This is a genomic window from Pseudomonas serbiensis, from assembly GCF_030580745.1.
In the GTDB taxonomy this organism is placed as follows: domain Bacteria; phylum Pseudomonadota; class Gammaproteobacteria; order Pseudomonadales; family Pseudomonadaceae; genus Aquipseudomonas; species Aquipseudomonas serbiensis.
Genome location: NZ_JAUQOO010000012.1, coordinates 57,672 through 115,342 on the forward strand (window position 1 = coordinate 57,672; position 57,671 = coordinate 115,342).

The 57,671-nt window shown below is 55.1% G+C and carries 48 protein-coding genes, 1 other RNA gene and 1 pseudogene (2 of these 50 cut by a window edge); 24 read left to right on the forward strand and 26 right to left on the reverse strand.

Annotated elements, in window-relative coordinates; all coding sequences use genetic code 11:
- The 5 genes from tpiA to rlmE all read right to left on the reverse strand — a co-directional run.
- Positions 1 to 154: the 5' end (the start) of a triose-phosphate isomerase gene (gene tpiA / locus Q6A51_RS16355; RefSeq protein WP_201005514.1), read on the reverse strand. It extends 602 nt beyond the left edge of the window; only the first 154 of its 756 coding nucleotides appear in the window; the start codon lies at positions 152 to 154; the stop codon falls past the left edge of the window.
- A 66-nt stretch (positions 155 to 220) separates the two neighbouring features.
- Positions 221 to 1,561: a phosphoglucosamine mutase gene (glmM, locus tag Q6A51_RS16360; protein WP_304575274.1), complete on the reverse strand. Its 1,341-nt coding sequence runs from the start codon at positions 1,559 to 1,561 to the stop codon at positions 221 to 223.
- A gap of 20 nt (positions 1,562 to 1,581) precedes the next feature.
- Positions 1,582 to 2,433 (reverse strand): dihydropteroate synthase, encoded by an 852-nt coding sequence (folP, locus tag Q6A51_RS16365; RefSeq protein ID WP_304575275.1) that lies wholly within the window; start codon positions 2,431 to 2,433, stop codon positions 1,582 to 1,584.
- A gap of 8 nt (positions 2,434 to 2,441) precedes the next feature.
- The gene (gene ftsH / locus Q6A51_RS16370; protein WP_201005520.1) at positions 2,442 to 4,343 is read right to left on the reverse strand and encodes an ATP-dependent zinc metalloprotease FtsH; all 1,902 of its coding nucleotides are present in this window, start codon (positions 4,341 to 4,343) and stop codon (positions 2,442 to 2,444) included.
- A gap of 193 nt (positions 4,344 to 4,536) precedes the next feature.
- Complete coding sequence (gene rlmE, locus Q6A51_RS16375; RefSeq protein WP_201020543.1) at positions 4,537 to 5,187, reverse strand: 23S rRNA (uridine(2552)-2'-O)-methyltransferase RlmE; 651 nt, start codon at positions 5,185 to 5,187, stop codon at positions 4,537 to 4,539.
- 106 nt (positions 5,188 to 5,293) lie between these two features.
- Here rlmE and Q6A51_RS16380 point away from each other — a divergent pair, with 106 nt between their 5' ends.
- Complete coding sequence (locus Q6A51_RS16380; protein WP_025258493.1) at positions 5,294 to 5,602, forward strand: YhbY family RNA-binding protein; 309 nt, start codon at positions 5,294 to 5,296, stop codon at positions 5,600 to 5,602.
- 20 nt (positions 5,603 to 5,622) lie between these two features.
- On the opposite strand, the gene Q6A51_RS16385 is transcribed toward Q6A51_RS16380, so the two are convergent.
- The 8 genes from Q6A51_RS16385 to grpE all read right to left on the reverse strand — a co-directional run bounded on the left by Q6A51_RS16385 (position 5,623) and on the right by grpE (position 16,095).
- The gene (locus tag Q6A51_RS16385) at positions 5,623 to 6,015 is read right to left on the reverse strand and encodes an MFS transporter (protein ID WP_201005666.1); all 393 of its coding nucleotides are present in this window, start codon (positions 6,013 to 6,015) and stop codon (positions 5,623 to 5,625) included.
- 28 nt (positions 6,016 to 6,043) lie between these two features.
- On the reverse strand, positions 6,044 to 6,520 hold the full coding sequence (gene greA, locus Q6A51_RS16390) for a transcription elongation factor GreA (RefSeq protein ID WP_201020544.1): 477 nt from the start codon (positions 6,518 to 6,520) through the stop codon (positions 6,044 to 6,046).
- Entirely contained in the window at positions 6,517 to 9,738 is a 3,222-nt protein-coding gene (carB, locus tag Q6A51_RS16395; RefSeq protein WP_201005534.1) for a carbamoyl-phosphate synthase large subunit, read from the reverse strand. The genes greA and carB overlap by 4 nt, the downstream gene beginning before the upstream one ends.
- A 137-nt stretch (positions 9,739 to 9,875) precedes the next feature.
- Entirely contained in the window at positions 9,876 to 11,012 is a 1,137-nt protein-coding gene (gene carA, locus Q6A51_RS16400; RefSeq protein WP_201005540.1) for a glutamine-hydrolyzing carbamoyl-phosphate synthase small subunit, read from the reverse strand.
- A gap of 213 nt (positions 11,013 to 11,225) precedes the next feature.
- Positions 11,226 to 12,029, reverse strand: coding sequence for a 4-hydroxy-tetrahydrodipicolinate reductase (gene dapB, locus Q6A51_RS16405; protein ID WP_201005542.1), 804 nt, complete (start codon positions 12,027 to 12,029; stop codon positions 11,226 to 11,228).
- A gap of 24 nt (positions 12,030 to 12,053) precedes the next feature.
- The gene (gene dnaJ / locus Q6A51_RS16410) at positions 12,054 to 13,187 is read right to left on the reverse strand and encodes a molecular chaperone DnaJ (protein WP_025258488.1); all 1,134 of its coding nucleotides are present in this window, start codon (positions 13,185 to 13,187) and stop codon (positions 12,054 to 12,056) included.
- A 324-nt stretch (positions 13,188 to 13,511) separates the two neighbouring features.
- Positions 13,512 to 15,428: a molecular chaperone DnaK gene (gene dnaK, locus Q6A51_RS16415; RefSeq protein ID WP_201020547.1), complete on the reverse strand. Its 1,917-nt coding sequence runs from the start codon at positions 15,426 to 15,428 to the stop codon at positions 13,512 to 13,514.
- Positions 15,429 to 15,531: 103 nt separating this feature from the next.
- Positions 15,532 to 16,095, reverse strand: coding sequence for a nucleotide exchange factor GrpE (gene grpE, locus Q6A51_RS16420; RefSeq protein WP_201020548.1), 564 nt, complete (start codon positions 16,093 to 16,095; stop codon positions 15,532 to 15,534).
- A 272-nt stretch (positions 16,096 to 16,367) separates the two neighbouring features.
- On the opposite strand from grpE, the gene recN reads away from it, so the two are divergent.
- Positions 16,368 to 18,041 (forward strand): DNA repair protein RecN, encoded by a 1,674-nt coding sequence (gene recN / locus Q6A51_RS16425; protein WP_304575276.1) that lies wholly within the window; start codon positions 16,368 to 16,370, stop codon positions 18,039 to 18,041.
- A gap of 51 nt (positions 18,042 to 18,092) precedes the next feature.
- On the opposite strand, the gene fur is transcribed toward recN, so the two are convergent.
- On the reverse strand, positions 18,093 to 18,500 hold the full coding sequence (gene fur, locus Q6A51_RS16430) for a ferric iron uptake transcriptional regulator (RefSeq protein WP_025258484.1): 408 nt from the start codon (positions 18,498 to 18,500) through the stop codon (positions 18,093 to 18,095).
- A 98-nt stretch (positions 18,501 to 18,598) separates the two neighbouring features.
- On the opposite strand from fur, the gene Q6A51_RS16435 reads away from it, so the two are divergent.
- On the forward strand, positions 18,599 to 19,120 hold the full coding sequence (locus Q6A51_RS16435; protein WP_201020550.1) for an outer membrane protein assembly factor BamE: 522 nt from the start codon (positions 18,599 to 18,601) through the stop codon (positions 19,118 to 19,120).
- A gap of 66 nt (positions 19,121 to 19,186) precedes the next feature.
- Here the strand turns inward: Q6A51_RS16435 and Q6A51_RS16440 are convergent, their stop codons facing one another.
- Both Q6A51_RS16440 and Q6A51_RS16445 read right to left on the reverse strand, forming a co-directional pair.
- Entirely contained in the window at positions 19,187 to 19,501 is a 315-nt protein-coding gene (locus tag Q6A51_RS16440; RefSeq protein WP_304575277.1) for an RnfH family protein, read from the reverse strand.
- Entirely contained in the window at positions 19,494 to 19,928 is a 435-nt protein-coding gene (locus tag Q6A51_RS16445) for a type II toxin-antitoxin system RatA family toxin (protein WP_201020552.1), read from the reverse strand. The genes Q6A51_RS16440 and Q6A51_RS16445 overlap by 8 nt, the downstream gene beginning before the upstream one ends.
- 125 nt (positions 19,929 to 20,053) lie before the next feature.
- On the opposite strand from Q6A51_RS16445, the gene smpB reads away from it, so the two are divergent.
- On the forward strand, positions 20,054 to 20,536 hold the full coding sequence (gene smpB / locus Q6A51_RS16450) for an SsrA-binding protein SmpB (protein WP_025258480.1): 483 nt from the start codon (positions 20,054 to 20,056) through the stop codon (positions 20,534 to 20,536).
- Between the two features lie 77 nt (positions 20,537 to 20,613).
- On the opposite strand, the gene Q6A51_RS16455 is transcribed toward smpB, so the two are convergent.
- Positions 20,614 to 21,381: a GntR family transcriptional regulator gene (locus Q6A51_RS16455; protein WP_201020553.1), complete on the reverse strand. Its 768-nt coding sequence runs from the start codon at positions 21,379 to 21,381 to the stop codon at positions 20,614 to 20,616.
- A 346-nt stretch (positions 21,382 to 21,727) separates the two neighbouring features.
- Between Q6A51_RS16455 and Q6A51_RS16460 the strand changes: the two genes are divergently transcribed.
- The 8 genes from Q6A51_RS16460 (at position 21,728) to Q6A51_RS16495 (ending at position 31,651) form a co-directional block, all read left to right on the forward strand.
- Positions 21,728 to 23,419, forward strand: coding sequence for a lactate permease LctP family transporter (locus Q6A51_RS16460; RefSeq protein ID WP_304575278.1), 1,692 nt, complete (start codon positions 21,728 to 21,730; stop codon positions 23,417 to 23,419).
- A gap of 97 nt (positions 23,420 to 23,516) precedes the next feature.
- Complete coding sequence (locus Q6A51_RS16465) at positions 23,517 to 24,341, forward strand: (Fe-S)-binding protein (protein WP_304575279.1); 825 nt, start codon at positions 23,517 to 23,519, stop codon at positions 24,339 to 24,341.
- The gene (locus Q6A51_RS16470; RefSeq protein WP_095068117.1) at positions 24,338 to 25,795 is read left to right on the forward strand and encodes a LutB/LldF family L-lactate oxidation iron-sulfur protein; all 1,458 of its coding nucleotides are present in this window, start codon (positions 24,338 to 24,340) and stop codon (positions 25,793 to 25,795) included. The genes Q6A51_RS16465 and Q6A51_RS16470 overlap by 4 nt, the downstream gene beginning before the upstream one ends.
- A complete protein-coding gene (locus Q6A51_RS16475) occupies positions 25,795 to 26,466 on the forward strand; it encodes a LutC/YkgG family protein (RefSeq protein WP_304575280.1) in 672 nt (223 codons plus the stop codon). The genes Q6A51_RS16470 and Q6A51_RS16475 overlap by 1 nt, the downstream gene beginning before the upstream one ends.
- Complete coding sequence (locus Q6A51_RS16480; protein WP_304575281.1) at positions 26,463 to 29,273, forward strand: FAD-binding and (Fe-S)-binding domain-containing protein; 2,811 nt, start codon at positions 26,463 to 26,465, stop codon at positions 29,271 to 29,273. Before Q6A51_RS16475 ends, Q6A51_RS16480 begins: the two co-directional genes overlap by 4 nt.
- A 139-nt stretch (positions 29,274 to 29,412) precedes the next feature.
- A complete protein-coding gene (locus Q6A51_RS16485) occupies positions 29,413 to 29,700 on the forward strand; it encodes a hypothetical protein (RefSeq protein WP_025258473.1) in 288 nt (95 codons plus the stop codon).
- Between the two features lie 115 nt (positions 29,701 to 29,815).
- Positions 29,816 to 30,207: a transfer-messenger RNA gene (gene ssrA / locus Q6A51_RS16490) on the forward strand.
- A gap of 187 nt (positions 30,208 to 30,394) precedes the next feature.
- Positions 30,395 to 31,651, forward strand: coding sequence for an integrase domain-containing protein (locus Q6A51_RS16495; RefSeq protein WP_079444712.1), 1,257 nt, complete (start codon positions 30,395 to 30,397; stop codon positions 31,649 to 31,651).
- A gap of 166 nt (positions 31,652 to 31,817) precedes the next feature.
- Here Q6A51_RS16495 and Q6A51_RS16500 read toward each other — a convergent pair whose 3' ends face one another.
- From Q6A51_RS16500 to Q6A51_RS16520, 5 genes are all read right to left on the reverse strand, one after another.
- Positions 31,818 to 32,087: a hypothetical protein gene (locus Q6A51_RS16500; RefSeq protein ID WP_304575282.1), complete on the reverse strand. Its 270-nt coding sequence runs from the start codon at positions 32,085 to 32,087 to the stop codon at positions 31,818 to 31,820.
- Positions 32,084 to 33,064 carry an integrase domain-containing protein gene (locus tag Q6A51_RS16505; protein WP_304575283.1) on the reverse strand — a complete coding sequence of 327 codons (981 nt, stop codon included), beginning with the start codon at positions 33,062 to 33,064 and terminating at the stop codon, positions 32,084 to 32,086. Before Q6A51_RS16505 ends, Q6A51_RS16500 begins: the two co-directional genes overlap by 4 nt.
- Entirely contained in the window at positions 33,048 to 33,401 is a 354-nt protein-coding gene (locus Q6A51_RS16510; RefSeq protein WP_304575284.1) for a hypothetical protein, read from the reverse strand. Before Q6A51_RS16510 ends, Q6A51_RS16505 begins: the two co-directional genes overlap by 17 nt.
- The gene (locus Q6A51_RS16515; protein WP_304575285.1) at positions 33,394 to 34,794 is read right to left on the reverse strand and encodes a YfjI family protein; all 1,401 of its coding nucleotides are present in this window, start codon (positions 34,792 to 34,794) and stop codon (positions 33,394 to 33,396) included. The genes Q6A51_RS16510 and Q6A51_RS16515 overlap by 8 nt, the downstream gene beginning before the upstream one ends.
- A gap of 1,066 nt (positions 34,795 to 35,860) precedes the next feature.
- Positions 35,861 to 36,397, reverse strand: coding sequence for a LasR-specific antiactivator QslA (locus Q6A51_RS16520; protein ID WP_304575286.1), 537 nt, complete (start codon positions 36,395 to 36,397; stop codon positions 35,861 to 35,863).
- 531 nt (positions 36,398 to 36,928) lie between these two features.
- On the opposite strand from Q6A51_RS16520, the gene Q6A51_RS16525 reads away from it, so the two are divergent.
- The 9 genes from Q6A51_RS16525 (at position 36,929) to Q6A51_RS16565 (ending at position 52,595) form a co-directional block, all read left to right on the forward strand.
- The gene (locus tag Q6A51_RS16525) at positions 36,929 to 37,258 is read left to right on the forward strand and encodes a hypothetical protein (protein WP_304575287.1); all 330 of its coding nucleotides are present in this window, start codon (positions 36,929 to 36,931) and stop codon (positions 37,256 to 37,258) included.
- Positions 37,259 to 37,530: 272 nt separating this feature from the next.
- Positions 37,531 to 41,337 (forward strand): hypothetical protein, encoded by a 3,807-nt coding sequence (locus Q6A51_RS16530; protein ID WP_304575288.1) that lies wholly within the window; start codon positions 37,531 to 37,533, stop codon positions 41,335 to 41,337.
- Between the two features lie 723 nt (positions 41,338 to 42,060).
- Positions 42,061 to 45,717, forward strand: coding sequence for an AAA domain-containing protein (locus Q6A51_RS16535; protein ID WP_304575289.1), 3,657 nt, complete (start codon positions 42,061 to 42,063; stop codon positions 45,715 to 45,717).
- 42 nt (positions 45,718 to 45,759) lie between these two features.
- The gene (locus Q6A51_RS16540; protein WP_304575290.1) at positions 45,760 to 47,622 is read left to right on the forward strand and encodes a phospholipase D-like domain-containing protein; all 1,863 of its coding nucleotides are present in this window, start codon (positions 45,760 to 45,762) and stop codon (positions 47,620 to 47,622) included.
- Positions 47,623 to 47,648: 26 nt separating this feature from the next.
- On the forward strand, positions 47,649 to 48,197 hold the full coding sequence (locus tag Q6A51_RS16545; RefSeq protein ID WP_304575291.1) for an SLATT domain-containing protein: 549 nt from the start codon (positions 47,649 to 47,651) through the stop codon (positions 48,195 to 48,197).
- 883 nt (positions 48,198 to 49,080) lie between these two features.
- Entirely contained in the window at positions 49,081 to 49,872 is a 792-nt protein-coding gene (locus tag Q6A51_RS16550; protein ID WP_304575292.1) for a nuclease-related domain-containing protein, read from the forward strand.
- Positions 49,873 to 50,358: 486 nt separating this feature from the next.
- On the forward strand, positions 50,359 to 50,586 hold the full coding sequence (locus Q6A51_RS16555; protein WP_371874974.1) for a DUF6124 family protein: 228 nt from the start codon (positions 50,359 to 50,361) through the stop codon (positions 50,584 to 50,586).
- 184 nt (positions 50,587 to 50,770) lie between these two features.
- Complete coding sequence (locus tag Q6A51_RS16560; protein WP_304575293.1) at positions 50,771 to 52,039, forward strand: PAAR domain-containing protein; 1,269 nt, start codon at positions 50,771 to 50,773, stop codon at positions 52,037 to 52,039.
- Positions 52,020 to 52,595, forward strand: a complete 576-nt coding sequence (locus Q6A51_RS16565) for a hypothetical protein (RefSeq protein WP_201020192.1) — start codon at positions 52,020 to 52,022, stop codon at positions 52,593 to 52,595. Before Q6A51_RS16560 ends, Q6A51_RS16565 begins: the two co-directional genes overlap by 20 nt.
- Here the strand turns inward: Q6A51_RS16565 and Q6A51_RS16570 are convergent.
- Positions 52,596 to 52,700, reverse strand: a pseudogene (locus tag Q6A51_RS16570) (PDDEXK nuclease domain-containing protein); the annotation flags it as partial.
- A gap of 182 nt (positions 52,701 to 52,882) precedes the next feature.
- Positions 52,883 to 53,800 carry a LysR family transcriptional regulator gene (locus Q6A51_RS16575; RefSeq protein WP_201020137.1) on the reverse strand — a complete coding sequence of 306 codons (918 nt, stop codon included), beginning with the start codon at positions 53,798 to 53,800 and terminating at the stop codon, positions 52,883 to 52,885.
- An 87-nt stretch (positions 53,801 to 53,887) separates the two neighbouring features.
- Between Q6A51_RS16575 and Q6A51_RS16580 the strand changes: the two genes are divergently transcribed.
- From Q6A51_RS16580 to Q6A51_RS16590, 3 genes are all read left to right on the forward strand, one after another.
- Positions 53,888 to 54,979: a tartrate dehydrogenase gene (locus Q6A51_RS16580; RefSeq protein ID WP_201005584.1), complete on the forward strand. Its 1,092-nt coding sequence runs from the start codon at positions 53,888 to 53,890 to the stop codon at positions 54,977 to 54,979.
- Positions 54,980 to 55,131: 152 nt separating this feature from the next.
- Complete coding sequence (locus tag Q6A51_RS16585; RefSeq protein WP_201020136.1) at positions 55,132 to 55,575, forward strand: MarR family winged helix-turn-helix transcriptional regulator; 444 nt, start codon at positions 55,132 to 55,134, stop codon at positions 55,573 to 55,575.
- A 39-nt stretch (positions 55,576 to 55,614) separates the two neighbouring features.
- Positions 55,615 to 56,361 (forward strand): NADPH-dependent F420 reductase, encoded by a 747-nt coding sequence (locus Q6A51_RS16590; protein ID WP_304575294.1) that lies wholly within the window; start codon positions 55,615 to 55,617, stop codon positions 56,359 to 56,361.
- Positions 56,362 to 56,379: 18 nt separating this feature from the next.
- On the opposite strand, the gene Q6A51_RS16595 is transcribed toward Q6A51_RS16590, so the two are convergent.
- Both Q6A51_RS16595 and Q6A51_RS16600 read right to left on the reverse strand, forming a co-directional pair.
- A complete protein-coding gene (locus Q6A51_RS16595; RefSeq protein WP_304575295.1) occupies positions 56,380 to 56,739 on the reverse strand; it encodes an I78 family peptidase inhibitor in 360 nt (119 codons plus the stop codon).
- 176 nt (positions 56,740 to 56,915) lie between these two features.
- A protein-coding gene (locus tag Q6A51_RS16600; RefSeq protein WP_304575296.1) for a hypothetical protein crosses the window boundary here: on the reverse strand, positions 56,916 to 57,671 show its 3' portion. The gene runs 42 nt beyond the window's last position; only the last 756 of its 798 coding nucleotides appear in the window; the start codon falls outside the window, past its right edge; the stop codon is at positions 56,916 to 56,918.

The window sequence follows — 57,671 nt, forward strand, 5'->3', positions numbered from 1 at the left end:
CTTCAACCGCCTGAGCGATGTAGAGACTCGGAGGCATAACCGCGATATCAACATCGCTTGGCAGAACCTGCCCGGCAAGCCCGTCGATCAGCTCAGCGACGCTGGCGCGGGTACCGTGCATCTTCCAGTTACCAGCTACCATAGGGCGACGCATGCTACACCTCGTCGGTCAAAGTGGGCGCAGATGTTACCCAACACTTTCAACACTGGCAAGCCAAAATCAGGCGCAAACTTCAGCAACAAGCTTCGCCAGCTCATCGGCATAGTTTCTGACCTGAGTTTCGTCCTCACCCTCGACCATGACCCGCACCAATGGCTCGGTGCCAGACTTGCGCAGCAAGACGCGACCACGCCCCGCCATTTCCGCCGTAACACGGGCACAGGCTTCCTGTACCGACGGATGGGAAACCGGATCTACACCACCGCCAAAGCGCACATTGACCAATACCTGAGGGCATTTGCGCAGCGCCTGACGAATCTCGCACAGGCTGACACCCCGACGACGCAAGGCAAGCAGCACCTGCAAGGCAGCAATAATCGCATCCCCCGTCGTGGTGTGCTGGAAGCAGACGATATGCCCGGAGTTTTCACCGCCGATCTGCCAGTCGCGCTCCAGCAGCTCGGCAATCACATAGCGGTCACCGACATTGGCCCGCACGAATGGAATGTTCTTCTCGGCAAGCGCCAGCTCAAGCCCCAGGTTGCTCATCAGGGTACCGACCACGCCACCCTGCAAACGACCACGCTCCTGCAGATCACAGGCAATGATGTACAGAAGCTCGTCGCCATCGACGATCGCCCCCGTATGATCAACCATCAGAACCCGGTCGCCATCGCCATCGAATGCGATCCCCAGATCAGCCTTTTCAGACACCACGGCAGCCTGCAACGCTTCCATGTGGGTGGAACCGCAATCCTTGTTGATATTGAGCCCATCAGGTTGCGCCGACAGCACAACGACCTGCGCGCCCAATTCACGGAAAACGTTGGGGGCCACTTTATAGGTAGCGCCGTGTGCGCAGTCGATCACCAGCTTCAGGCCGGCAAAACTGGTACTGGTCGGCACACTGCTTTTACAGAATTCGATATAACGTCCGGCCGCATCGTTGATACGCGAAACCTTGCCGAGCTTTTCGGATTCGGCCACGGTCATCGGCGTATCCAGCAGTTCTTCAATCATCTTCTCGATCTCGTCAGGCAGCTTGGTGCCCTTGCCCGAGAAGAACTTGATGCCGTTGTCGTAATGCGGATTGTGGGAGGCACTGATAACAATGCCCGCCTCGGCATGAAAGGTGCGGGTCAGATACGCGATAGCCGGTGTAGGCATCGGGCCAAGCAGCATGACATCCGCCCCGGCAGCCGAAATACCGGCCTCCAGCGCAGACTCGAACATGTAACCGGAGATGCGCGTGTCCTTGCCGACTAGAATCCTGCAGGCGCCCATTCGACGAAATGCCATGCCGGCAGCCCAGCCGAGCTTGAGCATGAACTCAGGCGTGATTGGAAACTGTCCTACCCGGCCACGAATACCGTCAGTTCCGAAATACTTTCTTGTAGTCATAAATGCTGCTCCGCAGTTTCTTACTCAGCCGATTCGACAGCTGCAATCATGCGCACCACATCAGCCGTTTCGGCGACGTCGTGCACACGTAGAATTCGAGCCCCTTTGGTCATCGCCAAAGCGGCCAATGCCAGGCCTCCATACAACCGCTCCCCGACAGGACGCTCCAGCACGGCACCGATCATGCTTTTGCGCGAAACCCCGACCAGTAACGGTCGCCCAAGAGAATGCAGGGCCTGCATATGCTTGAACAGACTCAGGTTGTGATCCAGCGTCTTGGCGAAACCGAAGCCGGGATCAAGGATGATCCGGTCACGCTCGATACCTGCCGCCGCACACTGATTCATCCGCTCAAGCAGAAAAGCGCTGACCTCACCCAGCAGGTCGGTGTAACGCGGGTCATCCTGCATATTGCCCGGCTCGCCGAGCATGTGCATCAGACAGACCGGCAGACCTGTCTGAGCGGCAGCCGCCAGGGCACCCGGGCGACCCAATGAACGCACATCATTGATAAGCCCCGCACCGAGACGAGCCGTTTCGAGCATGACTTCAGGCGTGGAGGTATCAACCGAAACAATAACGTCCAGTTCGCGGCCGATAGCTTCTACCACCGGCGCAACCCGTTCAAGCTCTTCAGCAGGAGAAACAGGAGGCGCACCAGGACGAGTTGACTCGCCACCGACATCAATCAGAGTCGCACCCGCCAGAACCATGCCCTCGGCATGACGCAAGGCTGCATCAAGCTGGCTGTAACGGCCGCCATCCGAGAATGAATCTGGAGTTGCATTGAGGATGCCCATCACGTGCGTACGGGCCAAATCAAGAACCCGGTTGCCGCAAGGCAACCGGGTCGGGTACAGCGTAGATGTCATGTCAGACCTTAATGTTCAGCAGCAGGACCGCCGATAGGGGCTTCCGGGCGGGCATCCGTAACAGGCGTGCCTTTGGTACCCGAACCGCCTTCCCAGTCTCGCGGCTCACGCGGAGGTCGGCCCGCCATGATGTCATCGATCTGGTCGGCGTCGATAGTCTCATATTTCATGAGCGCCTCCGCCATCGCATCGAGCTTGTCACGGTTATCGGTGAGAAGCTGCTTGGCGGTGTTATAGCTGTGATCGATGATACTGCGAACTTCCAGATCGATCAGCTTGGCTGTATCACCGGAGAAACTCGAATTCTGGCTGGCACCACGGCCCAGGAAGCCTGAATCCTCATCTTCCGAATACATCAACGGACCGAGCTTTTCCGACAACCCCCACTTGGTCACCATGTTCCGGGCAATCTGACTTGCACGCATGATGTCGTTGGAAGCACCGGTGGTTACACCATCAAAGCCCAGCGTCATTTCCTCAGCGATACGACCGCCGTACAAGGAGCAGATCTGGCTGACCAGAGCGCGCTTGGACAGGCTGTAGCGATCTTCTTCCGGCAGGAACATGGTCACACCAAGGGCACGACCGCGTGGAATGATCGAGACCTTGTAGACCGGATCATGCTCAGGCACCAGCCGACCAACGATAGCGTGACCCGCTTCGTGATAGGCAGTGTTCTGTTTTTCCTTCTCGGACATGACCATGCTCTTGCGCTCGGCGCCCATCATGATCTTGTCTTTGGCCAGCTCGAACTCTTTCATTTCAACGATGCGCTTGCCGGCACGGGCTGCGAACAGGGAAGCCTCGTTGACCAGGTTGGCAAGGTCAGCACCCGAGAAGCCCGGAGTACCACGAGCGATGACCGCAGGATTCACATCCTCGCCCATCGGGACTTTACGCATGTGAACCTTGAGAATCTGCTCACGACCACGAATATCCGGCAGACCTACAACGACCTGGCGGTCGAAACGGCCTGGACGCAGCAATGCAGGATCCAGTACGTCAGGACGGTTGGTAGCGGCGATGACAATGATGCCATCGTTCATTTCAAAGCCATCCATCTCGACCAGCAACTGGTTGAGGGTCTGCTCACGCTCATCATGACCGCCACCCATGCCGGCGCCACGATGGCGACCCACGGCATCGATCTCGTCGATGAAGATGATGCATGGCGCGTGCTTCTTGGCCTGCTCGAACATGTCACGGACGCGGCTTGCACCAACACCCACGAACATTTCCACGAAGTCGGAACCGGAAATGGTGAAGAATGGCACTTTCGCTTCGCCGGCAATCGCCTTGGCAAGCAGGGTCTTACCAGTACCTGGAGGACCGACCATCAGCACGCCGCGAGGAATACGACCGCCCAGACGCTGGAACTTACCCGGATCGCGGAGGAACTCGACCAGTTCGCCTACTTCTTCCTTGGCCTCGTCACAACCTGCCACATCGGCCAGAGTCGTCTTGACCTGATCTTCGGAAAGCAGGCGCGCCTTGCTCTTGCCGAAGCTCATCGGACCGCCCTTGCCTCCCGCACCACCTTGCATCTGGCGCATGAAGAACATGAACACGGCAATGATGACCAGAATCGGGAAGCTGGCGACCAGCAACTGGGTCCAGATGCTCTGCTGCTCAGGCTGCTTGCCTTCGACAACCACATTGTTATCGACCAGATCACCAATCAGACCATTGTCCGCAATGGCGGGACGAATGGTCTTGAAGGTGTCGCCATCACTGCGCTTGCCCGTGATCACGGCGCCGTCCACGGAAACCTTCTCGACCTTGCCATCCTTGACCTGCTGGATGAACTCGGAGTAGTTGAGGGTCTGCGGCTCGTTCGGGCTGGAGAAGTTGTTCATCACCGTCACCAGGACAGCCGCGATGATCAACCACAGGATCAAATTCTTTGCCATATCGTTCAATTAGCTACCCTCTGAAGCAAGCTCCACGCAGGAAGCGTGCCTCGCATGATATTCACCGGCCTAACTTACTACAGAACCTACAGATGTGGCAGGCACCGTCTGTAACCCTTTGTGAAACTTTGACTGCATGATGGTCATACATGCGCCATCAGCATAGCCATTTGAAAAAAGCTATCGACCACCTTCAAAGACGCTCATCGCTTGCAGCACCTTCGACTGCGCGAAAACCGCGAGCCAGCAGGTATTGCTCACGAGACCTGTCTCGCGACGACAACGGCTTGCGCATCTGCACCTTGTCGAAAAGCTTGCGGATATCCTTGTGGTACACATCAAAGCCCTCGCCCTGGAAGACCTTGATCAGGAAATCACCACCCGGTCGCAAGACCCGACCGGCAAGATCCAGTGCCAACTCGCAGAGGAACATTGCACGCGGCATGTCCACTGCACTCAATCCACTCATATTGGGGGCCATATCGGAAATCACAAGGTCTACCTGTGTATTGCCGACAGCTTCCAGGATTTGAGCGAGAACCGCGTCCTCGGTGAAGTCCCCTTTGATGAAGGTCACATCGGGGATGCTGTCCATATCAAGGATATCGGACGCGATCAGGCGACCCTGACCACCAATCAGACGACTGGTCACCTGAGACCACCCCCCCGGAGCCGCCCCAAGGTCAATGACCGTCATGCCTGGACGGATGATCTTGTCCTTCTCCTGGATCTCCAGAAGCTTGTAGCTGGCACGGGAACGGTAACCGTCCTTTTGCGCCATTTTGACGTATTTGTCATCAAAGTGTTCTTTGAGCCAGTTATGGCTTGTCTTGGAACGGGCCACGGGGCACCTCAAAAATAAAACGAGTCGTGATTAACTGGGCGGTCCCGGACTCGCTCGGGTAAACTGGCCGCCGCTTTTTTACAAGATCAGACGCAGGGGTCAGATTATGCCGCTCACTCAAGAGCAGAAGAAACAATACAAATCCATTGGCCACCATCTGAAACCAGTATTGATCGTGGCTGACAATGGTTTGACTGAAGGTGTGCTCGCCGAACTTGAACGCGCACTGAGCGATCACGAGCTGATCAAGATCAAGCTCAACATCCTCGATCGCGAAAGCCGCCTCCAGACCATCGCAGAGCTCTGCAAGGCCGGTTCAGCGGACCTTGTGCAGGTCATCGGCAAAATGGCGTTGATCTATCGCAAGAACCCAAAGGTAAACAAGCAATTGTCCAACGTCCACCGCGCAAGCTGATTTAAAAAGCCAGGGCGCCTTCAGCGCGCCCTGATGCTCCTTCCCGGTACAGGCTGCAAGACCAGCAACAAGCCGCTCAACGCCAACACCAGATAACTCAGCAACTGCCAATGCAGAGCATCGGCAAACCAGTGCCGGAGCACGTAATAAGCCGCTGACGACATCAATGCAACCGAAAGCAATTGCCCGCGAAAATCCCGCCAGACACTTGCCAACCGCTCGAACCGGACAAGAAGCACCAATTGAAGTAACGCACAGGCCGCTGCAAAACTTACCAGCAAAGCACTGGCGCGATTGGCAAACTGGTCGATGAACAACGGTGCAAGGCCTGTCTGATCAAGCACAGCCAATGTCGCCAGATGCAGCAGGACCAGCCCGCCTACCCACAAGGTCTGGGCAAGCTGCCAGATAATTGCGCCCGCAGGAAACGGGCGCACCCCATCAAACGTGACGGACTTCAATGATCTCGTACTCGATCACACCGCTAGGCGTTTTCACCGCCACCACATCACCCTCTTCCTTGGCAATCAAGGCGCGAGCGATAGGCGAACCGACGGAAATCTTGCCCAGTTTGATATCGGCCTCATCCTCACCAACGATCTGATAGGTAACAGATTCGTCGGTTTCAACGTTGGCGATCTGGACAGTCGTACCGAAAATCACCTTCCCTGTATGAGGAATGGTGGTGACATCGATGATGACCGCATTCTGCATACGGCCTTCGATATCCCGGATACGCGCCTCAACCATACCCTGCTGCTCGCGGGCAGCATGGTATTCGGCGTTTTCCTTGAGGTCGCCCAGCTCGCGCGCAGTACCGATGTCCTGGCTGAGCTTGGGACGAACCACCTTGGTCAGATGCGTCAACTCTTCTTCCAGGGCGCGAGCGCCCTGGACAGTCATTGGGTATTTGATCATGCCTTCAATCCTGCATGTAGATCCTGCAAGCGCCGCACGGTCTTTTCAGGACCGAACTTGAGCGCTTCGCAGATGGCCTCGCCTGCAGCAATAGTAGTGGTGCAGTAAATCTTGTGCTGCAAGGCGTTACGACGAATGGAGTAAGAATCGGCGATGGACTGACGGCCTTCGGTGGTGTTGATGATCAGAGTGACTTCGTCATTCTTGATCATGTCGACCACGTGAGGACGGCCTTCAGTCACCTTGTTGACACGACGGACCTTCAAGCCCGCAGCTTCGATCAGCTTCGCCGTACCGGCGGTCGCCACGATCTCGAAACCGAGGTTGATCAGATCGCGGGCAACACCAGCAACCAGTGGCTTGTCGTCATTGCGCACGCTGATGAACGCAGTGCCGCCTGTCGGCAGAATCTCGCTGGCGCCCACCTGAGCCTTGGCAAAGGCTTCACCGAAGGTATCGCCCACGCCCATGACTTCACCGGTCGACTTCATCTCTGGGCCGAGGATCGGGTCAACACCCGGGAACTTGGCGAACGGGAAGACCGCTTCTTTCACGCTGTAGAAGTTCGGAATGATTTCCTTGGTGAAACCCAGCTCTTTCAGGGTTTTGCCTGCCATGACGCGGGCAGCGATCATGGCCAGGGAAACACCGATGCACTTGGACACGAAAGGCACGGTACGCGATGCACGCGGGTTCACTTCGATGACGTAGATGTCTTCGCCTTGCAGCGCCAACTGAACGTTCATCAAGCCGACAACACCCAGCTCAAGGGCCATCTTCTTGACCTGCTCGCGCATCTCGTCCTGGATGTGAGCCGGCAGCGAGTAAGGCGGCAGCGAACATGCGGAGTCACCGGAGTGAACGCCTGCCTGCTCGATGTGCTGCATGATCGCGCCGATGACGACATCGGTTCCGTCGCAGACTGCATCGACGTCCATTTCGATTGCGCAGTTCAGGAAGTGGTCCAGCAATACCGGGCTGTCGTTGGAAACCTGAACGGCTTCACGCAGGTAACGCTTGAGTTCTTCTTCCTGGTAGACGATTTCCATCGCCCGGCCGCCCAGTACGTAGGACGGACGCACAACCAGCGGGTAACCGATTTTTGCGGCAGCACGAATGGCTTCGTCTTCGCTGCGCACAGTCGCGTTTGGCGGCTGACGCAGGTTCAGGCGCTCAACCATCTGCTGGAAGCGCTCACGGTCTTCTGCACGGTCGATAGCGTCAGGGCTGGTGCCGATGATCGGCACGCCAGCTGCTTCCAGGGCACGAGCCAGTTTCAGAGGAGTCTGGCCGCCGTACTGGACGATCACGCCTTTAGGCTTCTCGACGCGCACGATTTCCAGAACGTCTTCCAGAGTCACAGGCTCGAAGTACAGACGGTCGGAGGTGTCGTAGTCGGTCGATACGGTTTCCGGGTTGCAGTTGACCATGATGGTCTCGTACCCGTCTTCGCGCAGCGCCAGAGCCGCGTGTACGCAGCAGTAGTCGAACTCGATGCCCTGACCGATACGGTTAGGACCGCCACCCAGAATCATGATCTTGTCGCGGGTCGACGGGTTGGCCTCGCACTCTTCTTCGTACGTCGAGTACAGATAAGCAGTGTCGGTGGCGAACTCGGCAGCGCAGGTGTCGACGCGCTTGTAGACCGGGAACACTTCCAGCTTCTGGCGATGAGTGCGCAGGTTCTTCTCGGTAACGCCCAGCAGCTTGGCCAGACGCGCATCGGAGAAGCCCTTGCGCTTGAGGCGGAACATCAGGTCACGGTCGATTGCCGAAAGACCCAGTGTCTTGACCTTCTCCTCTTCCTTGATCAGATCTTCGATCTGCACCAGGAACCAAGGGTCGATCATGTTCATGCCGAAGATTTCTTCGACAGTCAGGCCTGCGCGGAAAGCATCGGCGACGTACCAGATACGCTCGGCACCCGGAACAGTCAGCTCACGCTTGAGCGTGCTCATGCTGTCTGGGTCAGCCAGGTCCAGCTTTGGATCAAGACCGCAGACACCGACTTCCAGGCCACGCAGGGCTTTCTGCAGGGACTCCTGGAAGGTACGGCCGATGGCCATGACTTCGCCGACCGACTTCATCTGGGTAGTCAGGCGGGCATCAGCCTTGGAGAACTTCTCGAAGGCGAAACGTGGCAGCTTGGTGACAACGTAGTCGATGGACGGCTCGAAGGACGCCGGGGTCTTGCCACCGGTGATGTCGTTCTGCAATTCGTCGAGGGTGTAGCCGACTGCCAGCTTGGCAGCAACCTTGGCAATCGGGAAACCGGTAGCCTTGGAAGCCAGAGCGGAGGAACGCGAAACACGCGGGTTCATCTCGATCACGACCATGCGGCCAGTGTCCGGGCAGATACCGAACTGCACGTTGGATCCGCCGGTTTCGACACCGATCTCGCGCAGTACAGCCAGGGAGGCGTTACGCAGGATCTGGTATTCCTTGTCCGTCAGGGTCTGTGCAGGCGCAACAGTGATCGAGTCACCGGTGTGCACGCCCATCGGGTCGAAGTTTTCGATGGAGCAGACGATGATGCAGTTGTCCTTTTTATCGCGGACAACTTCCATTTCGTACTCTTTCCAGCCGATCAGCGATTCGTCGATCAGCAGCTCCTTGGTCGGAGAAAGGTCCAGACCACGGGCGCAGATTTCCTCGAACTCTTCACGGTTGTAAGCGATGCCGCCACCGGTGCCGCCCATGGTGAAGGACGGACGGATGATGCAAGGGAAGCCCAGCTTCTCGAGAACGGCGTTGGCTTCCTCCATGGAGTGGGCAATACCGGAGCGCGGGCATTCCAGACCGATGGATTTCATGGCCTTGTCGAAACGCGAACGGTCTTCGGCCTTGTCGATGGTGTCGGCATTGGCACCGATCATTTCAACGCCGAACTTCTCCAGAACGCCTTCGCGCTCCAGATCCAGTGCGCAGTTCAGTGCAGTCTGGCCGCCCATGGTAGGCAGTACTGCATCCGGGCGCTCTTTTTCGATGATCTTGGCAACGGTCTGCCACTTGATCGGCTCGATGTAAGTGGCGTCAGCCATGGCCGGGTCGGTCATGATGGTCGCAGGGTTGGAGTTAACCAGAATGACGCGGTAACCCTCTTCGCGCAGAGCCTTGCAGGCCTGGGCGCCGGAGTAGTCGAATTCACAGGCCTGACCGATCACGATAGGACCGGCGCCGAGAATCAGGATGCTTTTAATATCTGTACGTTTTGGCATGGGGTTGTCACTCAAATCCGTAGGTCAGTCGGCAAGCCGTCTTGAACATTTCTTTGCGGTGACCTGGGTGGCGACAACCGGACTCGCTGTCCGGGGCCACCCTGGGCACCTGCTTACTACATTCTCAAGGCAGCCGGTCAGCGTCGCTTGGCCATGGCTTCGATAAAGCGGTCAAACAGGGGAGCCACGTCATTCGGACCCGGGCTTGCTTCAGGGTGACCCTGGAAGCTGAAGGCGCTCTTGTCCGTGCGCTCGATCCCTTGCAGGGTGCCGTCAAACAGCGACTTGTGGATAGCGCGAACGTTGCTCGGCAGAGTCGATTCATCAACCGCAAAACCGTGGTTCTGGCTGGTGATCATGACGACGCCGGTGTCCAGATCCTGGACCGGGTGGTTGGCACCGTGGTGGCCGTGACCCATTTTTACTGTCTTGGCACCGGAAGCCAGAGCCAGCAACTGGTGACCCAGGCAGATACCGAAAACCGGAATCTCGGTTTCCAGGACTTCCTTGATAGCCTTGATGGCGTAGTCACATGGCTCAGGGTCGCCTGGGCCGTTGGACAGGAAAACACCGTCCGGGCTGTAGGCAAGTACATCGCTGGCAGGCGTTTGCGCTGGAACCACGGTGACGCGGCAGCCGCGCTCGACCAGCATGCGCAGGATGTTGACCTTGACGCCGTAGTCGTAGGCCACGACATGGTACGGCAGCTCGGCAGCTGCGATTTCAGGATGGCTGTCGGTCTTCAGGCTCCAGACGCTGGAGCGCCACTCGTAGCTTTCCTTGGTGCTGACCACTTTGGCCAGGTCCATGCCCTTGAGGCCAGGGAAACCGCGAGCCGCTTCGATTGCAGCCTCTTCGGAAATGTTGTCACCGGCGATGATGCAGCCGTTCTGAGCACCTTTCTCACGCAGGATGCGGGTCAGGCGACGAGTATCGATACCCGCGATGGCAACGACATTGTTGGCCTTGAGGTATTCGTCCAGGGGCTGCTTGTTACGCCAGTTGCTGGATACCAGTGGCAGGTCACGAATCACCAGACCTGCGGACCATACGCGATTGGACTCGGCGTCTTCAGGCGTGGTGCCTGTGTTGCCGATGTGCGGGTAGGTCAGAGTAACGATTTGCTGGGCATAGGAAGGATCGGTAAGGATTTCCTGATAGCCGGTCATTGCGGTGTTGAACACCACCTCACCAACGGTCTGACCGTCGGCTCCAATGGCTTCGCCGCGAAAAATGCTGCCATCAGCAAGGGCGAGTATGGCTGGCTTAGTCAAGAAGACCTCCCGTAAATAAAGCCTGAAAGGGCGTTCGCAGGTTGCAAAAAAGCGGAATGACGTAGATACGTCACCCCGCTTTCTTATCGAATCATCTGCGCGCTTTTAGTGGACACACTAAAGCTGTAGCTTACAGAAAAAGCCTTTTTTGGTCTACCACCAATGAGCCCGAAAACCCACGGAATGCGACAAGGCTAAATCCGGCACTCACAATCAGCGCAGCTCCAGCACATCCTGCATGTCATAAAGACCAGGAGCCTTGCCATCGAGCCACATGGCAGCTCGCACAGCACCCTTGGCAAATGTCATGCGGCTGGATGCCTTGTGGGTGATTTCCACGCGCTCGCCATCGGCAGCGAACAAGACCGTATGATCACCCACGATATCGCCAGCCCTGATGGTCGCAAAACCAATCGTCTGACGATCACGGGCACCAGTCTGGCCTTCACGACTATGGACAGCGACCTTCTCCAGATCACGACCCAACGCCTCGGCAACCACTTCCCCCATGCGCAATGCAGTGCCCGAAGGGGCATCGACCTTGTGCCGATGGTGAGCTTCGGTGATTTCGATATCGACATCATCACCCAGCACGCGAGCCGCCGTATCCAGCAGCTTCAGGCAGAGGTTCACACCCACACTGAAGTTGGCAGCGAAAACGATAGGGATCTCTTTCGCCGCCTCAACCAGCTGCAGCTTCTCTTCAGCACTGAAACCCGTGGTGCCGATGATCATGGCCTTGCCCGCCTTGCGGCAGAAAGCCAGATTCTTGAGCGTCACGGTAGGATGCGTGAAGTCGATCAAGACATCGAACTCATCGGCAACCCGGGCAACATCACCCGACAACGGCACGCCGATACGACCCAGCGCAGCCAGCTCTCCGGCATCAGCGCCCACCAGCGTGCTATCAGGACGATCAATGGCAGCAGTCAGCCCGGCGCCCGGCGCCGACAGAACCGCCTCAATCAAAGTCTTACCCATGCGCCCCGCGGCGCCTACCACAGCAATACGTCGCATAACCTTCTCCTGCCGAATCAGCCCTTACAAGTCACCGAAGAAACGCTTCACACCCTCGAACCAGCCACTGGCCTTCGGAGAATGAGAGTCGTCGCCTTCAAGCGAGGTACGGAACTCTTCGAGCAGTTCACGTTGACGCTTGCCGAGATTGACCGGGGTTTCAACCGCGACACGACACATCAAGTCGCCAGCGCCGCCGCCACGCACCGGAGCCACACCCTTGCCACGCAAGCGGAACTGCTTGCCGGTCTGAGTACCCTCAGGGATCTTCAACTTGACCCGACCATCCAGCGTCGGCACTTCAAGCTCGCCACCCAGGGCCGCATCAGTGAAGCTGATTGGCACTTCGCAATACAGATGCTTGCCGTCGCGCTGGAAAATGGCGTGCTCACGCACATTGATCACAACGTACAGGTCGCCGGTCGGCCCACCCTGAGAACCCACCTCACCTTCGCCGGACAGGCGAATGCGGTCACCGGTATCGACACCTGGCGGAACCTTGACCGAGAGGGTCTTGGATTCTTCGACACGACCTTCGCCATGGCACGAATCGCACGGATCGGAAATGATCTTGCCGTGACCATGGCAACGAGGACAGGTTTGCTGCACGGAGAAGAACCCCTGCTGCATGCGCACCTGACCAATACCGCCGCACGTCGGGCAAGTGACCGGCGAAGAGCCTTTCTTCGCGCCACTGCCATCGCAAGGCTTGCAGTTGACCAGCGTCGGAACACGGATATTCACGGTCGTACCGCGAACCGCTTCTTCAAGGTCCAGCTCAAGGGTATAGCGCAGATCGCTGCCGCGCTGCGCGCCACCACGACCGCCACCACCACGACCACCGCCGAAGAAGTCGCTGAACACATCACCGAAAATATCGGAGAAGTTCGCACCGCCAGCACCACCACCGAAACCGCCGCCACCCATGCTAGGGTCTATGCCGGCATGGCCGTACTGATCGTACGCCGCACGCTTGCTGGCATCGGACAGGACTTCATAGGCCTCATTGGCCTCTTTGAACAGCTCTTCCGCAGCCTTGTCATCAGGGTTGCGGTCCGGGTGGTGCTTCATCGCAAGGCGGCGATAAGCCTTCTTCAGCTCAGCCTCGCTGGCACCTCGCTCCACCCCCAACACTTCATAATAATCACGCTTTGCCATAATTCTTCCGCACTCTTGAGGACGTTCGGCAAGACCCTCCTGAGCCTCGCCAAACTCGTTGAGCCCCATACAGGCCCGGACCCAACTCACGTCAATTCAACGATCCTGGTCTTCATTCGACAGCCAGTTACCTGGCTGAGAAAGCGGCAGAACGAGTCGTCACGCAGGAGCATCACGACCTTGCCACATGGCCTGCGGACAAAAATCCGCACGCCGAAATTTTGCTTGTTCCAGACACGCCAACGCGGGAGCAAGCTCCCGCGCGGCGACATCCTACCAGCCACCGCTCGGAACGGGTCAACTGGCTTTCAAGCAAGCATGTGCTTACTTGTGGTCTTTCACTTCTTCGAACTCGGCATCGACAACGTCATCAGCCTTGGCTTTCTCTTCAGCAGGCTGAGCAGCAGCCTCTGGGTTCTCGGCCTGCTCAGCGTACATTTTCTGAGCGATTGGCGCGGAAACCTTGGACAGCTCTTCGATCCTGGCTTCGATAGCAGCCTTGTCGTCGCCTTTGACGGCAGCTTCCAGAGCAACCAGAGCAGCCTCGACAGCAGTCTTCTCTTCTGCGGTCACTTTGTCGCCAGCATCGCTGATCATCTTGCGAGTCGAGTGAACCAGTGCATCACCCTGGTTACGGGCAGATGCCAGCTCTTCGAACTTGCGGTCTTCTTCGCTGTTGGCTTCAGCGTCGCGGATCATCTGCTGGATTTCTTCATCCGACAGACCCGAGTTGGCCTTGATCACGATGGACTGCTGCTTGCCGGTCGCCTTGTCTTTCGCGCCTACGTGCAGGATGCCGTTGGCGTCGATGTCGAAGGTAACTTCGATCTGTGGAACGCCACGTGGCGCTGGTGGGATCTCGGCCAGGTCGAACTTGCCCAGGGACTTGTTCTGACCGGCTTGCTTACGCTCACCTTGCAGCACGTGAATGGTTACAGCGTTCTGGTTGTCATCGGCAGTCGAGAACACTTGCGATTTCTTGGTAGGAATCGTGGTGTTTTTCTCGATCAGCGCAGTCATCACGCCGCCCATGGTTTCGATACCCAGAGTCAGCGGGCTGACGTCCAGCAGCAGAACGTCCTTGACGTCACCGGCCAGTACCGCGCCCTGGATAGCAGCACCCATGGCAACAGCTTCGTCAGGGTTGACGTCTTTACGAGCTTCTTTACCGAAGAACTCTGTCACCAGCTTCTGGACCAGCGGCATACGAGTCTGGCCACCGACCAGGATCACGTCGTTGATCGCGCCGATGTCGATGCCGGCATCTTTCAGAGCAATACGGCATGGCTCGATAGTGCGCTGAACCAGGTCTTCAACCAGAGATTCCAGCTTGGAGCGCGAGATTTTCACGTTCAAGTGCTTTGGACCGGTAGCGTCTGCAGTGATGTACGGCAGGTTGACGTCGGTCTGCATGCTGGAAGACAGCTCGATCTTGGCTTTTTCAGCAGCTTCTTTCAGACGCTGCATCGCCAGCGGGTCACCTTTGAGGTTCATGCCGCTTTCTTTCTTGAATTCGTCGACGAGGTAGTCGATCAGACGAATGTCGAAGTCCTCACCACCCAGGAAGGTGTCGCCGTTGGTTGCCAGCACTTCGAACTGGTGCTCGCCGTCAACTTCAGCAATTTCGATGACCGAAACGTCGAAAGTACCGCCACCCAGGTCATAAACGATGACAGTGTGGTCGCCCTTCGCCTTGTCCATGCCGTAAGCCAGAGCGGCTGCGGTTGGTTCGTTGATGATACGTTTGACGTCCAGACCCGCGATGCGACCGGCATCCTTGGTGGCTTGACGCTGGCTGTCGTTGAAGTAGGCCGGAACGGTGATGACCGCTTCGGTGACGGTCTCGCCGAGGTAGTCTTCGGCGGTCTTCTTCATTTTCTTCAGGATTTCGGCAGAAATCTGAGGAGGAGCCATCTTCTGGCCATTTACTTCAACCCAGGCGTCGCCGTTGTCAGCCTTGGCGATCTTGTACGGAACCATCTGGATGTCTTTCTGTACGACGTCTTCTTCGAAGCGACGGCCGATCAGACGCTTTACTGCGTACAGAGTGTTGTGCGGGTTGGTTACTGCCTGACGCTTGGCGGACTGGCCGACCAGGATTTCACCATCGTTGGCGTAGGCAATGATCGAAGGAGTAGTACGAGCGCCTTCGGCGTTCTCGATAACCTTGACGTTGCCGTTTTCCAGAATAGAGACGCAGGAGTTGGTGGTCCCTAGGTCAATACCGATAATCTTGCCCATCTTTGACTCTCCCGAAACTTTTGATTTGGTTGCCGCAACTGCGTTTACAAATTGCGGTAGCTCTTAAACGCTTGGCCTATAAATGGGGGCCAGACAGCTGATTTCAAGCCTGCTCATCAATTGATGGCGAAACAGGCGACGGTGCCTTGCTGACCACGACCATGGCCGGACGCAGCAGACGACCGTTGAGCTGATAACCCTTCTGGAACACTTTCAGAACGCTGTTTGGTTCGACATCCGCGCTTTCCTGCATCGCCATTGCCTGATGATGTTCGGCATTGAATGGCTGGCCGTGCGGGTCGATTGCTTCCAGTTGATAGCGCTTGAGGGTGTCGTTGAACATCTTGAGCGTCAGCTCGATACCTTCACGCATCGGACGAATGCTTTCGTCGTCCGGGCTGGACAGGTCCAGGCCACGCTCCAGGCTGTCCACGATAGGCAGCAGATCGCCAGCGAACTTTTCAAGAGCGAATTTGTGAGCCTTTTCCACATCCTGTTCTGCACGACGACGTACGTTCTGCAGATCCGCAGCAACACGCAGGGACTGGTCTTGTGCCGCAGTCAATTGCTCTTCGAGCACCTGCACACGAGTTGCCAGATCATCACTCGAAGCTGTCTCGCCAGCCTGATCCTGGGTTTGCGCATCCAGATTCTGTTCGTCAGCCATAGTGTTCTCCTCTCAAAAACGTCCGCGAACCCATCTCGCGCTTCTGCCCCCCTATATGGGAACGTATTTTCAGGCTTCAAGGGCCCGACACGATGGATATGTGCATTGCCTGAAAATTTTCCTCTGCCGTCGAAGCGCTGAGCGGACCAGTTTTCATTACTGCCAGGACTAAAAAAGCTCGTTACCCGATCAAATCGAGCTAAGTGCAAGCATTGTCAGAACCAAATAAAACACTGTATAAATAACCAGACAAATCGCTTGGGAGCCACTCCATGCTGGTGCACCTTTCCGTACATAACTACGCCATCGTCGAACACCTTGATCTGGAACTGGATCGAGGCATGAGCGTAATCACTGGCGAAACCGGTGCCGGCAAGTCGATCATGCTCGACGCCCTGGGCCTGACGCTCGGCGACCGCGCCGACAGTGGCGTCGTCCGCCCCGGAGCCGACAAGGCCGATATCCTGGCCACCTTCGATCTGTCCGATATTCCCGAAGCGCAAACCTGGCTGAAAGAGCGCGACCTGGACAACGACGGCCCGTGCATTCTGCGACGGGTCATAACAACCGAAGGGCGCTCGCGCTCCTACATCAATGGCACGCCCTGCCCCCAAGGCGACCTGAAAGCACTCGGCGAACTGCTGATCGATATCCACAGCCAGCATGAACACCAGTCACTCCTGAAAACCGACACCCACAGACGCCTGCTGGACGAGTACGCCGGCGCGACCGAACTGGCACGCCAGGTTCAACTGGCAGCCCAGCGCTGGCGCCAGACCCGCCAGGAACTGGAGCGACTCTCCAACTCCGGCGACGAACAGCGTGCCAGACACCAGTTGCTCAGCTATCAACTGGAAGAGCTGGAAGGCCTGAGCCTGGGCGAGAACGAGCTGGAACAGCTTGAGCAGGAACACAAGAACCTGACCAATGCAGAAAGCCTGCTGAGCATCTGTCGTCAGGTCGTCGAACAGTGCAGCGAGAGCGATTCGGGCAATGTCCTGAACGCCCTGACCGCCAGCCTGAATCGCCTCGGCAGCATCAACAACTCACCAACCGCCCTGAGCGAAGCCACCGGCCTGCTGTCCAGCGCGCAGATACAGATAGAAGAAGCCGTTGGAGAGCTGAATCGTTTCCTGGATCATTTCGACGCAGACCCTGCACGCCTGCAACAACTCGAAGAGCGCCTGGACAGCATCTATACGCTGGCCCGCAAACACCGCATCCAGCCAACCGAACTGAGCACATTGCAGCAAAAGCTTCTGGACGAGATCGAAACACTCAATGCCAACGATGAATCCATCGAGCGGCTTGAGCACGAACTGGCTTCATTTGCACGCCACTATCAGGAAAAAGCCAGGGAACTGAGCGATTCGCGCCAACGCGCCTCAACCGAACTGGCCAGCGCCGTCGAGGAAGAAATCCAGCGCCTGGGCATGCCAGGCGGTCGATTCACCATCGAGTTGAAACCCAATACCGGCAACGACCTGCTTCCCCACGGGCTGGAACAAGTCGAATTGCTGGTCAGCGCCAACCCCGGGCAGCCACTGAAAGCACTGGCCAAGGTAGCCTCGGGTGGTGAGTTGTCACGGATCAGTCTGGCCATCCAGGTGATCACTGCACAGACCTCCCGCGTGCCTACTCTGGTATTTGACGAAGTGGACGTGGGCATCGGCGGCCCGACAGCCGAAATTGTCGGCCAGCTACTGCGCCGCCTGGGCGAGCGCGGGCAAGTCATGACCGTCACCCATCTGCCGCAGGTCGCCGCACAAGGTCATCAGCATCTGTTCGTACACAAGGTCAGAGGCAGCGATGCAACGCGCACCGCTGTATCGAAACTCAACAAGAATGAACGCATAGAAGAAGTGGCACGCATGCTCGGCGGCATCGACCTGACCAAGGAGTCTCTGGCTCACGCGAAGAAAATGGTCATCACCGCAAAAAACTGATGCCCCACAAAGCACAAAGGCGACCCTGAGGTCGCCTTTGTCGTCGCTGGCTTACGCCTTTTTGTTACGAACGTAGAGCACAAGATTGTGATCCACCAGATCGTAACCGTGTCTCTCGACGATTGCCTTCTGCAGCTTCTCGATCTCTTCGTCGAAGAACTCGATCACCTCGCCGGACTCCACATTGACCATATGGTCGTGGTGGCCGCCATCAGCCAGCTCGAACACAGCATGACCGCCGTCGAAATTGTGGCGAACCACCAATCCAGCAGCTTCAAACTGAGTCAGAACACGGTAGACCGTGGCCAGACCGACATCCTCGCTAGCCTCCATCAGCGCCTTGTAGACATCTTCGGCACTCATGTGGCGCTGCTCGGCAGAATCGAGCATTTGAAGGATTTTGACCCGAGGCAATGTCACCTTAAGTCCTGCTTTACGTAGTTCGCTATTTTCAACCATGGTCAGCTTTCTCGCAGACGCTGCTTCGCAGCTTCTCTTAATGCAGGTATGATCCGGGTTTACGTTGTCCCAGCCAAGATAGTGGAAGTCGCCCACCGATGCAAAACACCAAGCTCTTGCTAACCAGTTTCACCCTTGTGGGACTGCTCGCACTCGCCGGTTGTTCATTCCCCGGGGTTTACAAAATCGACATCCAACAGGGAAATGTCGTTACGCAGGATATGATAGACCAGTTACGTCCCGGAATGACCCGGCGACAAGTACGGTTTATCATGGGCAACCCCCTGCTGACTGACACATTCCACACTGATCGCTGGGACTACCTGTACAGTCTGCAGCCCGGTGGCGGTGAACGCCAACAGGAACGCATCAGCCTGATCTTCAATGGCAATGATCAACTGGTCAGCCTTTCCGGAGACTTCATGCCCGGCGTGAGCCGTGATGAAGCCATTCTCGGCAATCGCAGCAACCAGACAGTCCCGGCTGAAGCCCAGCCACAGCAGGCACCCGAAGCGCCAGCCAAGCCAGGCTCGCTGCTGGACCAGATCCAGAAGGATGTGGACAGCGTCGAAACTGTTCCGGTCCCTGTGCAGGAACCTCTGGAAACAACTCCGCATTAATCGGAAACAGTTTCAACAAGAAAGCCCGGCATGCCGGGCTTTTTGCTGTCTGGAGTTTGGAAAAACTCAGGGCATGGCATCTCTGTTCAAGCGTGCCTTTGCAGCACGCAGGCGCCGCACCTCCATCGGGTCAGCCAGCAGCGGGCGATAGATCTCGATGCGATCACCCGCCTCAAGCACACGCACCGAAGGATCTTTCACCACCTTGCCAAAAATGCCCACAGGGCATTGAGCCAGATCCAGTTCAGGAAATTGCTTCTGTATGCTCGAAACGACAAGAGCCTGCTGCACCGATGAGCCAACAGGCACAGCAACGGTGAGCAACACCTGATGATCAACGGCGGCATAAACCACCTCGATCTCGATCATCTCGTCAGACATGCAGCTCTTTGGCTCGCTGGCAAAAGGCATCGACAAGGGTATTCGCAGCCTGATTGAACAGTGGCCCCAAGGTGGCACGCACAATGGAGCCAGCATAATCGAAGGTAAGGTCCAGGCTGATCTTGCAGGCCTTTTCACCCAGCGGCTTGAATGTCCAGACACCATGCAACTGGTTGAAAGGCCCTTCCACCAGATCCATCACAATGGACTCTCCTGGCACGAGTACATTGCGCGTTACAAATTTCTGGCTAAGGCCCCCCTTGGCGACCTCCAGACTTGCGCGCATGTGCGTCTCGCTTTCTTCAAGCACCACCGAGGAAGAACACCAGGGCAGAAACTCGGGATAGCGAGCCACATCATTGACCAGGTCGTACAGAAACCGGGCCGGATACGGCAAAAGAGCCGAGCGCTGAATATGCGTAGTCATGTGAGCGTCATTTCCAAAGCTGAGCGGCAAACAAAGAGTAAGCATTGTCCGGGATTCATCCATCGTGCTCAAGCGCACGCTTTCCCGTAGCCGACATTGAAGCAACTCCCTATAATGCCGCCCCTATGGCTAAGCTCAAGAAACATCCCACAGGGACCATCGCGCAAAATAAAAAGGCGCGTCACGATTACTTCATCGAACACAAGTTCGAGGCCGGTCTGGTCCTGGCTGGCTGGGAAGTAAAAAGCCTGCGTGCCAACAAGGTACAGCTGGTCGACAGTTATGTGCTGCTCAAGGATGGCGAGGCCTGGCTGATGGGCAGCCATATCACGCCGCTCAAGACCGCCAGCACACACGTCATCGCTGACCCGACACGCACCCGCAAACTGTTGCTGAACCAGCGCGAGCTTGAAAAGCTCACAAGCTCGGTGCAGCAGAAAGGTTATGCCTGCGTAGCCCTTTCCCTTTACTGGAAGCAGCACTTGATCAAGTGCGAAATTGCTCTGGGTAAAGGCAAGAAGGAATACGACAAGCGCCATACCGAGCGAGAGCGCGATTCGGATCGCGAGCTGCAACGGGCTGTGCGCAGCAAGGGCAAGGACGACTGATCCAAGCCCTTTATGCAGGAGCGAATTCATTCGCGAATGACTGTTTTCGCGAATGAATTCGCTCCTACGGTGATCCATCACATATTATTGCGGCGCTCCGCACGCGCTGTGCGCTGAACCTGTTGCCGCACTTCTTCCAGCACTTCCTGCACATAGGTCAGGTGGCGGCTGGACACCTCCCGCGCATCCTCGGCGCGCCCTTCGATAATCGCCAGATACAACTCACGATGCTGCTGAATGAGCATGTCGCGGGTTTCAGTGCGGTGCTGGTACATGCCGCCAATATTGATCACCACATTGCGCTTGAGCAGGTCGAACAAACCACGAATCGTATGCAGCAGCACTGTGTTATGGCTGGCCTCGGCAATCGCCAGGTGGAAACTGGCATCGGCAGCACCCTCCTCGGCCCGGCTCACTTCATCAGTGCTGGTGTAGCAATCCTGCAACGTATCGAACGCTTCACGCAGGCGCTCGCGATCCACATCGGTGGCACGCAGGGCCGCGTAGTAGGCGCAAGAGGCTTCCAGAGTGTGGCGAAACTCCAGCAGGTCTCGCTGGGCATCAGGGCTGCTTTCCAATAGATGAAGCAGCGGGTCGCTGAAGGTCGAGCCCAGGTTCTCGACCACATAGTTACCACCACCCTGACGACTCACCAGCAGCCCCTTGGCAGTCAGCTTCTGGATGGCTTCGCGCAGCGAAGGACGCGAGACACCGAACTGCTCGGCAAGGGCTCGCTCTGCTGGCAGGCGTCCACCTGACTTGAGCGTGCCTTCAAGAATCATTCGCTCCAGCTGCTCGACAATGTCATCAGACAAACGGCGCTGACGCACCTGATCAAAACCCATAACCCCTCACTTCACACCCAGCTCTATTAGCGGGACCGCACATTCTGGCTTATCGCAGGCCTTCAGGCATCAGCCAGATGCAGCAGGCTAACCGCATTTTCCTGCGCACCCGACCAAAGTCCTGACGAGACAAATTGACACATCAATAGCAAGGCTTCTAACCTAGCGATCAGACATTGTAAATTGGTATTACCAATTTTCCAATGCCAGCGTCCGATGGCTGACCTCCATCACGCCGCAAGACCTTTCGATCAGAAAGGCTTGAGCTGGTGAACTGTGCGATTCGTCCACCATGCGCACGACACAGAACACCGGGCCTTACCAAAAACAATTAGGGGCCACCTACATGCAGACTTGGCAACAACTCTATACACCTCTGGGCAGCCTGGGCCTTTCAGCCACCGCTGCGCTCATCCCCATCGTCTTCTTCTTTCTGGCACTGGCCGTCTTCAGGCTCAAAGGCCATGTCGCGGGCAGCATCACACTGGCGCTGTCGGTTCTGGTTGCGATCTTCGCCTTCCAGATGCCTGCCGACATGGCTCTGGCCGCCGCTGGCTACGGGTTCGCCTATGGCTTGTGGCCCATCGCATGGATCATCGTCGCGGCGGTCTTTCTCTACAAACTGACAGTCAAAAGTGGTCAGTTCGAGATCATCCGCAGTTCGGTCATGTCCATTACCGATGACCAGCGCCTGCAAGTGCTGCTGATTGGTTTCTGCTTCGGTGCCTTCCTGGAAGGCGCAGCCGGTTTCGGCGCGCCAGTCGCGATTACCGCAGCCTTGCTGGTCGGGCTGGGGCTCAACCCGCTGTATGCCGCCGGCCTGTGCCTGATCGCCAATACTGCTCCCGTAGCCTTTGGCGCTCTGGGCATTCCGATCATTGTGGCCGGGCAGGTTTCGGGGATCGATGCGTTCAAGATCGGCGCCATGGCCGGCCGCCAGCTACCGCTGCTGTCAGTGTTCGTGCCGTTCTGGCTGATGTTCATGATGGATGGCGTACGAGGTGTCAAAGAAACCTGGCCTGCCGCACTTATTGCCGGCTTCAGCTTTGCAGTCACCCAGTATTTCACCTCCAACTTCATTGGCCCCGAGTTGCCGGACATCACTTCGGCGCTGGTCAGCATCGTGTCGCTGACACTGTTCCTGAAAGTCTGGCAGCCGCAACGTGCTTCGGACGCGGTCGTCGTCAGCGGTGGCTCGGCAGCTGTCGCGGGCAGCGCCGGTGGTTTCGGCCAGCCACGCACCACCGTCAAGTCACCCTACAACCTGGGCCAGGTCATCAAGGCCTGGTCGCCCTTCCTGATCCTGACCGCCATGGTCACGGTCTGGACGCTCAAGCCCTTCAAAGCGATGTTCGCGGCGGGTGGTGCCCTGCAAGCCTGGACCATCAATATCACGGTCCCGTATCTGGACCAACTGGTGATCAAAGGCACGCCCATCGTTGCCAAGGCCACCGCCATGCCAGCGGTCTACAAGTTCGACCTGATCGCCGCGTCGGGCACCGCGATTCTGTTCTCGGCCATCCTGGCCATGATCGTCTTGCGCATCAGCCCCAGGATTGGTCTGACCACTTTCAAAGAAACCCTGATCGAGCTGCGCTGGGCCATCGTCTCCATTGGCATGGTGCTGGCCTTCGCCTTCGTCATGAACTACTCGGGCATGTCCTCGACACTGGCGCTGGTACTGGCCGGCACGGGCTCTGCGTTCCCGTTCTTCTCGCCGTTCCTCGGCTGGCTGGGCGTGTTTCTGACGGGCTCCGATACTTCGGCCAATGCCTTGTTCGGTTCCCTGCAAGCCACTACTGCCCACCAGATCGGCGTCAGTGATGTGTTGATGGTCGCCGCCAACTCCAGCGGTGGCGTGACCGGCAAGATGATTTCGCCGCAATCCATAGCCGTGGCCTGCGCCGCGACAGGGCTGGTCGGCAGGGAGTCGGACCTGTTCCGCTTCACCCTCAAGCACAGCCTGTTTTTCGCCACCATCGTGGGCTGCATCACTTATGCACAGGCCTACTGGTTCACCGGCATGATCGTTCACTGATTACAAAAAGACGCGAAGCCCTGACGCCGGCCCCAACCACCGGCGTCAGCCATTCATGCCCTGAGCGGATAACCGGGCCCACCCGGAGAAACACCTGATGAGCGAGCTTTTCTACAACGCCTCACCCAATGCCACCCGCGTCGCGCCACCGCGTCATGGGCCACGGCAATACCCGACTGAAAAACCGCAGCGGGTTTACCTGTTCGGCACCTGCGTGGTCGACCTGTTTTTCCCTGACGCCGGGATGGACGCCATTCACCTGCTTGAACGCGAAGGCATCCAGGTCGACTACCCGCAAGAACAAAGCTGCTGCGGACAACCGGCCTACACCAGTGGCTACACCGAGCAAGCCCGGGAAGTGGCACGCGCTCAACTGGCGCTGTTCGCGGGGGACTATCCGGTCATCGTGCCTTCCGGCTCCTGCGCCGGAATGTTTCGCGAACATTATCCCGAACTGTTCAAGGACGAGCCTGACACCCTCGAACAGGTCCGCGCCCTGGCCGCACGAACCTATGAGCTGACCGAATTCCTGCTGTTCGTCTGCAAGGCCCGACTGAACGATCAAGGCCAACCGATCAGGATTGCCCTGCACACCTCCTGCTCGGCGCGTCGTGAAATGAACACCCACCTGCATGCTCGCGAACTGCTGTCGCAACTGGGCAACGTCGAGCGTGTGGATCACGATCATGAAAGCGAATGCTGCGGCTTCGGTGGGACATTCAGCGTGCGTATGCCGGATATTTCCGGAGCGATGGTGGCAGACAAGACCCGCGCCCTGAAGGAGTCCGGTGCCGACCAGATTCTCACCGCCGATTGCGGCTGCCTGATGAACATCAACGGCTCGCTGGAGAAACAACGCGAATCCCTGCGCGGCCTGCATCTGGCCAGCTTCTTGTGGCAACGCACCGGAGGACAGCGATGAACACGCAAACCCGAATTCCGGCCGTGGAAGTCGAGACAGACTTCCGCTCCCGCGCCCATCAGGCCCTTGGCGACACCCAGTTGCGCGGCAACTTCCGACGCGCCATGGACTCGCTGATGACCAAGCGTGCAGCAGCCTTCAGCGACCCCGAAGAACGTGAAGACCTACGCGAACTGGGCAATGCGATTCGTGCACGGGCCTTGTCCAGACTGCCGGACTTGCTGGAACAGCTTGAACGTAACCTGATCCGCAACGGCGTCAAGGTGCATTGGGCCGAAACCGTCGAGCAGGCCAATGACATCGTGCTGTCCATCGTCAACGCCCACGAAGCCAGGCAAGTGATCAAAGGCAAGTCGATGGTCAGCGAAGAGATGGAGATGAACGATTTCCTGGGCGAGCGCGGCGTCGAGTGTCTGGAAGCGGACATGGGCGAATACATCGTGCAGATGGACCACGAAAAGCCCTCGCACATCATCATGCCGGCCATCCACAAGAACGCCGGTCAGGTGGGAAAACTGTTCCATGAAAAGCTGGGTGTCGATTACACCACCGACGTCGACCAGTTGATCCAGATCGGCCGTCGTGTGCTGCGCCAGAAATTCTTTGAAGCGGATATCGGCGTCTCCGGTGTCAACTTCGCGATAGCCGAAACCGGCACCTTGCTCCTCGTCGAGAACGAGGGTAACGGGCGTATGGTCACCAGCGTACCACCCGTGCATATCGCCGTGACCGGCATCGAGAAAGTCGTCGAAAACCTGCGCGACACCATCCCCTTGCTGTCACTGCTGACCCGCTCGGCACTGGGCATTCCGATCACGACCTACGTCAATATGATCTCCGGCCCGCGCAAGCCCCACGAACTGGATGGCCCGCAGGAAGTGCATCTGGTGCTGCTGGACAACGGCCGCACCCAGGCCTTTGCCGACAGCGAATTGCGCCAGACCCTGAACTGCATTCGTTGCGGCGCATGCATGAATCATTGCCCGGTCTATACCCGCGTCGGCGGCCACACCTACGGCGAGGTGTATCCCGGCCCCATCGGCAAGATCATCACGCCGCACATGGCGGGCCTGAGCAAAGTGCCGGATCACCCCAGCGCCTCATCGCTCTGCGGTGCATGTGGCGAAGTCTGCCCGGTGAAGATCCCGATTCCCGCCTTGCTGCGCCGCCTGCGCGAAGAAAACGTCAAGGCACCGGATGCACCCGACCGCGTGATGCGCGATCAGGGTCGCAAGTACTCGCGCAAGGAACGCCTGATCTGGAATGCCTGGTCGAAACTCAATACCTCGCCGGGCCTGTATCGCGCATTCGCTTACCTCGCCACACGCTTACGCAGCCTGATGCCTGGCGATGTCGGGCCATGGACACAAAACCATAGCGCCCCAAAACCCGCAGCCCGCTCCCTGCATGAAATGGCACGCGAGCATCTGAAAAAGCGGCCCGGAGAACTCTGATGAGCGCCAAGCAAAACATCCTCGCCAAACTGCGTCAGAGCCTGACAGGAACGACGCCGATTGCTGACAATTTCAATGAAGCCCTGGTGACAGACCCCTGGACCTACGCTCCTGAAGAGCGGGTCGCCCAGCTACGCAAGCTGATGGAGGCCGTGCATACGGAAATCCACCTGTGTACGGAATCGGACTGGCCCCGAAGGCTTGGCGAACTGGTGCATGATCGCCAACTGCCCAGCCTGCTGATCGCACCCGGCACCGTCCATGGGCAGCGTGTCGCCGGACACTGGGCGACACGCCCCGAACTACCACCGCTCAAGACTTACGACCGCCCCATCGAGCAATGGAAAAAAGAGCTGTTCGATGACACGCCAGCCAGTTTCACCGGCACCGTCGGGGCGATTGCTGCAACTGGCAGCCTGATCATCTGGCCGACCCGCGAAGAGCCGCGCTTGATGAGCCTGGTACCGCCTGTGCATTTCGCCCTGCTCAAAGCCAGCGAGATCTACAACAACCTCTACGAAGCCCTGCGCAAACAGGACTGGACCGGCGGCATGCCGACCAATGCCCTGCTGGTTTCCGGCCCATCCAAGACTGCCGATATCGAACAGGTGCTGGCTTACGGCGCCCACGGCCCCAAAGACCTTGTGGTCCTGATAGTGGAAGACGCATGAGCCTGTCAGAAAACTTCATCCGCGAAGCCCGACGCCTGATCCCCGAAAACCGCCGCTTCGACGATCCCCTTTCGACACTGGCCTTCGGCACCGACGCCAGCTTCTATCGGCTGATCCCCAAGCTGGTGATCCGGGTCGAGTCCGAAGACGAAGTGGTGGCCCTGCTCAAGCTGGCCCAGACCGAGAAAGTCCCGGTGACCTTTCGCGCAGCAGGCACCAGCCTTTCCGGCCAGGCCATCAGCGATTCGGTATTGCTGGTGCTGGGCGATAACTGGAACGCCCGCGAGGTTCGTGAACAAGGCGCGCAGATTCGTCTGCAACCCGGCGTCATCGGCGCACAGGCCAATGCCTGGCTGGCGCCGTTCGGACGCAAGATCGGACCGGACCCGGCATCGATAAACGCCTGCAAGATCGGCGGTATCGTCGCCAACAACGCCAGCGGCATGTGCTGCGGCACAGCGCAAAACACCTACCACACGCTGGCAGGAATTCGCCTGGTGCTGGCTGATGGCACACGTCTGGACACCGAAGACCCGGCCAGCGTGCAGGCCTTTCGCGCCAGCCATATCGTCCTGCTGGAACAACTCGCCCACCTGGGCCGAAAAACCCGCGCCAACACCGAACTGGCCGCCAGAATTCGCCACAAATACCGCCTGAAAAACACCACGGGCCTGTCACTCAACGCCCTGGTGGATTTCGATGAGCCGCTGGATATCCTCAGCCATTTGCTGGTCGGCTCCGAAGGCACGCTGGGCTTCATCAGCGCCGTGACCTACAACACCGTGCCCGACCATCCGCACAAGGCCTCGGCCTTGATCGTCTTCCCGGACGTGGAAACCTGCTGCAACGCCGTCACCGTACTAAAAAGCCAGCCGGTCGCCGCCGTCGAACTGCTGGACCGACGCAGCATGCGCTCGGTGCAGGACAAACCCGGCATGCCAGCCTTTGTCCGCGAACTATCGGAAAACGCTTGCGCGTTATTGATCGAAGCACGGGCGGCGTCCGAGGCTTTACTGCATGAGCAACTGGCACAAATCATGGCGTCGCTGGCGTCCTTCCCCGTCGAGAAACAGGTCGACTTCACCGAAGACCCGCTGGAAAACGCACGCCTCTGGGCCATTCGCAAAGACACCTTCCCCGCCGTAGGAGCCGTACGCCAGACCGGCACCACTGTCATCATCGAAGACGTCACCTTCCCGGTCGAACAACTGGCCATTGGCGTTCGCCGCCTGATCGCGCTGTTCGACAAACATCACTACGACGAAGCCATCCTGTTCGGCCATGCGCTGGAGGGCAACCTGCACTTCGTCTTTACCCAGGGCTTCAACAATCCCGAAGAAATCGCCCGTTATCAGGCCTTCATGGAAGACGTTGCAGAACTGGTGGCCGTGGAGTTCGGCGGTTCACTCAAGGCCGAGCACGGGACCGGACGCAACATGGCACCCTTCGTCGAAAAGGAATGGGGCAGCGACGCCTATCAATTGATGTGGCAACTCAAACGCCTCCTCGACCCCAACGGCATCCTCAACCCGGACGTGGTGCTCAGCACCGATCCGCAGATCCATTTGAAGCACCTGAAACCGCTGCCAGCAGCTGACGAAATCGTCGACAAGTGCATTGAGTGCGGTTTCTGTGAACCGGTCTGCCCTTCCAAAGGCCTGACCTTGAGCCCGAGGCAACGCATCGTCATCTGGCGCGACATTCAGGCGAAGAAACGGGCCGGAACCGACACCCAGAAACTGGAGCGCGATTACCACTATCAAGGGATCGACACCTGCGCCGCCACCGGCCTGTGCGCCCAACGCTGCCCGGTTGGCATCAACACCGGCGAACTGGTCAAAAAGCTGCGCCATCAGGAAGCACACCATGCCAGGACAGCCAACTGGCTGGCGCACAACTTCAAGACAGCGGTACAAGGCGCACGCTTTACCCTGCATGCCGCCAACGGCGCGCGCATGCTGCTGGGCGCGCCGCGACTGGCAAAACTGTCAGCAAAACTGAGCAAGGTTTCAGCCGGCCGCATCCCGCAATGGACACCGGCCATGCCACAGCCGGAACAGGCCATCCGCTTCACCCCGCCCATCGAGGACCAACGTCCCAGAGTGGTTTATCTGGCAGCCTGCGTCTCTCGCGTGATGGGGCCAGCGGCCACTGATCGCGAGCAAACCTCTCTGCTGGACAAGACCCGTGGCCTGCTGGAAAAAGCCGGTTATCAGGTCGTCTTCCCGGACAATCAGGACAGCCTGTGCTGCGGCCAGCCTTTCGCCTCAAAGGGCTACAACCAGCAAGCCGACGAGAAACGCCAGGAACTGCTGGCCGCGCTGATCAAAGCCAGTCGCGGAGGGCTGGACCCGATCTATTGCGACACCAGCCCTTGCACCCTGCGACTGGTGCAAGACCTCAAGGACACACGCCTGGACCTCTACGACCCGGTGCGATTCATCCGCACGCACCTGCTGGACAAACTCACCTTCACCCCGCAACAGGAACCCATTGCCGTTCACGTCACCTGCAGCACCCAACACCTTGGCGAAAGCCAGGCACTGATCGAACTGGCTCGCTTGTGCAGCATCAACGTGGTCATCCCGGAAGGCATACATTGTTGCGGATTCGCCGGAGACAAAGGCTTCACTACCCCCGAACTGAATGCCCACGCCTTGCGCTCTCTCAAGGGTGCGGTGCAGTACTGCAACGAAGGTATCTCCACCAGCCGCACCTGTGAAATCGGCCTCTCACAACACAGCGGCATCGACTATCACGGGCTGGTTTACCTGGTCGACCGGGTGACGCAGGCGAAATCCGCATGATGGCAACAGGCATTACAGGCATGAAAATAAATAGAACCCCTGCGTTTCAGCACAGTCCACCCTTGTAAGCCCGTATTTGAATGGGCTTCCCCAACCCATGGGCAAAGAGCCCAAGCGACCGGTAATCAAGGAGAGACATATGAAGCGTACTGCCCTGACTGGACTACTCCTCAGCTCTGTCATGCTGGCTTCCCCGGTGTTCGCCGCCGATGACCTGTGCGGCAGCAACTTGCAGACCATCAAGGACGCCCAGGTTTCCACCAACGTGAACCTGAGCCCCGACCTGAAACAGTCCCTGGCAAAAACCGAAACCGACGCACGGGCCGCCCAGGCCAAAGGCGATAAAAAAACCTGCATCGAACTGACCACCCAAGCCATCACCGAACTGAAAAACCTCGGCTCGGGCAGCGAAGGCGGCAACCGGTAAGAAAGCGCCTGACAAGGCCAGCCAGCGCGCTGGCCTCGTCTGGAAAGCAAGACGCGGGTCGACGCGCCCCATCAATTGGCGTAGACTCCCGCCCAATGACTGCGAAAGCAGTCTCGGGGCCGATTAGGATTCGACGCCGGTGATGAAACTTTAGGTGCATGCCGACTTGGTAACAGAAGTCGTAAATCCACTGTTGCAACTTTCTATAGTTGCCAATGACGAAAACTACGAGGGCTACGCTCTCGCTGCGTAAGCGGCGCGACTAGCTCTTCTGGTAGCTTCGGCTCCAGCAATCATCAGGGGATGCCTGTAAACCCGAAATGATTGTCATATAGAACAGGATCGTCGCCTAGTACGTTGTGGACGAAGCGACTAAAACTTACACAGCTCGCCCAAAGCACCCTGCCCGTCGGGTCGCTGAGGGTTAACTTAATAGACACGGCTAAGCATGTAGTACCGACAGCGGAGTACTGGCGGACGGGGGTTCAAATCCCCCCGGCTCCACCACTTCATCATCTAAAGACGTCCACGGACGTCTTTTTTTGTGCCTGAAATCCAGTGAATACGGGGGTTTCAGGGCTGCGGGAGGCTTTCCAGGTTTTCTGAGTTCCAGGCGGCTTGGTATTCCCAGTGGTATTCCCGGCTACCCGGCGCTAATCTTGGGAATACCAAAAGGTGTCATGGAGTACTTCTCATGTGCGCTCAAACTACCCGCCTCTCCGACCGCCAGCTCAAGGCGGTCAAACCGAAAGACAAGGATTACGTCCTCACGGATGGCGACGGGCTCCAGCTGCGAGTCAGGGTCAATCGCTCGATGCAGTGGAATTTCAACTACCGGCATCCCGTCACCAAGAATCGAATCAATATGGCACTCGGCTCTTATCCCGAGGTTTCTCTTGCGCAAGCAAGGAAGAAAACCGTTGAGGCCAGAGAGCTGCTTGCACAGGGCATCGACCCAAAAGCTCAGCGCAATGAGCTTCAGGAAGCCAAACGAGCGGAAACGGAACACACCTTCGAGAACGTGGCCACCGCATGGTTCGAGTTGAAAAAGGATTCCGTCACACCCGCGTATGCCGAAGACATCTGGCGTTCGCTCACGCTGCATGTATTTCCGAGCATGAAATCAACGCCGTTATCAGAGGTGAATGCCCCGATGGTCATCAAGCTGCTACGTCCGATTGAGGCAAAAGGCAGCCTCGAGACGGTTAAGCGAGTGAGCCAGCGCCTTAACGAGATCATGACCTACGGGGTCAACTCCGGAATGATCTTTGCCAATCCTCTCAGCGGCATTCGAGCGGTATTTAAGAAACCCAAGAAAGAAAATATGGCCGCGCTGCCACCTGATGAGCTTCCGGAGCTCATGATGGAAATCGCGAACGCCAGTATCAAGCGGACGACCCGCTGCCTGATCGAATGGCAACTGCACACGATGACCCGCCCTGCCGAGGCGGCCACCACTCGATGGGCAGACATCGACTTCGACAAACGCATTTGGACCATCCCTCCGGAGCGAATGAAAAAGCGTCGTCCGCATACAATTCCGCTGACCGAACATGCACTCTCGTTATTGGAGACGCTTAAGCACCATAGCGGCCACAGGGAATATGTGTTCCCGTCAGATAGAAACCCGCGCACCCACGCGAATAGCCAAACAGCCAACATGGCGTTGAAACGGATGGGCTTTCAGGACCGCTTGGTCAGCCACGGAATGCGTTCCATGGCCAGCACAATCCTGAACGAGCATGGATGGGATCCGGAGCTGATCGAAGTCGCGCTGGCGCATGTCGATAAAGACGAAGTTCGAAGCGCCTACAACCGGGCGGATTACATCGAACGCCGGCGTCCGATGATGGCCTGGTGGAGTGAACATATCCAAAAGGCAGCCACCGGCAGCCTCTCGGCATCCGCCATCAATCAAACCAGAGATCGCAACGTCGTACCGATTCGCTGAACATCCAAAAGGTACGCGCCACCGACTACGATCCGTGTCGTGCAGTAGGGCGAAAGGAGTGACGACAGTTGCCAGATCTCTGGTATGCCTGCGCCTCTTCAGCCAAGCTCCTGAGTATGGGAAGGCTCCGCATTCCCATACTCAGGAGCTCACGCTTAAAGGTCTATCAGGCAACCACGACTTTTGCCTTTCTGCGGCGGATCAACCCTGCTGTCAATTCGTAGTAGTAGACGGTAGCTGGAGCTGAGCATCGCAGGTAGTGTTCCAGAAACCATCTAACGTGTTTGTCCCTCCAGGACCAAGGAGTTGCGCAACTCCAGCGCTCACGAATCACCTCGTGCATCCTTTCTGCTTGCCTGATGTGCCGCTGCCGCGTGGCATGTGCACCTTTGAGCACGGGGCGCAGAAACAACGCTATGTCGAACTCGGCCGTCATCCCCGACCTCCGATGTAGGCACTCACCACATCGATGCGGTTATGTCCCAACTCATGGCTGATCTGCTTACGGGCTCGCTGATCGAGAGCTCGATCCTCTTGATGAACACGACCACCATTAACGGGTGCAGGAAAACCGATTAGTTGCTCATAGCGCTCACAGGCGTAAGCCGCCCGCAGCTCATGAAAACCTTTCAATCCATGCTCATGCAGGATGTCCCGTGCCGGTCGCACAACTGCCTGCATAAAGTCTTTGTAGCTTTCGCCGGGCGCCAACAAATTCCGACTGCCATTGGGTGAGGTCGCGCTGGCCCAATCTAGGGCATCGCGAACTTGATCCGTTACCGTAATCCAGCGCGGTGCCGAGGCCCCTGATCGACCACCTTTGGTGCCATCCTGGATGTTGATCTTGCCCAGTTGCCGAATCTCACGTTGCAGTCGGGGCAGATCGGCCAGGATCGCTTCGCGCAGGCGCATACCAGTCTCACGGGCGAGGAGCACAATGGCACTAACCCTCGATTGCTGACGATCTGACAGCGCCCGTGCGATCAACTTGACCTGCGCACGGTCTTGGCCATGCGGAACCTCACTACGCACGCTTGAGCGCTGCAAGCCCAGCGCCTTACTCGGACTCGGGATTTCGACGTACTGATCACCGCGCAGCGCGGCCATCGTTCGGTTTACGCTGGACAGTCGGTTCTGCGCGGTGGCAATGCCGACGTTGCCCTGATCAACCTGCTCCCGCAGGTGGACGGCGTACCGCATGAGGATCTCGCGGTCTATCTGGCGCGCGTCGTTGACCCTCGGTCCTTCATCGGATCGACACCAATGCACGAACGCCTGCCAGCGATCACTATGGGCTTTGACGGTAGCAAAATGGCCGTCGCCAAACAGGTCTTTCAGTGCCTGCGGTCCAGCATAGCTAAGCTGGCGACCGAAGCCGAAATTGCGCCCCGCTCGCTTACCGACCCGAGCCATTTTTCTGTTCCTGTTCGACTGCCGCGAGATCATGCAAAAGGGCTCGCCAGTGCGCACTTACAATCGCGAACTGAGCCCAATCGGTCGGGCGAAAACACAGCGTGTTGTCGGTGACGTAAAGATGCGCACCCTCCTCTTTCAACCATTGAATAATGGCTGTTGTAGAGGCGATAGCTTTATGGGTGGTGGCGACACTGGCGACAGCGGCGACAACCCTCGTCCTGCTTGGTTTTGAGCGTGGCGACAAAGTGGCGACAGTAGCGGCGACAAATCGCGCTTTGGGCTCCTTTTGACGCTGAGCCAGATGGTTGCGCAGCGCTTCATCAAGATTAAACATGGCGCACCTCGAAGGTGTGGCCGTCGGTGATCAGCCACTGATGATCAAGCAACTCGACCAGAAGCTTGGTGGCATGGCTACTGCTCTTACGGGCAAAGCGGGGACCGTTGCGATTCAGGTCTCGAATACTGAAGTGCTTCCAATCTTTGGCCTGCAGCCAGCGCAACAACCGGTCCGCCTCTTCCTTAACTCGACACACTGGCTCCTGCTCAGTCAGGCGCTGGATCTCGGTGAGGTAGTAGCCGACTAAAGCGGAGGCCCGTTGGATATGGTCGACCTCCACGACGCTGCTCTCCTCCACAACTGCAAGAATGCCGGCGATGCGCAGCAGGTTATCGGCGGCCTTTGATCCGCTGGGCCGTACGCTAGCCAGCTCGCCAAACTCCCCCAGCTGAGCTTCGATAGCATCATGCAAATCAATCCAGCGACGACGCGCCAGCGGACTGAGGCTCAGCTTTGATAGCTGCAAGGCTCCGTCAGCGGAAAGTGACCAAGGCTGATAAAACAGAGCCGAAAGGCGGTGATGATAGCGCTTGAGGGCGGCGTCTTTGGACAAGTCGACAGCCTGGTAGCTACGTTGCCCGGCTAGACTGGTGGGCCAGGTCATCAAGCAGCGCCCGAGAATGCCTTGCCCCTGCAGCAACGGGTCACTGAGTAACTGCATGGCCAAATACGGTTGCAGCATCAGGTGCAGGCTCAGGCGTCGGTCATAGGCTCTTAGGCTTTCGCCTGCCATAGAGCGAGCACGATCAATCGGGCTACCGTCCCAGAGTGACGACAAGGTCGTGACCGCTTTCAAACGGTTGTCCCGACTCATGGTGCTGCTGCCAAGGAATTGTCCGCCCTCGTCACAGAACAGCCCCATGCTCGGCAAATCATGGCAGAGCCCCTTGATCAGGGCCTCAATCGTCGGGTCTGTGGTGATCAGCCGAGGGGCCGAAGGCTCCGCTTCGAGCGGTACGCTGTTTGTGGGGGCGGGATCGGCAGGACTGATACGCTGCGCTTGTCGCTGTGCGGCACGGTACCGAAAGAGCTGCTCACGATAATGTTGCCACTGTTCACGCTCCCATTGGCGCGCTGGCAGCAGTGCGGATCGGTCTGCCGCGGTCTTGCGATCACCGGACGCAGCCACGGTGATCAGGTACAGCGACAGCGGATAATTTCTCCCATCGAGCTGTAAGCCCGCATGACCTTGAGTGGCCAGCGCCGAAGCAGCCAGCACCGATTGTGCAGCCAATGCCTGGGGCACGCCGATGACCTCGGCCATGCGCTCCACCGCAGGCCCAAGAATCCCACCCAGTGCCTGCACGGGATAAGGCTGGGGCACGGGGTTCGACTCAATCAACGGTCGAGGTGGTCGTGGTAGTTCAAGCTTCGGATCTAACTGCTGCATGGGCCCTCTCCTCGATCATTGCTAGTCGTCCTCACGTAGTCCCGCCACGGCTGTTGAGTGTTATCAGGGATCAAGGCCCCTGCGGCCTGTGAGGTGTTCACTGACGCGGAACGAACGGCTCCTTACAACCGGGAGCGAGGGCATGACCCCATGAATCTGGCCTCCTTAGTCGCATCCGAAGATGCGGGCGGGTGGAGGCTGTGCCGACTGACGAGTTCGGCACCTGGAGATCCTGAATAGGAGAAGGCAACGACATGGACACCTGGGGCATGCCTGACTGTCAGTCAGGTGCAGCCTTTCCATTGGCTGCGGCACCGGTGCCTGTGTCATTGCGGATGGCGACGAATCGGATTTGTCAGGTCGATTGTCACGAGGAGAGTTGCAGCAATGCCTTGTACGACGTGGCTTGCAGCAGTGGTACGAGCGCCCGTCTCTTTCTAAGAGAAAGAGACGGGCGCGGTCTGGCGCAGCGAAGTGTGCGAAGAGGTGAGGTTGCTGCAATGCAGCGAGGTAGGTCCATCGTCTGCCGCAGTAGGCAGATTGGTCGAGTAGGCATCCATCACTCTTGGAGAGTGACCGTGCGAGCCGCCGGACGCTAATCGCACTTGGGGAAGAACCACCACGCGAGTGGCGTAGCCTTAAAGGTTCTGGCTACCTGGGCAGGTGCTGTCAACGACAGCGATCCGTGCGCCAATTTTTATACCCACTCGAAAAGGCGGTCAAGCGTCACGGCCAATGTGCTTAGAAAGTGGCGACTGTCGCCACTTTTGTCGCCATGCTCCAGGCCACATTCTACGTGGGTTGTCGCCAGCGTCGCCGCTGTCGCCACTCCTACATCCATGCCCAACGAAAAGATCCGCACATACACTGAATGGCTCGCTCAATAGAAATCGCGGGGAATTACTGACAGGTGAAAGCAAGCGTGGCGTTAATCAAATTTGAAAATGAGAGGGTGGAAAGCGGCGGCTTCGAGAAAAAGCGAGTGAACCCTCCGATCGGCGCGATCAAAGATCGCTTGATCGGAGGGTTTGGCGGGAAAAGCAAATCTCGAACGTCAATTACAGGCTCAGGCATCAAAGCGGGTTGATTGGGAAGTGACGGCCTCACGTCGCATGATCAGCGTCTGCTGCAACCGCAACAAAAAACCTGCTTCAAATGCCTCTTGTGGATCACCTGGACGATGACGTTTTCGGTTCTGAGACAGCGCCCACCATAACGGTAATGATGAGCCCTCAAGCCAAGTCTCTGCGCAACGAACACCCTCCTTGATTACCGAAGCGAACTCATCGCCCCACGGGGTTTGGATCGCCGGAGCCCCCTCAGCGGAGGGGACAGAGACATACTCATGGATCTGTTGATGAACGCTTTGAGCTGGAATGCCAGTTAAATTCCGGAATGCCTTGTCGTACAACACGGCGGCGTCATCCAACAGCTCTACTGCCAGCTCAACGTCCTGCGGAAAATGAAGCAGAATACTCTGGGCTCCGTTAAGCCGGAGAGTGGCAGCCTGCCGCAGTCTAACCGCTGCATCTTCAGGGGTAAGTGATGAAGTATCGATGCGGTTGGGTTTGGGGAGGCCGATGAGAAGCGAAAGATCAAACATCGCGGAATCCTCCGAGATAGTTTGCAGGACAAAACAAACAGCCACGGTGGTGCACGAGCTTAAAAGGTGGGCATGCCATTTTCCTTATCTCCTTGGTTTGATTAAGGATTGCCATCCACCGTTCTGACGCGGCATAGGGTGGCAAACCGCACGGGGGTCAGAAACCGGAAACCAAGGAACCGGCCAGGCCGAAGCCTGCCCCGCACGGTTCGCCATAGAAAAGCAGCAGCTAGCACACGAAGCACTGGCTGTGCGGAATGGGAGAAACCGCGCCTTGGTTTTGATTCAGGTTCTGACGCCCGGTCGCGGGATTGACCGCGACGGAGCAAAGCGTAAATGTGAAGCTGCGACAACACAAGCACGAGTGTCAATAAGCGCCGCATCCGAATGAACGCGCCGAGCAGAAACTAATGCCCGCCGGTGTCTAGAAGTTCTAGCGGACCCAATACCACACAGCGTCTTTTCACTACCGAATCCGAGCACACTGATAGAATTTGTAACGCTATACCTGAAATCCTCTCGATAAACGGTATGAATAAAGATTTGATGGAAGAAGAAATGCGTCGGGCGCTATTCGGCGAGTCTGAGACCCCTGCATTAGTGATTAACTCACACGTGCAAGACACCGTTCCGGACGTCGTGATCGAGGAGCCGGTAAAGGCAGAGAAGAAAAAACTTTCAAAAGCCGTTACTCCCAGGCTGAAAGTAACACTGAGGGTGGGGAATGAATTCGAAGGCAAGATGCACGAAATCGTGCATGAGGCCGATACACTGAGCTCCCTAGTTGCGGAGCAAGAAGCCATAAGGGCTGCTAAGAAAAAATTTAGGTTTGTGGAAGTTGTATCGGTCAAGTCAATGTAAGTGACCCCGCTAACTTCCCGTTAAACCGAATTCCAACCAGCTTCTGTCGGTTGAATCCCTCAGCGGCAAGGACAGTAATCGGATCGCAGACAAGTTTTCACATTCGCACTCCGCTCAACGGCCCGATACCTAACTGAACGCTAGCCCTCCCCGCAACCCAGGGTAGCGACGGGCAGAAACCGGCCAGAGGTAGACGGTCAAATGTGTCTAAAGAGCGCGGGGCAATTTACCCGTTGATGGGTCGGCCAAACAGGGACACAAGGAGAAGGCAATTGAGCAAGAAGAAGAACAAGAAGTCGAATCGAGTGCCAGCCAAAAAGCCACACCTATCGGCCGAAATGCAGGAGGCGATGGCCGAACGGCGGAAGATATTTGACAACGCTTTCCAAGTCTCTTGTGGCCGGGTGCGCGAGGTTCTCACACGATTCCATCCGGGGGATGCCCTGATGGCCGTGAACGTCTCGGACCTCTGGCAGCCGAATCGTGCGAGCCAAGTCAAGCACCTACTTGCCTTTAGCCTATTGGTGTCTACGCCGAAAAATAGTTTCTCGCCCGCCCGCATGAACACTTATGAGGAGTTCTCAGAGTTGTGTGGCGCATTGATTGAGGCTTTGCCGGATGTTCCCATGCTGGAGGATTACGTGCCGGAGGAGGACTGGGGTGAGGTAAAGGTTCTCCTCGGACAGGAGGCGGTTGCTATCCTGCACGGAGGTCCAGTGCAGCGCGTCGTCGACCATATTGAAGCATTCCGCATCTGCCACGGGAATGGTACTCAGGCCGAAGCCGATCTGGAAAGTGCGATCCGGCTACAGGATGAATTCCTTAAACTGATTCCAAGGAATGGTGGCGATCAAACAGACGAACCCACTCCCGGACACGTTGAGGTGCCGCCCGCGTCTTTTTGGGAAGTCGTCATTCCGGCGTTGAAGCAGTTGTCAGACAGAGAGTTTCAGGGTCGATACGTCGTGGAGTTGGGACAACCTGCCTCCTGGAAGGACGCAAGCGGTTTCGGCGATGCGGTGATGACCGGCACAGTGCTACCTTGGTTGGCGGTCAGTATCGACGGTACGCACCGCGCAATGTCCCTGCGCAACACGGTAACGGTCGTGATCGATTCATGGGCCAAGGTTGCGCAGGATGCTCCGGCCCGGGTCGCTGCGCGATTGGGGGCCTATCTAGCCAAGCGAATCAAGAGCCTATGCCTCACCGGTCCGTTGCTGCTGCGGTCTCGCGGTGAGCGCGTGCCGCTACCCATCGCGGCCGTCCTCACCGACGGGCCACACAACTTTTTAGTGGTGCCCGTGCCGCCTGGCCAACTGCCACAGATCGGCAAGGCAGTGGCCGCTATGCGCCGTGTCATGCGGGATAGGGACTGGGGCCTCCAGATCGTCGGAACCTCCGAAGGTTTCCGACTTTGCGATGCGCAAGGTGCAATACATGGTCCGACGACCGTGAAAGTCTTACTAGTGAGCACCCACGTTTCCACTGGGCCCTCGATGATCAAGCCACCGAGTGCTGACGCTCAACTGATGTCCCTAGTGGATGCGTGTACGATTTTTGATTCGGTTGAGTCGGTGGAAGAACTGGCGCGGTTCTGGATCTACGTTGATGGCTTGAAAGCGTTTGGTGGCAGTGCACTTAGCGACTTGGGTGATCTGTTCGGATCTTTCCGTGACGCCCATGCCCAGATAATCGAGGGCGCGTTGGTCCCGAACTTTCTGAGCTTGGACCCACATTGGGGCGCTTCGTGGCGTTACGAAAAACTCAAAAAGTTCTGGAAGCAAGCGCCACTTTTCTTTCCCGATGAGGACAGTGCTTGGGAGACACATGAACGCAAGGGAGTGAGTTCGCTGACACTCCTAACTGCCAGAAATGCTCCCAAACTCGCATGGTCGTCGGTGATCGGAACAACCACCCTGCATTTTATCCTTGATGTTGATGCCGTTGGCCTGGAGCCGCAGGACGGATCGCTGCTTGAACTTTTTGTGCATTGCGCAGCAGATAGCATCGCCGAACGTGAGTCGATTATTGCTCCGTTCCTGCAACTTCCCTTGCGACGGATCAATCTGCATTGCTTCAGCGCTAACGACCTGTTGGCCTCCGTAGAGGATGAACAGATTCAACGGGCAGTGGCTATGCCACTCATCACGGACTGGGAGGAAATTCCGGGTGCGGGAGTATCCAGCTACCAAGCGCGTCTCACTGTTAATTTAGCGAAGCTGGTGCAAGACCTGGAAGATGCAGAAGATGCGCGTTTCGAGGTCTCATGTGCAGTGGCGGTTGTAGAGTACCTATTCACATTACTGGGTAGGCCTATGCCGTCAGAACTACGCCAAGCGCTGGCGGGCACAGCCGGTCGTCCGCCACGTTTTACCCTAAACCACATGCAACGCGTGGTGGATGTACCGGACTTCACTCGGCCACAAGTGCCAAGGACTGAAGATTACAAAGTAGCTCGGCGTGATCTTGCTATCTTGCTGAAAGCGCAAGGTGTTACCCCGGGAACTTACACGCTTGATGCCGCCAAAGCGCTGATCAATCCGGCCCGATCTGCTTATCGGGACGCTGTACACCAGCGCATTCGCACGTTAGATCGCGAAAGCTTATTGCGCTACTGTGTTGAGCAATACGACGCCTTAATCGCTTCGTATGACCGCGACGAACTCAGAGTCACGCAGAGCCTTCGCCATGAGGTTGACTTTGACCGGGAGGAAACTCTAGCCGAGGCTCATGGGAAGTTCGTCCGCGAAAGCAGAAATTACCGATACCTACTGGAGAGCGCGCTAGTTTTGACCTCTCCCCAAGCTTCTCCCGTACGTGCCGAAACGGTCCTTTCCATTCAGGCTATGGTCGACTGGCTCTTTGTTCTATACGGCGCGAGCGATGTCCTACACCATGGTATTGACGTAGGCGGTCTGCGAGTGGGCGACCAGTACGTCCCGGAAGTGTTCTACTCAGAAGAGCGTAACTCGCAGGAAGAAGTGTTTGGGCTGGAGATGGCAGCCCTGCGGTTGGGTATCAACGTCGCGGAGGAAGATAAGGTCACGACGGAGCTATCGACGCAAGCGTACATGGAGCTCTTAGACGCGGCCTTCGCGAAAGACCTTCGATTCACATACTCACATATGCTGCAGGTACTCTCGACACTCATACAGTGGGTGTCAGGCGGCGGCGCGCAAGAGCTTGCTTGTGGTTATATCTGCGACCGGCAAGTTATGGCGGAGCAGATAGTGGACATCTATCCAGAAATGCCTTTGGAAATTGCGCTGAAGGTAATTGAGTTCCTGCTGCTCACGCCCGACCAAGCCTGGCGTCTTATAGGCAGGGATGTCACTGAAGACGATGTTCCGGTCTGGGAGCACTCCAAGCGTGGTAGCCGCCACACAATTCGCCCACTCATTGAACTGCCTGGCGGCCTAGTGTTATGGGGGGCGGCGGCAGTGGCGCGGACAAGACGCATCTGGGCAGGATCAATCTCGGCAGGCTATCTGCCGGCCGATTACCCCTGGCCGGCTGTACGTGCGGCGGTCGGCCAACTCAAGAAAGAACTTGAAAATGGTCTGGAGAACCGTGCGCATGAAGTTTGTACTCGTGCCATGCCCTACGCGATCAAGGGCGTAGACTTTAAGTACCGCTTTCCGAAGCACCAATTTCCGGATGTGGGGGATTTCGACGTACTAGCGTATCGGCCGGAGGAGAATCAATGGCTGACCGTGGAGTGCAAGTACAACCAACCGGCGTTCTGCCTAAAGGACACACGACGACTGCGGGATCGGATTTTTGGGCGCGGCAGCGATTCTGGCCAACTGGGGAAAATCGAAAAGCGGCGCAACTTCCTAGCTCAGAACAAGGACGTGCTGCGGGCATTACTTGGGTGGCCTGAGCCTGCGGACAAGCCGTTCTCAGTGACGGAGTTGTACGTCTCTAAGGACATGCATTTTTGGTTGAGGTTTCCTCCGTATGAGGTACCTACGCGTTTTGTACAAATTGACACCTTGGATGCATGGCTCAGCTCTGATCGTTTTCCGTATGGTGTCGCCGATATTGAATCGGCGGATCTCATAACCAGCCATACCTGAAGGGCGGGACTTACGTCGTGCCTCTAGCGATCACCGAGGCTCAATAGAAGGGTCTCGCTAGTGCCCACTCTGGTTCTGGGTGATCAGTGCCATCCAGAATTCACCCCACAGGACACCTAGGTTGTTCGGATTGCGTTTCTGGTCCCTTTGCTCAAGCATCCCGACGAGAGCGAATAGCTGTAGTCGATGCTATATGAGCTGGAAACGGCATTAGCATGCGTGCTCAACCGAAGGCCTACTTCTATCCGGTAGAAACTGCTCGCACCTGACTGCTTTGGCCCAGACCGTGTCAAAAAAGCATGTACCATTTTGAAGTCGACTGAAAGATGCCTTTGCTGCGTTATGCGCGTAATGCCTATCAGTTAGGTAAAGGCACCGAGATGAGTGGTGATAGCTGTTTCAGCGAGAAAATGAGTGCGCTATTCAAAAGTAGATGGAATAGGAATAAGCGTCCGCGGGGTTGTCCTATCGAAAGAGATGGTGCTCCACATTAATAGTATGCGGGCGTCCGGTATGAGGTGTGACCCCTAGCCTGTCCTGACAGGTAGGGCAAGCATTTTTAGCTCATCTATTCCGTCGCCCCTATCCTTGGGCAACTGATCAACGCTAGCTACGAAAGCCTCTATAGAAGAGTCATGGTGCAACACAGTGGCATTAGGCCTCTACATTTTTTATCCATTCTGATAGGGTATCTGTTCTCAGACCAACTCAATGGAACTGGTTATGGACTCTGTGAAAGAAAACTTTCTTAGTTTATATGAAATTGACGAACACCCTCTAAGCTCCCCACATGACCTCTCCGGCCGACCAAGCATTTATAGCGCTGAAAAAAATGGCGAACTTTTTTTAATAAAACATTGGAAAAGATCGAAACAGATACAAGACAACGAAGTTGAAGCAATTTGGCTACATGAGCTTCGCCAACTTCATAGATTAAAAGGGTACCCCGGTGCCGAGGATCTAATTGCAACATTGGTTGAGCACGGACGGGACACTAACGGCTTCTACTTAGTACTGGACGCACAAGAAAGAATTCCATTATCACAAATATTAAACAACAGAATACTGCTACGTAGACCACACTGGGTAAAAAAACTAAAGCAGCCTTCATCCAGATCAATATTCTGGAAAAACATAATTAGAATATCTGATGCCATCGACATATTGCATACACAAGGTTTGCTCCATCGCCAACTTGATGAAGAAGCAATCTTAACTAGCTCCACCTTGCACCATGACGGAAGAGACTTTCAACTTACCGGCTTTGAGTGGTCAATGCGGGTACCAGGGCTAGTAAATTCTTCAACTGAAAAAATACAAAACTCATCCGAAAAAGCAATCCACTCCTTTAGTAACGACTGGAAGGATCTAGGCAAAGTCATTTCCAGAATACTTAATATAGATTATGACAAGCTAAATGACGCTCGAATACCAGCCAGAGAAATATCTGAGCAATCATGCTTAATGCTGATCGAGATTACCTTTATCAGAAAGCTATTAGGTATAATACCTTTTCGACCCAACTCAAACTTTGAAAATCTAGACGGGAATTTTGTAAAAAATACCGTCATTGAAATAATAGATGCACTGGAAAAAAACGCTTCACGATCATCAAACCCTTTCAAATTAGCTTTGAAAATTTCAGAAAACCCGGACGCAGCAAAAAACAAAAACAGTGTAACGTCGAAAATCCAAGACATATACAAATTAAAATACGGAATCACATTAGACAAAACCAATACAACAGAACTAAAAAAATTTGTCGAAGATGATATACGAGACTCCTCACAAATCTTAAAAGTTTCGACCCCAGACAAACCAGAACCTACTTTTTACTTAAAAGGAAGCCAGTTATTTTACCAACTGGAAGCCTTTAAGCCCGATAGATATAGTGACGAGTCAACGTGGGAGTTTGCTGTATGTTATCATGCGCACACTGACTTACCAAAAAGATCAAATAAAAACCTAAAATCCTTGCCACTAGGCAGCAACAAAATTACTATAATTTCAATAAAAGAGTCATATCAGCAATATCGCGATGGGAAAGCAAGCGAAGAGGAAAACTCCTGGGTCAGTGTATTCAATAAGTTTGAAAATCAGGAAACACTAAAAAGTCTGGAGCAACAAGACCTCATCAATGGCTTCATTGCTTGCCACCTTACAGAGGTAGCATATGCAAGAGCTGATATTTTCCCAATAGAGATAATCAGAGCGGAAGCCGATGGGGAAAACTGGCTGATTCATATATGCAGTAAATTTGCGGAAGAGGTTGAGCGATTAACGAAATCCCTGAACCTTGAACCGCCTGCAACTCGTCTCGAAAAAATATTAAAACGAGACGAGAGTGAATTGGAGACACTGATCTGGAGTTTGGCTAGCGGAAATGTTTTCGGTAAAGAGGAAGAGGAAACCATACTAACATTCACTGACTCCTATATCAGCGAAGACGGCACGACTACCTACACCTTCACCTCTCGAACTCAATTACCCTATCAACCTAACTACTACATTGCACCGAACTCGCTACAAGGCACCCTTCGTCAGCTGAGCAGAAGGACTAGAGCATTAGAAACTTTAGCCTGCCATTCCGAACTGCTAGACGTTTTGATCACACCTCAAAAACATGCAACCCATCTTAACCCCACTCTCCCCAATCCAGAACTAATGCAGGAGTTGGACGAATCCAAGCAGAGTGCTTTCAACAAAATCCTTTCAACACTCCCTCTTTATTTAGTTCAAGGCCCACCCGGGGTCGGAAAAACCTTTCTCGTTTCTACTTTAGTAAAACAACAGTTTGAACACGAAGCAGATAGTAGACTATTGCTAACCGCACAAAGCCATTCGACTGTACAGCATCTCTACCATGAAGTTTGCAAATCATTAAAAAAAGAAGACGACGAAGAATTCATTGTAATACGTTGTAGCAAACAGGACAAAAACGATGAAACCTCAATAATTGACGCCGATGAGAAATCGAAAAACTTTCTAAAAAAATTTATGAACAGTTCGATCTACCTCAATTCAGATTCAGCCGACATAAAGTCCGAAGTTCGTCAAATGTTTAGCGGTCAAATTTACAAGCGCTATCCGCTAATAAATCAGTTGCTTCGCTGCGCAAATATGGTCTTTTCAACAACTAACTCCGAACAAGTAGAGCGAATGATTCATGATAGAGCCCAGTTCGATTGGACAATCATGGAGGAGACCGGAAAAGTCACCGGACTAGAACTCATAAGTCCATTATTGCTTTCTCATCGACGCTTGATGATTGGAGACCATAAGCAGCTTCCCCCATATAGATCTAATGAAATCACTGCCATTCTTTCTGACCCTCTAAAATTGAAGTCTATATTACGAGATAGCGAGTACATTTTGCATCCCAAGGTTCGGGGTTCTATAGCGAAGTCTTTTCTCGACGATATGGACTTCTCCAACGAAAGCATTACAAAAATAGGTAGATCAGCATCTAGATATTTTATGTTATTCCAAAGTCTTGTAGAAGACGAAATATTAGAAAAAGAATTCCATAAAAAGAGATACGGCTCTGAAAATGGGAGAGTTGCCATAGGAAGCATGCTCGAATTCCAACACCGAATGCACCCGGATATAGCTCAGCTAATCTCTCGAGTTTTTTACAAAGGAAAACTAAAAACCAACCCGGACAGGGAAAAGCATTACACTGAATCAAAGGAGCCACTACCATTCCTGTTTAACGAGTCTAAAAAACTGTCAGATTCAGCACCGTTGACTTGGATTGACATGCCTGATATTCAAACAACAAAACACATGAAACAAACCGAGCAACTCCCCCGCTGGCATAACGCTGAAGAAAGAAATATCATTTCTTCCATATTGAAATTACTAACCCCCAATCCTGACTCTAAATCACCAGCCAAAATTGCAATCCTTTCCCCGTACTCTGAACAGGTTGGCAGAATATCAAGGACAATTTACACACAGGGTAATTTAAAAACAGCCTTCTCTCATCTCGTAGGTTTCAAACCATCAGATGATCATTCTGATTTCTGTAGCACCGTTGATGCTTTTCAGGGGAGCGAAGCAGATATCGTAATTGTCTCTCTTGTCAGAAATAACGGAAATGCCACCCTGAGAGGCGCTCTAGGCTTCCTAGCAGATGAGCGGCGAATGAATGTCTTACTTAGCAGGGCCCGCTACAAGCTTATTATTGTTGGATCGTACAGCTTATTGAAGGCTTGGGGTGGGGACTACAACAAATACAACTCACAAGATGATCTAACTAATATCAAGGATTTTTTACCACGCCTCGTAGCAAACCTTGAGTACCTGAGGAAGAGCGGAAAGCTAAGCCTGATTAAATGTTCAGACATAACCACCAGCAAAGCCACCTCCCCATTATAACCGCCAAAAAACTCAATATTTCAGCAAGGATGACTGTCAAACATGAATCAACGTCCAACTGTGTATATCGTCGTACCTTTTCACCATGAACAACAAAGGTTCAAAATATTAAAAGGGCAACGCTGGGGAGCGATTGACCATCTATTGCTACAAGAAATTGTGAAATTCGATACATCAGCCGATCAATTATCAAAATCATCGTGCCTTCCCAAAAGGTTGATCATTGAAATATTAATCCCACTCATGAAAGCCGGTTGGCTAGAACTCATAAATACCGATTCAGAATACTTATTTAGAGCAACTGATCGAGGTGCAGCGGTTGCAAAATTAGAACAACTCCCATTAGATAAAGAACCCGTAATTTCAACTAGGCAGTATATAATTGATCCCAGCACTGGTGATTGCTACCGCACAGGGCATAGGCAGCAAACATTTCAGCTATACAGCAAAAAAAGAATCGACGATTTAATTCAATCAAAAGATAGCCCTATTGTAATTCTAGAATTTAAAACCATGATTACGGAGGCAAGTTACAGCGATATTTTTAACTGTGTATCAGATCGTGACGAAGAAATTATCGCGATAGACGATTCCTATATCCGAATCTCCCGAGACCATACTAAGTATGCACTAATCTCGGTAGATGATTCTGACAAAATAGGAAACGCTCCTCCAAACATATCATCAGAACTATGTGAACAAATCATCAAATCCGCACATAAAAAACTAGAGCTACTCACAGCCATTCACCAAAGCGGCAAGCAGGCCAGCACATATACCCTCCAAGGAAAGAACAGGAGTAAAGGTTACACAACACATATATTAAAAGAAGACGAATACGAGCTTGTTCTTGGAGCTGACAAACATAAATCCGCACTTAACGAGGCGTTAACTGAAGCCAAAACCAGATTGATAATTCACTCCACATTCATCAATACAAACAATTTGAGTTCTATATCTAATTCTATTTTCACTTTAGCGAGACGCTCTGTGAAAATTGACATTCTATGGGGTCAAGTTGAGCCGACTGAGGAAGGTGCTCTAAAATCATACCAAGCAACTAGAGAATGCCTTTCTAATTTAATAGAGCAAATTTATCTGGAAGGCTTGGATACATTAATCAACATTCACTTAGAACCTACTGAATCACATTCAAAATTTATCATATACGACAAAGATCCTGAAGTATATATTGCACTGCTTGGCTCCTGCAATTGGTTAAATAGCAACTTCAATCTCTTCGAGGCATCGGTAAAGCTTTCCAACCAAAATATTGTGGCGGAAGTCGTGAAAATATCTAGTGATTTGGCACGCGGCACATCGAAAGTATCTAACTTATTCAGTAGAGAGCTTTCGCTACTCGCTAATTCTCTAAAGCATGATACTACGGACACTTCTCATTCTATCGCCCCCAGTGCATCAGCGCGCTTAGTACTGAAAAACGACCATTATGACCTCGTTAGAAAAGCAAGAGACAGTGCCGGAAAGGATATTTTTATATGCAGCCATCAATTTAGCCACATAGCAAAAAGACCAATTATCTCGCCAATCATTACATCCACCAACAGCAATCGAACAATTGAAGCCAATATATTTTATAGTAAGTTATGCGGTGGGTTAGGAGACGATGGTGTAAAAGCAATATCAAACGCAACCAAAGAACTAAACATAAAAATCAGTAAAATATCTAATCCCGTGGCACATGCTAAAATCTTAACATGGGATGATGACAATGCCGTAATTACAAGTTTAAACTGGCTTTCTGCATCGGCATACGGAGACGATCTTGACGAAATTGGAATTCACATTGAGAGTCCAGGCGTCGCCAAGGAAATAAAAGATGAGTTCTACAAAGCTCATTTAGAACAAAAAACCTTTAGCGCACTAAATCCTCAAAACATCTGACACTTTATCAATTAAGGCTAAGCAATATGAAAGATAATGTATGGTTTACGTACAAAGCACGTATTCAGGCCCACAAGAGATTGGCGTGGCTAGATTTTCACGCGCAGCTCCTACTTGTCTGGTATGCTATATTAAGCACCATACTTGCAGTACTGACTGTCCGTTACCCTAAAGTAATGGGAGATAACACCGATATTCTTGGAACTATTTTATCTGTTGCTTTACTTGGAGTTTCACTTGCAGTAGCTAATCGAGACTTTCGTGGTCGAGCCATGCTGATGCGCGACAACTATTTAAAGCTACATAAGCTGTATCGAAACGTTCAATATAACATTGGTACCGCAGCGGATCATCAAATACAATACCACAACATTCTATCTGAATCCGAAAACCATTTTGAAATAGATGATCGCATTGCGCGCGTTTTCTCTCAAGGGCTCACCAGCAGGCTTCCTACAAATTTTGAAAGAGCTCAGGCCTGTCTATGGCTGACAGCACGAGTCCTTATCACCTGTTCTCTATATGCGGCCCCAATAATTGCAGGTTTGTACGCTTGGAGTACAAAGCTAGGATGAGCTCCTCAGCGAGGATAGTTACATTCAAAAGATGTTAAGTCCTTTCAAGCTTTTCCTCTTAGTTTAAACTCAGAAAATCTTCACATAATTGGATAAATAATATCTTCTCTATTTCACTGATACATGGACGAAAAAGCATGGCACTTTCTGAGAAAGAGTCATGTTCAAGTAACGCACCGTATAATCACGTAAGAGCACCGAACAGTGCTCTCGTGGCCCTGGATAGACAGCCACTCAGAATGCGCGACTGGCGCAAAGCTTCATGCGCCAGGTCAGGATTTGTCGGGCACGCCCTGTGTCCCGACGTTTGTGACAAGATCATCGCTAATCATAGGTGCGAAGCAAGATTGTCAGATCAATTACAAACGACGGGCCATAGCATTGCTAACTCCTGAGGTATTCCAATTGGTATTCCAATCAGAATTTAAAATGAATATTTATGATGATAATCAATAGCATAAAACACAGGTTCAGATTACCCCGGCCAAATCAGAAAAATCAAGACGCCTTAGGGAGTCTTTTTTGTGCTTGAAATTCGGACAATGTGCAGCTTTCAGAGCGTTGAAAACTGCGCCACATCCCCGCTCAAAAATGGCGCTGTTCTAAAAACTGCGCCATTTTTCTCGCCAACAACAGCTAAACGGTGCCAACTCAGCAATCTCTTCAAGCACCGAAATACTCAGCAGCATCTAGGCAGCGAGAAGTCTGAGCTACTGACAAAACACACTGGCATTACTCAAAGAACAACGCAGCAGCAACGCGATCAGATCGCTACAACCCGAATCTCATGCAAACACGCCCTCAAACCGAAGCAACATTATCGTGCCACCACTCCAGATTTCGATAAAATCCGCAGAACACAGGATTTCTGAAAGGTTGAGAAATGGACTTCCCCCCTGTCATCGCCCAGGTATCAGGCGTGTTGGGCTGGCTTATTCTGTTCGCACTTCTGCTTGCCCTGCTCAAATCACCATGGGCCAAAGGGCATATCGGCGAACTTCTCGTACGCTTCGCTGCTAATCGGCATCTGGACGAGCAAATCTACCGTCGCGTGCATAATGTCACCCTGAATACGCCAGACGGCACCACGCAGATCGATCACGTATTCCTCTCGATCTACGGCATCTTCGTGCTGGAAACGAAGAACATGAGCGGCTGGATTTTCGGCAGCGAGAAACAGGCGCAGTGGACGCAGAAACTCTACAAGCGCACTTTCAAATTCCAGAACCCGCTGCGGCAGAACTACAAACACATCAAGGCTCTGGAAGCCACGCTGGGCATTAGCCCTGAGTATCTGCACTCGGTCATTACCTTTGTTGGCGGCAGTACCTTCAAAACAGAAATGCCTGCCAATGTCACTCAAGGCATTGGATTTATCCGTTACATCAAGTCGTTCCAGCAGACGGTATTCAGCAAGGCTGAAGTCGACGCCATGCTGCAATCGCTGCAAACAGGCCGCCGCGCTCCCGCTCTTGCGACTCACCGTGAGCATGTGCAGAACCTCAAGCGACGAAGTGACCCGACTGCCGAGCGACAGTGCCCGAAATGCGGTAACGCGCTGCTGATTCGTACCGTGAAGTCGGGTGCGAAAGCGGGGCAACAGTTTTGGGGATGCTCGGGTTTTCCCAAGTGCCGGACCATGCAAGCTCTCGGCACTAGAACAGCGCAGCTTTGAACTGGCGCTCCAGACGTTTCCTCTGGTTGAAGATTATTAGGTTGTACTATCAGGACAATTGTCGCGCCAGTGGTGCGACTTTTCACCCGGTGCGGTAGACCTCATAAAACTGGCGCATGCGGAACAGACTAGATCGAATCTTCACAGCACAGGCAAAAGATCAGCTCCCAAAGCCCCCAATAGCAAGACGCCTCCCTTTCCCTTGAGCGAAATTTCCGAGAAAATCCCAGCCGCTTGCGCCCGTGAAATCCGGTCACTACTCTGCCTCCGTCGCTGCATATTCAGCGAACGGGTTTAGTCGCCCGGGATGACTGGCGCACTGCGCCACCTTTTGCGAGGCGCTTTTTATGGCCTGCATTTTATGGTGGCCGTGCGTAGGGCACCTTCGGGTGCGCCGGGTACCAGTCTCCGGTCGACTAACCTGCGCATGGCCGCCACCCATCGTTTAGTCGCGAGCATGGCGGCTCCATTTCTGACTGGAGTTACATGATGCTCAAGATCACACCTGATCCACCCTGTCACCTCTCCCCTCGCTACCTTGAAGATGCTCTCGTGCGTGCTTCCGAGCTATTGAGTTGTGCCGCTGCCACAGCCTATGAGAGCGGCGACCGCTTGAGTGGTTCGCATCGGCATCTGGCCTTGTCTGTCGTCCATCTGGTGGAGATGGCCAAGGCTGAGGTTGATCGTTCGCTGGAAGATCTTTCGGTTCGTTGATGTGTGGATTACAAAACCTGCATTGCGCAGGTTTTGTAATTTCGCTGGAAAAATCTCCAACACATTATTATTGAAAAGACCTCTACGCCTTGCGGGGCATGCCCTCCAGCCAGACTGCGCAAAAAGTTGCGCAACTCAAAGCGGTTATAGTCTCGCCCCACTTCGACTGTCACCAAGGAATGGTATGACTCCAACAGCTCGTCTTGGCGATATGCACCTCTGTCCCATCCCGGGCCACGGCACATCGCCTATCGTTTCTGCATCACCCGACACCCGAATCAACTTCCTGGGTGCAGCCCGAGTAGGTGATGTTTGTGGTTGCGGTGCCGTAATCACTACAGGCTTTGCCTCCATCATCGTTGACTATCGACCGCTGGCTTATCTGGGCAGCCCCACCAGCCATGGCGGCACCATAATCTCAGGCAGTTCAGATACCTTCGGCGGCTTTCAGTATGGTGGTACGACAGCTCAGGCCATCATTGACTTTGCCAAGCTCGGAGCCGTGCGCCCGGATGGTTCTGTGGATGATCAGCTAATGGCCGAACTGCTGGCCGATCCGCACCTACAACAGCGTGCTTTGCTGTCAGGCGCTCTGGTACAACCGGGAAGATCATCCTCAACAGTCGCCAAGGAGTCTTTGACTCCAGAGTTGATCGCCGTTGCCGGCAGCCAGCACGACACTGGCTCGGGCAACAAGATGATGTTTATCGGCCAGGCCGTGAGTGAACTTGCCGGGTTCAAACGCAACAAAAGCGACCTGACACGGACGCTGATAGTGTTCACCCCGTCATATAGCACCGAGATGCTTAGCGCAGCACGCAACTCTGCCAAGGCCTATGGAGCGGGCTATGTCAGCGTGGCGAATGCCAAGGAGCTGATTGAATACTTGAATCGCGGCAAAGACCGGAATCAATCACCCATCGAACACCTGTCGCTGTTTAGCCATGGCGTGCCTCAACGGATTGCCTTCGGCTATCAACTCGTCGAAGACCCGCAGATGTCTCTTGATGTGCTGAATTACAAAGATATTTCTGTCCTGGCATTCTCCAGCGCGGCGCAAATTGACAGCTATGCCTGTCGAACTGGCATGGGCAACCTCTCCGAGTACCGTATAGAAGATGGCATCCAGTTTTTCCCGCAGACCAACGAGAGTTTGGCGCAATTGCTGGCGGATCATTTACAGATCAAGGTACGCGCTTTCATCCGGCGCTCGGACTACAAGAATACCTGGGGTTCGTTTGAAGAGCGCCAGTTAGGCAAGCTGTGCGGCATTAGCACTGGCACGTCGGACAATCCGTGGTGCAGGAAGTGGAACACACTGAAGGATGAGAGAAGTATGCATCACCGAAAATTCAAGTTCACCTACCAGACCATGGGGACAATTAACCCAGTGATTTCTGGCGACACCCCCATTGGCGTACCAGGAGGCTACTTTGAGTTTCTACCGAAGTAAGGTCTTCTGGATTGCAACAGCCATTTTCTTGCCGCTACTACTGGTCGCGAGCTACTACGGGTTCAAGGTGATGATGAGCGTATACAAAACGGATTTGGGTAACGGTGTCGTGATTTATGCTGACGATTACGTGAAGACCGGTCGATGGGTGTTCGACTGTGAGTATTCACGGCTGGTCAGTCGTGAGCCGCTGCCGGTGCCATTCTCCGAGCTGGAGAATGCCGGAAAACTCACCATTGGGAATGCACTTCTGGAAGAAGCAGACGAGCAGCCTGCCAAGGAAGCATTGAAAGCCATAACGGGTACTCGCGGCTGGTATAAAAACCTCCGTTACCTCTACTCCGCACTGGATGAAAACAGCGACTTGAATGCCCATGCTTTCTATCTGGTTGCCCAACACGCTGGCCGGTCATGGGCTGTAGAGGTAGACCAAGCAATCGGCCTCGGCGGAAAGTCTGAATTCACCGTGACGATTGAACCCTATGATCCGGATATCTACGTAGATTACGCCAAGGCGCTTCAGGCTGCAGCCAAGAGCTGTACGGCTGCGCAATAAGAAGATGATCAGGTTATGCGACCAAGAAAATTGTCGCGCCAGTGGTGCGACTTTTTCCTCGACGCGATAGGTATCGTAGAACTGACGCATGCGAAATTGCCTGCTGCCTGGCGCTGTAGACCAGTGCGAATACTCCATCATCTGCTTGCAGTCATACCGGAATGGCCTGAAGTCACTGCCCAGCATATTGGAGCAGCCTCCGCCCTCCTCACCAGCCAGCCCCGTCTCTGTCCCTTGAACGAAGTTTCCGAGAAAATCCCGATCGCTTGCGCCCGTGAAATCCGGTCCTACAAAAACCTTTCTCCCAGATTCTTCGCCAAAAACCGCGTAAACGCCGATATCCGCTGCGGCACGTGCTGGCGATGTTGATAAACCACATAAACATCCGCTCTCGGCGCGTGGTACTCGGGCAGCACTGCAACCAGTTCTCCTCGGGCGAGGTGTTGCTGGGCATCCCAGCGGGAGCGGAGGATCAGGCCGTGGCCGTCCAGGGCCAGGCGCATGGCGACTTCGCCGTCGTTGCTGGACAGGGTGCCGGTGACTTTCTGGCTGTATTCGCGGCCGTCGCGGGTGAAGCGCCAGATGGCGTAGTCGCTTCCGTATTGTTTGAGCACGATGCAGTTGTGTTGCGCGAGGTCGGCGACGTCCTGGGGTGTGCCTGCGCGTTCGAGGTAAGCAGGTGAGGCGCAGAGGATGCGGGGGTTGTCGAGTACGTGGTGGGCGATCAATCGTGAGTCGGGTGGTTCGCCCACGCGGATGTCGATGTCGATTCCTGCATCCAGCAGGTTGACCGGCAGGCTGGAGAGTTGCAGCGACAGTTCCAGGTGCGGGTGTTGGGCGGCGAACCCGGACAGCAGGGGCGCGATATGGCGTCGGCCAAAGCCGAACGATGCATTGATGCTCAACTTGCCTCGCAGCACCGGCTGGCGGTTGTCGAGGGCGCTTTCCAGTTCTTCCAGTTGACGCAGGATTGGCCGGGCACCTTCCAGGTAGATCACGCCTTCAGGCGTCAGGTCCAGCCTGCGGGTGGTGCGGCGGATCAGTTGCACGCCCAGGCGCTGTTCAAGCTGGGTCAGGCGTTTGCTGACAGCGGGCAGTGACAGACCCAGCTCCCTGGCCACGGCGGTCAGGCTGCCGTGGGTCGCCACGCGATTGAAGAAGCTGAGGTCATCGGTGTTGGTGGCCAACTCTTTACTTGAATTCAAGAATGGATTTCCCGTAAGCCAAATTGTGCTTGATGGACGAATGAATACACTGGAGCGCACCACCTGACAAGCACGAGACCCGATGCCATGACTCAATACAATTACAAGATCGCTGTCATTCCCGGAGACGGTATTGGCAAGGAAGTGATGCCCGAAGGCGTCCGCGTCATGGACGCCGTCGCAGAGAAGTTCGGGATAGGTCTGCAATGGGACTGGTTCGATTTCGCCAGCGCCGACTATTACCTTGAGCACGGCAAGATGATGCCGGATGACTGGTTTGAAACCCTCAAGCAATACGACGCGATTTACTTTGGCGCAGTCGGCTGGCCGGATGTCGTACCGGACCACATCTCACTGTGGGATTCCTTGCTGAAGTTTCGCCGCGATTTCGATCAATACGTGAACCTGCGCCCATGTCGCCTGATGCCCGGCGTGAAAGCGCCACTGGCCGGTCGCAAGCCGGGGGATATCGACTTTTATGTGGTGCGGGAAAATACCGAGGGCGAATATTCCAGCGTCGGCGGCACCATGTTTGCGGGCACCGAGCGGGAGGTCGTAATCCAGGAGACGGTGATGACGCGCGTCGGCGTCGACCGCATCCTCAAGTACGCTTACGACCTGGCGCAGAGTCGCCCCAAGAAGCATCTGACTTCAGCCACCAAGTCCAACGGCATCGCTATCACCATGCCGTACTGGGACGGCCGCGTCGTGGAGATGGGCAAGCAGTACCCCGAAGTGCTGGTCGACAAATATCACATCGACATTCTCACGGCGCATTTTGTGCTGCATCCAGACCGCTTCGATGTGGTGGTGGCCAGCAACCTGTTCGGTGACATTCTTTCCGATCTGGGGCCGGCCTGTACCGGAACCATCGGCATTGCGCCTTCGGCCAATATCAACCCGGACCGGACGTTCCCCAGCCTCTTCGAGCCGGTGCATGGTTCGGCGCCGGACATTGCAGGCAAGGGCATCGCCAACCCGATCGGGCAGATCTGGTGCGGCGGCATGATGCTGGAGCATTTCGGCCATGCAGAGGCCGGGGCCGCCGTACTGTCGGCGATTGAAGCCGTGCTGGCGCAAGGGCCGGAGCATGCGCCATTGACGCCGGATCTGGGCGGTACGGGTTCGACCGTTACGCTGGGCAAGGCCATCGAGGAGCAGGTGCGCCGGGCAGAGTAAGCGCGAAAGTGCTCGCCAGTGCAGATTGCTGGCGAGCACATCATTTTTTGGATCTCCCTCTTCATCCTTCATTCTTCCATCCGGCAGCTTACTTCGCTCATTCGATCATGATATTGTCTAGCACACTAGATAGTAGCGAGCTATATAAAGTAATGACCGCGAGCACATCAGCAACACGTCGCGAAGTGGGGACTCAACTGTCCTTCGCCTTGTATGGCGCAGCCAACCGAATGGTCCGTCTCCACAAACCCTTTCTTGAGCCATTGGGCCTGACGTTTCCCCAGTATCTGGTGATGCTGGAATTGTTCAATGACGCCCCCAGAACCGTGGGTGACCTTGGCAACCGGCTCGCGATGGATACAGGAACTATCACCCCGCTCCTCAAGCGTCTTGAGGCCGCAGGAATGGTGACTCGCACCCGTGACCGCAACGATGAACGTCGCGTACTGATCGCCCTGACCGATGCCGGGGAAGCGCTGCGCGAAGAGCTGTGGGCCGTCACCGACAAGATCAAGACTGCCTGCCAGTTGACCGACAACGGGCTGGAAGCACTTCGCGACACGCTCAACGACTTCGCACGGCCCGCCTGTGAATAAAGGGTGAGCCGCCTTCCCCCTTGTGAAGAGGATGAATAGATGAAGATTGGAATTATCGGCGCAGGCAACATTGGCGCGACCATTGCCAGAAAGCTGGCTGCCAGCGGGCATGAGATAAAGCTCGCCAACTCAAAGGGACCAGACTCCATTCAGGACCTCGCCCGTGAGGCCGGTGTCAGTGCTGTCAGCAAGGAAGACGCGGTTGCGGGCGTGGATGTCGTTATCGTCTCGATCCCTTTTGCGAAGTATCGAGGCCTTGCGAGCCTTTTCAGCCAGGTGCCTGCCGATATCGTGGTCATCGACACGTCCAATTACTATCCATTTCGCGACGGCGCGATAGAGGAAATCGAAGGCGGCAAACCGGAAAGCGTCTGGGTCAGCGAGCAGATTGGTCGCCCGGTTGTGAAAGCGTGGAATGCACTGCTGGCGCAAACCCTGACGGATAAAGGTCAACCAGCCGGAGCCTCGTCGCGCCTGGCCCTTCCTGTTGCAGGAGATGAGGCCAAGGCAAAGGCAATCGCGCTGGAGCTGGTGGAAGCGACGGGGTTCGACGCGCTGGATTCGGGCAACCTGATCGACTCCTGGCGTCAGCAACCGGGCACTCCGGGTTACTGCACTGAATTGACGGTCGAGGAGTTGAAGCTTTCCCTCGACGCAGCCGCAAAGGAAAGTGCTGCGCAGAATCGCGAGGCTTTGTTGAAAGAGTTCATGTCGGCCACAAGCACGCTCAGCCATGAGCATGTAGTGGCCCGAAACAGAGCGATTACGGGGAGTGTTTTGCTTTAGGTCGCGAGTGCTGCAGGGTCATCCGCAGGTAATATCCTCGATACGGTTCTGCCCGTTGACCTCGATATTCAGCCGGAGCGGGCTGTAACTCAGGTCTCGGGGTCCACCACTTGAAACGACACGAGAGCCACGTGCGCGCGCGAGTTTCTCTATGGTTTTTCTGTTTTCAGCGGTGAACTCCTCTCCCAGCATGGAGGAGGCTCGTGCAGCGTAGCAGCCGTATACAGTCATCTTTCCCTTGTAGGGTTCAGAAGCCCCATAACCACGATCGATGGGCTGCTCGCTGGCGAAGGAGTGCCCACCCGGCATGGCCAACAGCAGACAAACAGCTCCTGCGGCAAATGAATTCACGATATTGAAAGGAATGACTTTTTCCATAAGGGCAAAACTCCGAAGTGGCTATAAGACATCGTATTCAGTGATCAGTTCACCGCTGATATCCGCCACAACCGCCCTAGTACATTCGCTGGATGATTCTTCGATTCGTTGAGTGGAACTCACAAAACCTGCACTCGGCAGGCTTTGTGTTTTCCGCTATGCACTAGGAAGCGAGATTACAGCCTTCCCGGATGGGCATTAACTTTCACGATTTGTTCTGTGAGGGTGTTGTAGTCACAGGAGTACATGTGATTCTGAAACGCGCCAAAACCATTCTGGAACTGGATTTTGTCGCCGAAGTAAGTAATCACGCCACGGTCTCTATCCGCCCACTTATAGCGGGTGAACTTTGGCTCCAGCACCCCGTCGGTCCACTTGAAATCATACTGCGCCATTTTCTCGATGGGGGTCTTACAGAAGACGGATGCGGCCACGAAATGCTTTTCACCCCAGCAGGTAACATCAAGCCGGCACTTCTCATCGCTTTTATCCTTTGCCTGCTTTTCTGCCAGCGCTTTGGCTTCGGATTCTTTCTTCGCATTTTCAGCAACGGCATTATCAGCCTGCTCTTTCGCCAGGGCTGCTTTTTTGGCGGCCTCTTCTACCAGCGCTTTTTGGGCATGGACACCTTCTTTTATCTTGTCCCACTCTTCCTTGGTGGTCGCTCCATTTTCTTTAGCCTCACGGTACTCTTGCGCAGAAACAAAGCCTTTCTCAGCAATGCTTTTTTCCAGTGTCTTCGAGGCCAATATCACGCCTGTGGTCGCCAAAACAAAAACGACGCTGACCACCGCCCAACCATTTATTACCTTTCCTGTTTTGGCCTGGACTTTCCCTCTGACAACAGGAAGGCAAATCACGCCAGAGATCAGAATCAGCAAAGCTGCGAACGCATTTCCGCCAAACGAAACGAGGCCAATAAAAATCAAAAC

What these genes read in the sequence shown, in the direction of transcription:
- glmM (WP_304575274.1), bottom strand. Translation starts at nt 1,561, where the DNA reads ATGACTACAAGAAAGTATTTCGGAACTGACGGTATTCGTGGCCGGGTA.
- folP (WP_304575275.1), bottom strand. Translation starts at nt 2,433, where the DNA reads ATGACATCTACGCTGTACCCGACCCGGTTGCCTTGCGGCAACCGGGTT.
- ftsH (WP_201005520.1), bottom strand. Translation starts at nt 4,343, where the DNA reads ATGGCAAAGAATTTGATCCTGTGGTTGATCATCGCGGCTGTCCTGGTG.
- Q6A51_RS16380 (WP_025258493.1), top strand. Translation starts at nt 5,294, where the DNA reads ATGCCGCTCACTCAAGAGCAGAAGAAACAATACAAATCCATTGGCCAC.
- greA (WP_201020544.1), bottom strand. Translation starts at nt 6,520, where the DNA reads ATGATCAAATACCCAATGACTGTCCAGGGCGCTCGCGCCCTGGAAGAA.
- carB (WP_201005534.1), bottom strand. Translation starts at nt 9,738, where the DNA reads ATGCCAAAACGTACAGATATTAAAAGCATCCTGATTCTCGGCGCCGGT.
- dapB (WP_201005542.1), bottom strand. Translation starts at nt 12,029, where the DNA reads ATGCGACGTATTGCTGTGGTAGGCGCCGCGGGGCGCATGGGTAAGACT.
- dnaJ (WP_025258488.1), bottom strand. Translation starts at nt 13,187, where the DNA reads ATGGCAAAGCGTGATTATTATGAAGTGTTGGGGGTGGAGCGAGGTGCC.
- dnaK (WP_201020547.1), bottom strand. Translation starts at nt 15,428, where the DNA reads ATGGGCAAGATTATCGGTATTGACCTAGGGACCACCAACTCCTGCGTC.
- grpE (WP_201020548.1), bottom strand. Translation starts at nt 16,095, where the DNA reads ATGGCTGACGAACAGAATCTGGATGCGCAAACCCAGGATCAGGCTGGC.
- recN (WP_304575276.1), top strand. Translation starts at nt 16,368, where the DNA reads ATGCTGGTGCACCTTTCCGTACATAACTACGCCATCGTCGAACACCTT.
- fur (WP_025258484.1), bottom strand. Translation starts at nt 18,500, where the DNA reads ATGGTTGAAAATAGCGAACTACGTAAAGCAGGACTTAAGGTGACATTG.
- Q6A51_RS16435 (WP_201020550.1), top strand. Translation starts at nt 18,599, where the DNA reads ATGCAAAACACCAAGCTCTTGCTAACCAGTTTCACCCTTGTGGGACTG.
- Q6A51_RS16440 (WP_304575277.1), bottom strand. Translation starts at nt 19,501, where the DNA reads ATGTCTGACGAGATGATCGAGATCGAGGTGGTTTATGCCGCCGTTGAT.
- Q6A51_RS16445 (WP_201020552.1), bottom strand. Translation starts at nt 19,928, where the DNA reads ATGACTACGCATATTCAGCGCTCGGCTCTTTTGCCGTATCCGGCCCGG.
- smpB (WP_025258480.1), top strand. Translation starts at nt 20,054, where the DNA reads ATGGCTAAGCTCAAGAAACATCCCACAGGGACCATCGCGCAAAATAAA.
- Q6A51_RS16455 (WP_201020553.1), bottom strand. Translation starts at nt 21,381, where the DNA reads ATGGGTTTTGATCAGGTGCGTCAGCGCCGTTTGTCTGATGACATTGTC.
- Q6A51_RS16460 (WP_304575278.1), top strand. Translation starts at nt 21,728, where the DNA reads ATGCAGACTTGGCAACAACTCTATACACCTCTGGGCAGCCTGGGCCTT.
- Q6A51_RS16465 (WP_304575279.1), top strand. Translation starts at nt 23,517, where the DNA reads ATGAGCGAGCTTTTCTACAACGCCTCACCCAATGCCACCCGCGTCGCG.
- Q6A51_RS16470 (WP_095068117.1), top strand. Translation starts at nt 24,338, where the DNA reads ATGAACACGCAAACCCGAATTCCGGCCGTGGAAGTCGAGACAGACTTC.
- Q6A51_RS16475 (WP_304575280.1), top strand. Translation starts at nt 25,795, where the DNA reads ATGAGCGCCAAGCAAAACATCCTCGCCAAACTGCGTCAGAGCCTGACA.
- Q6A51_RS16480 (WP_304575281.1), top strand. Translation starts at nt 26,463, where the DNA reads ATGAGCCTGTCAGAAAACTTCATCCGCGAAGCCCGACGCCTGATCCCC.
- Q6A51_RS16485 (WP_025258473.1), top strand. Translation starts at nt 29,413, where the DNA reads ATGAAGCGTACTGCCCTGACTGGACTACTCCTCAGCTCTGTCATGCTG.
- Q6A51_RS16495 (WP_079444712.1), top strand. Translation starts at nt 30,395, where the DNA reads ATGTGCGCTCAAACTACCCGCCTCTCCGACCGCCAGCTCAAGGCGGTC.
- Q6A51_RS16500 (WP_304575282.1), bottom strand. Translation starts at nt 32,087, where the DNA reads ATGACGGCCGAGTTCGACATAGCGTTGTTTCTGCGCCCCGTGCTCAAA.
- Q6A51_RS16505 (WP_304575283.1), bottom strand. Translation starts at nt 33,064, where the DNA reads ATGGCTCGGGTCGGTAAGCGAGCGGGGCGCAATTTCGGCTTCGGTCGC.
- Q6A51_RS16510 (WP_304575284.1), bottom strand. Translation starts at nt 33,401, where the DNA reads ATGTTTAATCTTGATGAAGCGCTGCGCAACCATCTGGCTCAGCGTCAA.
- Q6A51_RS16515 (WP_304575285.1), bottom strand. Translation starts at nt 34,794, where the DNA reads ATGCAGCAGTTAGATCCGAAGCTTGAACTACCACGACCACCTCGACCG.
- Q6A51_RS16520 (WP_304575286.1), bottom strand. Translation starts at nt 36,397, where the DNA reads ATGTTTGATCTTTCGCTTCTCATCGGCCTCCCCAAACCCAACCGCATC.
- Q6A51_RS16525 (WP_304575287.1), top strand. Translation starts at nt 36,929, where the DNA reads ATGAATAAAGATTTGATGGAAGAAGAAATGCGTCGGGCGCTATTCGGC.
- Q6A51_RS16535 (WP_304575289.1), top strand. Translation starts at nt 42,061, where the DNA reads ATGGACTCTGTGAAAGAAAACTTTCTTAGTTTATATGAAATTGACGAA.
- Q6A51_RS16540 (WP_304575290.1), top strand. Translation starts at nt 45,760, where the DNA reads ATGAATCAACGTCCAACTGTGTATATCGTCGTACCTTTTCACCATGAA.
- Q6A51_RS16545 (WP_304575291.1), top strand. Translation starts at nt 47,649, where the DNA reads ATGAAAGATAATGTATGGTTTACGTACAAAGCACGTATTCAGGCCCAC.
- Q6A51_RS16550 (WP_304575292.1), top strand. Translation starts at nt 49,081, where the DNA reads ATGGACTTCCCCCCTGTCATCGCCCAGGTATCAGGCGTGTTGGGCTGG.
- Q6A51_RS16555 (WP_371874974.1), top strand. Translation starts at nt 50,359, where the DNA reads ATGATGCTCAAGATCACACCTGATCCACCCTGTCACCTCTCCCCTCGC.
- Q6A51_RS16560 (WP_304575293.1), top strand. Translation starts at nt 50,771, where the DNA reads ATGACTCCAACAGCTCGTCTTGGCGATATGCACCTCTGTCCCATCCCG.
- Q6A51_RS16580 (WP_201005584.1), top strand. Translation starts at nt 53,888, where the DNA reads ATGACTCAATACAATTACAAGATCGCTGTCATTCCCGGAGACGGTATT.
- Q6A51_RS16585 (WP_201020136.1), top strand. Translation starts at nt 55,132, where the DNA reads ATGACCGCGAGCACATCAGCAACACGTCGCGAAGTGGGGACTCAACTG.
- Q6A51_RS16590 (WP_304575294.1), top strand. Translation starts at nt 55,615, where the DNA reads ATGAAGATTGGAATTATCGGCGCAGGCAACATTGGCGCGACCATTGCC.
- Q6A51_RS16595 (WP_304575295.1), bottom strand. Translation starts at nt 56,739, where the DNA reads ATGGAAAAAGTCATTCCTTTCAATATCGTGAATTCATTTGCCGCAGGA.